This window comes from Tepidibacter sp. Z1-5, assembly GCF_037844525.1.
In the GTDB taxonomy this organism is placed as follows: Bacteria; Bacillota; Clostridia; order Peptostreptococcales; family Peptostreptococcaceae; genus Tepidibacter_A.
The window spans coordinates 1-57671 of the sequence record NZ_JBBMMD010000014.1 but is presented as its reverse complement, the minus strand read 5'-3'; the positions used below and the strand labels follow the sequence as shown (position 1 = coordinate 57671).

54 protein-coding genes (1 of these 54 running past the window's edge) are annotated in these 57671 nt (G+C 27.0%); 21 read left to right on the top strand and 33 right to left on the bottom strand.

Translation table 11 applies throughout. From position 1 onward, the window contains the following. From miaB to hfq, 5 genes are all read left to right on the top strand, one after another. Window positions 1-1070, top strand: the 3' portion of a protein-coding gene (miaB, locus tag WJW32_RS03605; RefSeq protein WP_340255116.1) for a tRNA (N6-isopentenyl adenosine(37)-C2)-methylthiotransferase MiaB. Its footprint begins 364 nt before the window's first position; 1070 of the gene's 1434 nt are visible here — the last part of the coding sequence; the start codon falls outside the window, past its left edge; the stop codon is at window positions 1068-1070. A gap of 65 nt (window positions 1071-1135) precedes the next feature. After that, on the top strand, window positions 1136-3763 hold the full coding sequence (gene mutS, locus WJW32_RS03600) for a DNA mismatch repair protein MutS (RefSeq protein ID WP_340255226.1): 2628 nt from the start codon (window positions 1136-1138) through the stop codon (window positions 3761-3763). Next, window positions 3760-5793: a DNA mismatch repair endonuclease MutL gene (gene mutL, locus WJW32_RS03595; protein WP_340255113.1), complete on the top strand. Its 2034-nt coding sequence runs from the start codon at window positions 3760-3762 to the stop codon at window positions 5791-5793. Before mutS ends, mutL begins: the two co-directional genes overlap by 4 nt. A 21-nt stretch (window positions 5794-5814) precedes the next feature. Then, the gene (miaA, locus tag WJW32_RS03590; protein WP_340255110.1) at window positions 5815-6759 is read left to right on the top strand and encodes a tRNA (adenosine(37)-N6)-dimethylallyltransferase MiaA; all 945 of its coding nucleotides are present in this window, start codon (window positions 5815-5817) and stop codon (window positions 6757-6759) included. 37 nt (window positions 6760-6796) lie between these two features. Continuing rightward, on the top strand, window positions 6797-7042 hold the full coding sequence (gene hfq, locus WJW32_RS03585; RefSeq protein WP_340255107.1) for an RNA chaperone Hfq: 246 nt from the start codon (window positions 6797-6799) through the stop codon (window positions 7040-7042). 40 nt (window positions 7043-7082) lie between these two features. On the opposite strand, the gene WJW32_RS03580 is transcribed toward hfq, so the two are convergent. Next, window positions 7083-8111, bottom strand: coding sequence for a tyrosine-type recombinase/integrase (locus WJW32_RS03580; RefSeq protein ID WP_340255104.1), 1029 nt, complete (start codon window positions 8109-8111; stop codon window positions 7083-7085). A 153-nt stretch (window positions 8112-8264) separates the two neighbouring features. Between WJW32_RS03580 and WJW32_RS03575 the strand changes: the two genes are divergently transcribed. The 3 genes from WJW32_RS03575 (at window position 8265) to WJW32_RS03565 (ending at window position 13402) form a co-directional block, all read left to right on the top strand. After that, window positions 8265-9566 carry a methionine gamma-lyase family protein gene (locus WJW32_RS03575; RefSeq protein WP_340255101.1) on the top strand — a complete coding sequence of 434 codons (1302 nt, stop codon included), beginning with the start codon at window positions 8265-8267 and terminating at the stop codon, window positions 9564-9566. A gap of 190 nt (window positions 9567-9756) precedes the next feature. After that, entirely contained in the window at window positions 9757-11118 is a 1362-nt protein-coding gene (locus tag WJW32_RS03570; RefSeq protein WP_340255098.1) for an alanine/glycine:cation symporter family protein, read from the top strand. Window positions 11119-11479: 361 nt separating this feature from the next. Further along, on the top strand, window positions 11480-13402 hold the full coding sequence (locus WJW32_RS03565; RefSeq protein ID WP_340255095.1) for a glutamine synthetase: 1923 nt from the start codon (window positions 11480-11482) through the stop codon (window positions 13400-13402). A gap of 156 nt (window positions 13403-13558) precedes the next feature. On the opposite strand, the gene lexA is transcribed toward WJW32_RS03565, so the two are convergent. Further along, complete coding sequence (gene lexA, locus WJW32_RS03560) at window positions 13559-14182, bottom strand: transcriptional repressor LexA (protein ID WP_340255092.1); 624 nt, start codon at window positions 14180-14182, stop codon at window positions 13559-13561. 155 nt (window positions 14183-14337) lie between these two features. On the opposite strand from lexA, the gene yneA reads away from it, so the two are divergent. Further along, a complete protein-coding gene (gene yneA, locus WJW32_RS03555) occupies window positions 14338-14610 on the top strand; it encodes a cell division suppressor protein YneA (RefSeq protein ID WP_340255090.1) in 273 nt (90 codons plus the stop codon). Window positions 14611-14626: 16 nt separating this feature from the next. Here yneA and WJW32_RS03550 read toward each other — a convergent pair whose 3' ends face one another. Beyond that, the gene (locus WJW32_RS03550; protein WP_340255087.1) at window positions 14627-15751 is read right to left on the bottom strand and encodes a tyrosine-type recombinase/integrase; all 1125 of its coding nucleotides are present in this window, start codon (window positions 15749-15751) and stop codon (window positions 14627-14629) included. A 365-nt stretch (window positions 15752-16116) separates the two neighbouring features. Here WJW32_RS03550 and WJW32_RS03545 point away from each other — a divergent pair, with 365 nt between their 5' ends. Together WJW32_RS03545 and WJW32_RS03540 are read left to right on the top strand one after the other, a co-directional pair. Next, entirely contained in the window at window positions 16117-16734 is a 618-nt protein-coding gene (locus tag WJW32_RS03545; RefSeq protein ID WP_340255084.1) for a ribonuclease HI family protein, read from the top strand. Window positions 16735-16789: 55 nt separating this feature from the next. Beyond that, entirely contained in the window at window positions 16790-17422 is a 633-nt protein-coding gene (locus WJW32_RS03540) for a cyclase family protein (RefSeq protein ID WP_340255081.1), read from the top strand. Between the two features lie 121 nt (window positions 17423-17543). On the opposite strand, the gene WJW32_RS03535 is transcribed toward WJW32_RS03540, so the two are convergent. Further along, window positions 17544-17864, bottom strand: a complete 321-nt coding sequence (locus WJW32_RS03535) for a hypothetical protein (protein WP_340255079.1) — start codon at window positions 17862-17864, stop codon at window positions 17544-17546. A gap of 201 nt (window positions 17865-18065) precedes the next feature. Here WJW32_RS03535 and WJW32_RS03530 point away from each other — a divergent pair, with 201 nt between their 5' ends. Continuing rightward, window positions 18066-18308 (top strand): hypothetical protein, encoded by a 243-nt coding sequence (locus WJW32_RS03530; protein WP_340255076.1) that lies wholly within the window; start codon window positions 18066-18068, stop codon window positions 18306-18308. A gap of 658 nt (window positions 18309-18966) precedes the next feature. On the opposite strand, the gene WJW32_RS03525 is transcribed toward WJW32_RS03530, so the two are convergent. Continuing rightward, window positions 18967-19131, bottom strand: a complete 165-nt coding sequence (locus tag WJW32_RS03525) for a hypothetical protein (RefSeq protein WP_340255073.1) — start codon at window positions 19129-19131, stop codon at window positions 18967-18969. 237 nt (window positions 19132-19368) lie between these two features. On the opposite strand from WJW32_RS03525, the gene WJW32_RS03520 reads away from it, so the two are divergent. The 5 genes from WJW32_RS03520 to WJW32_RS03500 all read left to right on the top strand — a co-directional run bounded on the left by WJW32_RS03520 (window position 19369) and on the right by WJW32_RS03500 (window position 24042). Beyond that, window positions 19369-19632, top strand: a complete 264-nt coding sequence (locus WJW32_RS03520; protein WP_340255070.1) for a hypothetical protein — start codon at window positions 19369-19371, stop codon at window positions 19630-19632. A gap of 514 nt (window positions 19633-20146) precedes the next feature. Then, complete coding sequence (gene brnQ / locus WJW32_RS03515) at window positions 20147-21436, top strand: branched-chain amino acid transport system II carrier protein (protein WP_340255067.1); 1290 nt, start codon at window positions 20147-20149, stop codon at window positions 21434-21436. A gap of 141 nt (window positions 21437-21577) precedes the next feature. Next, window positions 21578-22858, top strand: a complete 1281-nt coding sequence (gene brnQ, locus WJW32_RS03510; protein WP_340255064.1) for a branched-chain amino acid transport system II carrier protein — start codon at window positions 21578-21580, stop codon at window positions 22856-22858. Between the two features lie 198 nt (window positions 22859-23056). Beyond that, window positions 23057-23329, top strand: coding sequence for a hypothetical protein (locus WJW32_RS03505; protein WP_340255061.1), 273 nt, complete (start codon window positions 23057-23059; stop codon window positions 23327-23329). A gap of 65 nt (window positions 23330-23394) precedes the next feature. Next, window positions 23395-24042 (top strand): DUF4397 domain-containing protein, encoded by a 648-nt coding sequence (locus WJW32_RS03500; protein WP_340255058.1) that lies wholly within the window; start codon window positions 23395-23397, stop codon window positions 24040-24042. A 146-nt stretch (window positions 24043-24188) separates the two neighbouring features. On the opposite strand, the gene WJW32_RS03495 is transcribed toward WJW32_RS03500, so the two are convergent. The 11 genes from WJW32_RS03495 to WJW32_RS03445 all read right to left on the bottom strand — a co-directional run bounded on the left by WJW32_RS03495 (window position 24189) and on the right by WJW32_RS03445 (window position 33276). Further along, window positions 24189-24317, bottom strand: a complete 129-nt coding sequence (locus WJW32_RS03495; protein WP_340255056.1) for a hypothetical protein — start codon at window positions 24315-24317, stop codon at window positions 24189-24191. Between the two features lie 110 nt (window positions 24318-24427). Further along, entirely contained in the window at window positions 24428-25822 is a 1395-nt protein-coding gene (locus WJW32_RS03490) for an FAD-binding oxidoreductase (protein WP_340255054.1), read from the bottom strand. A gap of 11 nt (window positions 25823-25833) precedes the next feature. After that, window positions 25834-27054 (bottom strand): FAD-binding protein, encoded by a 1221-nt coding sequence (locus tag WJW32_RS03485; RefSeq protein WP_340255051.1) that lies wholly within the window; start codon window positions 27052-27054, stop codon window positions 25834-25836. 11 nt (window positions 27055-27065) lie between these two features. Continuing rightward, the gene (locus WJW32_RS03480) at window positions 27066-27854 is read right to left on the bottom strand and encodes an electron transfer flavoprotein subunit beta/FixA family protein (protein ID WP_340255048.1); all 789 of its coding nucleotides are present in this window, start codon (window positions 27852-27854) and stop codon (window positions 27066-27068) included. A 275-nt stretch (window positions 27855-28129) separates the two neighbouring features. Then, window positions 28130-29674, bottom strand: a complete 1545-nt coding sequence (locus WJW32_RS03475) for an L-lactate permease (RefSeq protein WP_340255046.1) — start codon at window positions 29672-29674, stop codon at window positions 28130-28132. 179 nt (window positions 29675-29853) lie between these two features. Next, entirely contained in the window at window positions 29854-30546 is a 693-nt protein-coding gene (locus WJW32_RS03470) for a FadR/GntR family transcriptional regulator (RefSeq protein WP_340255044.1), read from the bottom strand. Between the two features lie 14 nt (window positions 30547-30560). Next, complete coding sequence (gene truA, locus WJW32_RS03465) at window positions 30561-31304, bottom strand: tRNA pseudouridine(38-40) synthase TruA (protein WP_340255041.1); 744 nt, start codon at window positions 31302-31304, stop codon at window positions 30561-30563. 105 nt (window positions 31305-31409) lie between these two features. Further along, on the bottom strand, window positions 31410-31826 hold the full coding sequence (locus tag WJW32_RS03460) for a hypothetical protein (protein WP_340255038.1): 417 nt from the start codon (window positions 31824-31826) through the stop codon (window positions 31410-31412). 41 nt (window positions 31827-31867) lie between these two features. Then, window positions 31868-32074, bottom strand: a complete 207-nt coding sequence (locus WJW32_RS03455; protein WP_340255035.1) for a hypothetical protein — start codon at window positions 32072-32074, stop codon at window positions 31868-31870. A 177-nt stretch (window positions 32075-32251) separates the two neighbouring features. After that, the gene (locus tag WJW32_RS03450; protein WP_340255032.1) at window positions 32252-32896 is read right to left on the bottom strand and encodes an MBL fold metallo-hydrolase; all 645 of its coding nucleotides are present in this window, start codon (window positions 32894-32896) and stop codon (window positions 32252-32254) included. A gap of 80 nt (window positions 32897-32976) precedes the next feature. Then, window positions 32977-33276 (bottom strand): hypothetical protein, encoded by a 300-nt coding sequence (locus WJW32_RS03445; RefSeq protein ID WP_340255029.1) that lies wholly within the window; start codon window positions 33274-33276, stop codon window positions 32977-32979. A 311-nt stretch (window positions 33277-33587) separates the two neighbouring features. Here WJW32_RS03445 and WJW32_RS03440 point away from each other — a divergent pair, with 311 nt between their 5' ends. Beyond that, entirely contained in the window at window positions 33588-35012 is a 1425-nt protein-coding gene (locus tag WJW32_RS03440) for a spore germination protein (RefSeq protein WP_340255026.1), read from the top strand. Between the two features lie 45 nt (window positions 35013-35057). Here the strand turns inward: WJW32_RS03440 and purB are convergent, their stop codons facing one another. The 4 genes from purB to WJW32_RS03420 all read right to left on the bottom strand — a co-directional run bounded on the left by purB (window position 35058) and on the right by WJW32_RS03420 (window position 39911). Continuing rightward, complete coding sequence (gene purB / locus WJW32_RS03435) at window positions 35058-36494, bottom strand: adenylosuccinate lyase (protein ID WP_340255023.1); 1437 nt, start codon at window positions 36492-36494, stop codon at window positions 35058-35060. 296 nt (window positions 36495-36790) lie between these two features. Next, window positions 36791-37981 (bottom strand): pyridoxal phosphate-dependent aminotransferase, encoded by a 1191-nt coding sequence (locus WJW32_RS03430; protein WP_340255020.1) that lies wholly within the window; start codon window positions 37979-37981, stop codon window positions 36791-36793. 59 nt (window positions 37982-38040) lie between these two features. Then, window positions 38041-38973, bottom strand: a complete 933-nt coding sequence (locus WJW32_RS03425) for a dipeptidase (protein ID WP_340255017.1) — start codon at window positions 38971-38973, stop codon at window positions 38041-38043. Window positions 38974-39017: 44 nt separating this feature from the next. After that, a complete protein-coding gene (locus WJW32_RS03420; protein ID WP_340255014.1) occupies window positions 39018-39911 on the bottom strand; it encodes a tyrosine-type recombinase/integrase in 894 nt (297 codons plus the stop codon). A gap of 194 nt (window positions 39912-40105) precedes the next feature. On the opposite strand from WJW32_RS03420, the gene WJW32_RS03415 reads away from it, so the two are divergent. Further along, window positions 40106-40918 carry an undecaprenyl-diphosphate phosphatase gene (locus tag WJW32_RS03415; RefSeq protein WP_340255011.1) on the top strand — a complete coding sequence of 271 codons (813 nt, stop codon included), beginning with the start codon at window positions 40106-40108 and terminating at the stop codon, window positions 40916-40918. Between the two features lie 19 nt (window positions 40919-40937). Here WJW32_RS03415 and WJW32_RS03410 read toward each other — a convergent pair whose 3' ends face one another. The 7 genes from WJW32_RS03410 to WJW32_RS03385 form a co-directional block, all read right to left on the bottom strand. Further along, entirely contained in the window at window positions 40938-41093 is a 156-nt protein-coding gene (locus WJW32_RS03410) for a hypothetical protein (protein WP_340255009.1), read from the bottom strand. A 78-nt stretch (window positions 41094-41171) separates the two neighbouring features. Then, window positions 41172-42962 (bottom strand): DNA helicase, encoded by a 1791-nt coding sequence (locus WJW32_RS03405; RefSeq protein WP_340255006.1) that lies wholly within the window; start codon window positions 42960-42962, stop codon window positions 41172-41174. Window positions 42963-43056: 94 nt separating this feature from the next. Continuing rightward, complete coding sequence (locus WJW32_RS14870) at window positions 43057-44004, bottom strand: DUF2207 family protein (RefSeq protein WP_445330200.1); 948 nt, start codon at window positions 44002-44004, stop codon at window positions 43057-43059. Then, complete coding sequence (locus WJW32_RS03400) at window positions 43968-44744, bottom strand: DUF2207 domain-containing protein (protein ID WP_445330203.1); 777 nt, start codon at window positions 44742-44744, stop codon at window positions 43968-43970. Before WJW32_RS03400 ends, WJW32_RS14870 begins: the two co-directional genes overlap by 37 nt. A gap of 573 nt (window positions 44745-45317) precedes the next feature. Next, window positions 45318-45914: a DUF1836 domain-containing protein gene (locus tag WJW32_RS03395; RefSeq protein ID WP_340255000.1), complete on the bottom strand. Its 597-nt coding sequence runs from the start codon at window positions 45912-45914 to the stop codon at window positions 45318-45320. A 141-nt stretch (window positions 45915-46055) separates the two neighbouring features. Further along, window positions 46056-46475, bottom strand: a complete 420-nt coding sequence (locus WJW32_RS03390; protein WP_340254997.1) for a DUF3785 family protein — start codon at window positions 46473-46475, stop codon at window positions 46056-46058. A 107-nt stretch (window positions 46476-46582) separates the two neighbouring features. Further along, complete coding sequence (locus WJW32_RS03385; RefSeq protein WP_340254994.1) at window positions 46583-48103, bottom strand: SulP family inorganic anion transporter; 1521 nt, start codon at window positions 48101-48103, stop codon at window positions 46583-46585. 245 nt (window positions 48104-48348) lie between these two features. Between WJW32_RS03385 and WJW32_RS03380 the strand changes: the two genes are divergently transcribed. Next, window positions 48349-49905: an ABC-F family ATP-binding cassette domain-containing protein gene (locus WJW32_RS03380; protein WP_340254991.1), complete on the top strand. Its 1557-nt coding sequence runs from the start codon at window positions 48349-48351 to the stop codon at window positions 49903-49905. 121 nt (window positions 49906-50026) lie between these two features. Here WJW32_RS03380 and WJW32_RS03375 read toward each other — a convergent pair whose 3' ends face one another. From WJW32_RS03375 to potA, 4 genes are read right to left on the bottom strand one after another with little or no spacing between them, the layout of a single operon-like run. Next, window positions 50027-51082 (bottom strand): ABC transporter substrate-binding protein, encoded by a 1056-nt coding sequence (locus tag WJW32_RS03375; RefSeq protein WP_445330199.1) that lies wholly within the window; start codon window positions 51080-51082, stop codon window positions 50027-50029. 15 nt (window positions 51083-51097) lie between these two features. Next, window positions 51098-51868 (bottom strand): ABC transporter permease, encoded by a 771-nt coding sequence (locus WJW32_RS03370; RefSeq protein WP_340254985.1) that lies wholly within the window; start codon window positions 51866-51868, stop codon window positions 51098-51100. Beyond that, on the bottom strand, window positions 51862-52698 hold the full coding sequence (locus tag WJW32_RS03365) for an ABC transporter permease (protein ID WP_340254982.1): 837 nt from the start codon (window positions 52696-52698) through the stop codon (window positions 51862-51864). The genes WJW32_RS03370 and WJW32_RS03365 overlap by 7 nt, the downstream gene beginning before the upstream one ends. Further along, a complete protein-coding gene (gene potA, locus WJW32_RS03360; protein WP_340254979.1) occupies window positions 52695-53744 on the bottom strand; it encodes a spermidine/putrescine ABC transporter ATP-binding protein in 1050 nt (349 codons plus the stop codon). Before potA ends, WJW32_RS03365 begins: the two co-directional genes overlap by 4 nt. A 468-nt stretch (window positions 53745-54212) precedes the next feature. Here potA and WJW32_RS03355 point away from each other — a divergent pair, with 468 nt between their 5' ends. Further along, entirely contained in the window at window positions 54213-55409 is a 1197-nt protein-coding gene (locus WJW32_RS03355; RefSeq protein ID WP_340254976.1) for a dicarboxylate/amino acid:cation symporter, read from the top strand. Window positions 55410-55459: 50 nt separating this feature from the next. Here WJW32_RS03355 and WJW32_RS03350 read toward each other — a convergent pair whose 3' ends face one another. Together WJW32_RS03350 and larE are read right to left on the bottom strand one after the other, a co-directional pair. After that, window positions 55460-56602, bottom strand: a complete 1143-nt coding sequence (locus tag WJW32_RS03350; RefSeq protein ID WP_340254973.1) for a THUMP domain-containing class I SAM-dependent RNA methyltransferase — start codon at window positions 56600-56602, stop codon at window positions 55460-55462. Between the two features lie 82 nt (window positions 56603-56684). After that, window positions 56685-57488, bottom strand: coding sequence for an ATP-dependent sacrificial sulfur transferase LarE (gene larE / locus WJW32_RS03345; protein ID WP_340254970.1), 804 nt, complete (start codon window positions 57486-57488; stop codon window positions 56685-56687). Window positions 57489-57671: the final 183 nt, after the last annotated feature.

Here is a 57671-nt window from a genome sequence, read left to right as displayed (position 1 = left end):
AACCCCATGTTGTTGAAGAAATAAAGAAAAAGTTTAAACATGTAAACTTAGTTTTTGGAACACATAATTTATATAAATTCGCACAACTTTTTTCTGAATCATTAGAAAGTGATCAAATACTTGTAGATGTTTGGGATGTAGATGGAGAGGTTGTTGAAGGATTAAAAAGTAATAGAAAATATGAATTGAAAGCATTTGTAAATATAGCATATGGGTGCAATAATTTCTGTACTTACTGTATAGTACCATACACTAGAGGTAGAGAAAGAAGTAGAAATCCAGAAGATATAATAGAAGAGGTTAAGGATCTTGCACAAAATGGAACTAAAGAAATAACATTATTAGGTCAAAATGTAAATTCATATGGTAATACATTTGAAACACCATTTTCTTTTGCAAATCTTTTAAGAGAACTTAATAAGGTAGATGGTATAGAGAGGATAAGATTTATGACATCTCACCCTAAAGACTTATCTGATGATTTAATATGTGCTATGAAAGAGTGTGATAAAGTATGCGAATACTTACATTTGCCGATACAATCTGGAAGCACTAAAGTTTTAAAAGAAATGAATAGAAAATATACTAAGGAAGATTACCTAGCTTTGGTAAAGAAGATAAAAGAAGAAATACCGGGTGTGACTTTATCTACGGATATAATGATAGGTTTTCCGGGAGAGACAGAGGAAGATTTTCTAGATACATTGGATATAGTTAAAAAAGTAGAGTACGATTCTGCGTTTACATTTATATATTCAATTAGAAAAGGAACTCCAGCAGCTGATATGGAAAATCAAATTCCTGATGATGTAAAGCATGATCGCTTTGATAGATTGCTAGCAGAGGTTAATAAGATAGCTAAAGAAAAAAATATGAAGTATAAGGATGAGATTGTAGAAGTTTTAGTTGAGGGAGAAAGTAAAAATGATAGTTCAAAACTTTCTGGTAGAACTCGACATAATAAGCTTGTCAACTTTGAAGGTCCAAGTGAGCTTATAGGACAATTAGTTAATGTGAAAATAGCAGAAGTTAGAAGATTTTCTTTAAATGGAATAATTATCAAAGAATAGCACTCAAATTATGAGTGCTTTTCTTCTAATGATTGGAGGGAGAATATTTGGATAAATTAACACCTATGATGAAACAATATTTTCAAATAAAGGAAAATTATAAAGATAGCATACTTTTCTTTAGACTTGGAGATTTTTATGAAATGTTTTTTGAGGATGCAATAGTTGCATCTAGAGTATTAGAAATAGCTTTGACTGGTAAAAACTGTGGTCTTGAAGAAAGAGCTCCTATGTGTGGGGTTCCTTTTCATTCATCTAGTTCATATATATCAAAATTAATTGAAAATGGATATAAGGTAGCTATATGCGAGCAAGTAGAAGATCCTTCCGCTTCTAAAGGGTTAGTAAAAAGAGATGTGGTAAGGGTTGTAAGTCCAGGAACTGTAATGGAAGAAAATTTACTAGATAATAAAAAGAATAACTATTTACTGTCTATATATAAGGAAGATAAGAAAATAGGTATATCTTACGTAGATATAACCACTGGTGATTTTTATGCAACTAGTATAGATGAATCAAATTTGATTGAAGAAATTGCTAAAATTCAACCTAAAGAGGTTATATATTTCAATATTGAGACTGATCAGTTGAAAACAATATGTACCCTTAATAATTCTTATTTAAATGATGATTCATTTATATACTACAATGATGATGATAATATTTTAGAAAAATATTTTTCTAAAGACTATATAAATGAACTTAACTTAAATGAAAATATTCATATAAAATTTAGTTTAATTGGTCTTTTGAATTACATTTTTTCAACACAAAAACAAATAGCTTCTAATATAAGTACTATTTCTATTTATAATTCTAATGATTTTATGTCTATTGATATGTTTACACGACTTAATTTAGAACTTACACGAACACTAAGAAGCAAACAAAAAAAAGGGTCTTTACTTCATGTATTAGATAAAACTAATACTGCCATGGGAGGAAGACTTTTAAGAAAATGGATTGAACAACCTCTTATCAATAAGGAAAGAATACAAAAAAGACTTGATTTAATAGAAGAGATAAAAGATGATTTTTCTTTGAGAGAGGACCTTAATGAAGAATTAAAAAACATATACGATATAGAAAGATTGTGTGGAAAACTCGCTTTTGAAAAAATAAACCCTAAAGAACTTATAAACCTGAAAGAATCAATAAAAAAAATACCAGGTATAAAAGAATTATTACGAAAATCTGACACTAAGCATATGAAAAAGCTAGTAAATGATATGGATGATTTAGTGGATATCTATAAGTTAATAGAGGAATCTATAATAGAGGAACCATCGTTAACTTTAAAAGATGGTAATATAATAAAATCTAGTTATGATGAAGATATAAACAAGTTAAGAGATTTAACTAAAAATGGTGCTGCTGTTATAAGTGAAATAGAAGATAAAGAAAGAAGTAAAACGGGTATAAAATCTTTGAAAATAGGTTTTAACAAAGTATTTGGATATTATATAGAAATAACTAAATCCAATTTAAAGCAATTTGAAACACCAAATTACTATATAAGAAAGCAGACACTTAGTAATGCAGAAAGATTTATAACTGAGGAATTAAAAACAATTGAAGAACAAATTTTAAATGCAAAAGAAAAGATAAAAGATCTTGAATATAGTATATTTGTACAAGTTAGAAATAGATTATATGAAAATATAAATAGAATTCAACAAGTTGCTAAAACAATAGCTTTTATAGATGTTATAAATTCATTAGGTAAGGTTGCTTATCAAAATAATTACTGTAAGCCTAATATGACTGGTGAGGATACGCTTTGTATAATAAATGGAAGACATCCTGTTGTTGAAAGCATAATAGGAGAAGAAAATTTTGTTCCAAATGATACTGAACTGAATACTTCAGATAGTAAAATTGGGATAATTACAGGACCTAATATGGCTGGAAAATCCACATATATGAGACAAGTATCTTTAATAACATTGCTAGCACATATAGGATCTTTTGTGCCTGCACAAAAAGCTGATGTACCTATTGTAGATAGAATATTCACAAGAGTTGGAGCGAGTGATGATTTGTCGCAAGGACAAAGTACTTTTATGGTAGAGATGACTGAGGTTTCTCATATTTTAAAGAATGCCACGAAAAATAGCTTGGTAATACTTGATGAAATAGGTAGGGGAACTAGTACATTTGATGGACTTAGTTTAGCTTGGTCCATAGTAGAGTATATTAACGAAAAAATAGGATGTAAAACATTATTTGCTACTCACTACCATGAATTAACAGAACTTGAAGAAAAGTTATTTGGTATTAAAAATTACTGTGTAGCTGTAAAAGAACAAGGCGAGGACATAATTTTTTTAAGAAAAATAATAAAGGGTGGAGCAGATCAAAGTTACGGAATACATGTTGCGAAGCTTGCGGAATTACCAGATGCTGTTATAAGTAGAGCTAATGAAATACTGTTACAACTAGAAGGTAATGGAGAAAATGCAAAAGATTCTTCGCTTCAAGTTAAAGAAAATGCTGTAACTGATGAAGAATATAGTATTGATAATAAAAAAGACGATTTAAATGAACAAATTAGTTTTGGAATTTTAGAAAAAGAATCTATATTAAAAGAGATATTATCTTTAAATATAGTCGGTATGACACCTATTGATGCTATGAATGCTTTATATAATCTTCAAAATAAGGCTAAATTAATTGGAGATGATGCTAATTGATTAAAGAAATAAATCTTCTAGATGAATATACCATAAATAAGATAGCAGCGGGAGAAGTTGTTGAAAGACCTTCTTCTGTAGTTAAGGAATTAGTTGAAAATTCTATAGATGCAAAATCATCTAAGATAACAATAGAAATATTAAATGGTGGTAAGGAATTAATAAGAATTACGGACAATGGCCATGGCGTATCTAAGAGCCAGGTTGAAAAATCATTTTTAAGACATGCTACAAGTAAAATATCTAAGATAGATGATCTTTACTCTCTTGATTCGTTGGGGTTTAGAGGAGAAGCTTTGGCTAGTATTGCGTCAATTGCCAGGGTTGAACTTATAACTAGAACTTCAGAAGATACAATAGGGGTTAAAGTATGCATAGAAGGTGGAGTTATAAAAAGTAAAGAACCTATAGGAACTTCTATAGGAACTACTATTATAGTTAAAGAGTTATTCTTTAATACTCCAGCTAGAAAAAAATTCTTAAAGTCATCTACAAGCGAAAATATAAATATAACTGATATGATAAATAAGCTTTGTATAGGGAATCCTGATATTCAATTTAAATATATCAACAATAATAGAATTATGTTAACTAGTCCTGGTGATAGAAATCTTAAGAACACTATAAGATCTATATATGGCAAAAAAATTTCTGATAATTTAAAAAGTATAGAAATTGAGACTGATTTTTTGAAATTGGAAGGATATATAGGGAATAACAGTATATATAGAAACAATAAAACTCTACAACATATATATATAAATGGTCGTTATGTAAAAAGTAAATTGATATTAGCTGCTATCTATGAAGCTTATAAGGGAATACTTCCTATAAATAAGCATTCTATATGCTTTTTGAATCTATCCATAGATTCGCAAAAGATAGATGTAAATGTTCACCCTAATAAACTAGAAATTAAATTTGAAGATGATAAAAGAATATTTAACTTGATAAAAATTAAGATTAATGAACTTTTGCTCGGTACAAACTTGATACCTAAGTATGTTGCAAACAATCAAAAAGTTGAAAATCAAAATAATAAAGAAAATATTATAGCTATAGATGATTTGATAATAGATATTAATAAAGAAAAAATAGATTCGAAGAAAATTAAACAAAATGAAACTCAAATTAAAATAGATAGTGTTGAACAGAAAAACGTTGTTTATAGCATGAAAAATGAAAATAATAAAAACATAGATAGTGTATTAGATAAGTCATATATAAATAATATAGATAATAGTTTAGGTAAGGTAGATATAGATAATGATAGTATACTTACAGAGGATAAAATAGATTCGAAAACCAATTTAAACGAGGTTGATTATAGTAAATTATTAATTGAAAAAGAAAATGATGATTTTATAAAACATAATACAAAAGAAATTATAAACTTTGATGTAGAAGAAGTTAAAGAATCTAATGAAGGAATATCATATGAATATAAAGATGAAAAACTGAAGGATTTAAATATAGTAGGAACAATCTTTAATACTTATATTATATGCCAAGCTAAAGAATCTATATTTTTAATTGACCAGCATGCTGCTCATGAAAGAGTTGTATATGAGGAATATATAATGAAATTTAATACTGAAAATATATCTAGTCAAATGTTATTAAAACCAATGATTATGGAATTGTCTAATAAAGATATGTTTATTATAGAGGATAAATTAGATATATTTATGAAATTTGGTTTTGAAGTTGAATTATTTGGAGATAATTCTATTATAGTTAGATCTGTACCTAATGTATTTGGAGTTCCTGAATCTGAAAATTTTATAATGGATATAATAGATAATATAGATAAATTGTCTAATAATTATGATTTCAAAAAAGAACAAATAGCATCTATGGCTTGTAAAAGTGCTATTAAAGCGAATGATAGAATTGAAAATATAGAAATAAATAATCTTATAGAAAAATTAAAGAGGTGCAATAATTCATATACTTGCCCTCATGGAAGACCTGTTATAGTAGAGATGACAAAAAAAGAAATCGAGAAAATGTTTAAAAGAATTATTTAATATTAGAAAGGTGATTGAGATATGGGGAAAATACCGGTAGTATTTATAGCAGGACCTACTGCTGTTGGAAAAACGGATTTATCCATAAATTTAGCAAAAGAACTTAATGGAGAAATAATTTCTGCTGATTCTATGCAAATATATAAATATATGGATATAGGTACTGCTAAAATAACAGAAGACGAGATGTGTGGTGTAAAACATTATTTAATAGATGAAGTTGAACCTGACGTTGAATTTTCTGTAGTTGATTTTCAAAAAAGAGCTAAAACATATATTAATGAGATATATGAAAATGGAAAAATTCCTATAATAGCAGGGGGAACGGGTCTTTATATAAATTCTTTAATATATGATATGGATTTTACTAAATCTAAAGGAAATACAAAGCTTAGGGATGAACTCCAAAAAGAAGCAGATGAATATGGAGTTGAATACCTTCATAATAAATTAAAGGAACTTGATGAAAAAAGTGCAAAAAGAATACATCCTAATAATGTGAAAAGAGTTATTAGAGCTATTGAAGTTTGTTTAGACGGTAATGAAAAAATAGGTGACTTTAAAAATGATGTAAAGTTTAATGAAGATTATTATCCGATTCTTATAATATTAAATAGAGATAGGGAATATCTTTATGAAAGAATAAATAAAAGAGTCGATATTATGATAAATCAAGGTCTTTTAAAGGAAGTAAACAAGCTTCTAGAAATGGGATATGATGCAAAAATGACTTCTATGCAAGCTATAGGTTATAAAGAAATAATTAAAGCTATAAAAGAAGATTATTCTATAGAAGATGCTATTGAGTTGATAAAAAGGGATAGTAGAAGATATGCAAAAAGGCAAATAACATGGTTTAAAAGGTATGATTTTGCAAAATGGATAGATTTAGATGGTTTTTCGAGTCAAGATGAGGTAAAATCATTAATTTTATCTTATATAGAAGGGAATTTAAAAAATTTATAGAATATTAATAAAATATACATAATTAGGAGGGGTAGCTTTGAAAAACAACACATTGAATCTACAGGATTTATTTTTAAATCAAGCTAGAAAAGAAAAAGTAGCTATAACAATATTTTTAGTGAATGGAGTTCAGTTAAAGGGTAGAGTAAAGGGATTTGATAGTTATATAATAATTTTAGAAAATGAAGGTAAGCAGCAAATGATTTATAAACATGCTGTATCTACAATAATACCTAATACGAATATAAATTTAATTAATTCTAATAATAATATTAAGAAGTAATATAACAAAAAACACATCTAAGTTTAGATGTGTTTTTTTGTTATATTAAAGAATTTAAATCAAGTTTATATTCTTTTAAAGTATCTTTCAAGTCGTCTATTTGTATATGTGTATAAATTTGAGTAGTGGATATGGATGAATGCCCAAGTAGTTCTTGGACCTTCCTTATATCCGCTCCATTTTTTATCAAGTGAGTAGCGAATGTATGTCTTAGTTTATGAGGGGTTATTGTTTTGTTCAAATCAGTATTAGTTGAATATTTTTTCATGAGCATTTGAATGGCTCTTGCTGTAAGTCTAGTTTTTTTTGTTGATATAAAAAGTGCATCGGTATCAATGTCTAACTTTAATCTTTCTATGTAGTATTGATACAACGGATTTAAACTTCCGTTTAAAATCTCATCTTTTAAGATTGGGATTTTTCTTTCTTTACTTCCTTTCCCTACAATTGATAGAATTTCGTGATTAAGTGCATATTCTATGTCCTTTAAGTTTATACTTATAATTTCAGATACTCTAAGCCCGCTATAAAGCATTAGTGATATTATACTAAGGTTTCTTAGTTTATAAAATCTATTAGAGCGTGAGTTTTTTATAAAATCGAATATTTTTTTTATCTCATATGTTTCGAGAAAAACAGGCGGTGATTTTTTATTTGAAACCTTGCTTTTTATTACTTCTTCTTTCTTAATTGGATTTTGGCGCTCGAGTATTACTCCTTGTTCTATTAAATATTTAAAGAACACATTCAGTACCATTTTTTTTCTGACTATGGATTTATATGAATTTTTTCTTTCAGTTTGCAAATATGTATAAAAACGTGTGAGTGCTAGAGGGCGTATATCGGCAAGATATTCTATGTCCTCATAGTTTATCATTAAAAATTCGAAAAACGTCTTTAAATCGAAATAGTAGGCTTGTATGGTGTTTATAGATTTTTGGGCTGAAATTAGAGCATCTACAAACACTTCAAAAGCTTCTTTAAACTCTATTGGATAATTACCTATAGGAAATAGTTGTCTTCTGAGTTTTAAACTTCTAATCAAATCATCTGTCGTGTATTTCATCATAACCCCCCTTAATAGTACATATAACTTCGCATAAGATATGTTATGCGAAGTTATATGTACTATTATATATTATTTTGCGAAAAAATTGAATATGTTATTTCTTTGTGATAAAATTCTAATGTTAAAAATAACTTAAGAAACGGGTGGTATATAGTGCTTGAACAAACTAAAGATATGCTGTTTGATTTTTATGATATAGATAAATCCGTCGTAAAATTAAGCGAAAACATAGAACGTAAAATACAAGATAGATTTAAAGAGATAAATCAGATAAGTGAATACAATCAATATAAAGTATTAAAGGCTATGCAAAAATCTAAGCTTGGAGATAATCATTTTAATTGGACTACGGGATATGGATATAATGATATAGGAAGAGAAAAAGTAGAAGAAATTTACTCTTATGTATTTAATACAGAAGATGCTATAGTTAGACCTATAATAGTTAATGGAACTCACGCTTTATCACTTTGCATAAGTGGGATAGTAAGACCGGGTGATGAAATATTATCAGCAACAGGAAAACCGTATGATACATTAGAAGAAGTTATAGGAATTAGAGATTCAAGAGGATCTTTGAAAGAATTCGGTGTAACTTATAATCAAGTAGATTTTTTAGATAATGGAGAGCCTGACTATATTAATATAAAAGAAAAAATAAACGATAAAACAAAACTTGTTTTAATACAAAGATCAAAGGGCTATAGCTGGAGAAAGTCTCTTACTATAGATGATATAGAGAGAATAATAAAAACTGTTAAATCTGTAAGAGAAGATATAATTGTAATGGTGGACAATTGCTATGGTGAATTTTTAGAAATGAGAGAGCCTACTGATGTTGGTGCTGATATAATGGCTGGGTCTTTAATAAAAAATCCAGGTGGAGGATTAGCTTTAACAGGAGGATACATAGTTGGTAGAAAAGAAATAGTTGAGTTAATATCATATAGACTTACATCACCAGGGATAGGAAAGGAATGTGGATTAACTTTCGGAACTACTAGAAGTGTGTTACAAGGTTTATTTTTAGCTCCTCATACCGTAGGACAAGCTTTAATGGGGGCTATATTTTGCTCTAAATTATTTGAAGAATTAGGATTTAAAGTTTTGCCTAAATCTGATGATGTTAGAAGTGACATAATACAAATAATTAAATTTGATAATGCTGATCAGATAATATCTTTTTGTAAAGGGATCCAATATGCAGCTCCTGTTGATTCTTTTGCAAGTCCTGAGCCGTGGCCTATGCCTGGTTATGATAGTGATGTAATAATGGCAGCTGGAGCTTTTGTTCAAGGATCATCTATAGAACTTAGTGCGGACGCTCCTGTAAAGCCACCTTATAATGTGTATTTTCAAGGAGGACTGACTTACACTCATTCTAAATTTGGTTCTTTAAAAGCTTTAACTGAAATGATAAAAAATAAAGTAATAAAAATGCCAACTTCTATATAGAAGTTGGCATTTTTATTACTTTATTTTGAATTTATTCATAATATTTCTAATTTTCTCAATTGTGCAACTTTGCAAAATATAGAAAAAAATAGAAAAAAATAAGAGGAGAAAGTTATTTTATGTCAAATGATTATATAAATAATTATTTTCACATAAAGATTATTTATCAAAATTTTAAGGAGGAGTCAAGATGGATTTATTAGCATTAGTAAAAGGTATTAATGATATTTTATGGGGGAAATTACTAGTATTCGTATTATGCGGAGCTAGTATATTATTTACATTTTCATTTAGGTTTGTTCAAATAAGAATGTTTAAAAAAGCATTTAAGCATACCTTTGGAGGAATATCATTTAAAGGAAATAAGGCAGATGAAGATGGAATGTCATCTTTTCAAGCTTTAGCAACAGCAATAGCAGGACAAGTTGGAACTGGTAATTTAGCAGGAGCAGCAACTGCTATTGCATCAGGAGGTCCGGGAGCTATATTCTGGATGTGGCTAAGTGCATTCTTTGGATTTGGAACTAGCTTTAGTGAGGCAGTTATTTCTCAAAAATATAGAACTAAAGTAGATGGACAGATTTGCGGAGGCCCAGCATACTACATAGATAAAGGTCTTAATAGTAAGTTTTTAGCATCTTTTTTTGCAATAGCAATGATATTATCTGCTGGTTTAACTGGGGGTATGATTCAATCGAATTCAATAGCAGGAGCTTTTAAAATGGCATTCAATGTACCTGGTATAGTTGTTGGTATTGTAATTGCTTCAGTAACTTTTTTGGTTGTTTCTGGAGGAATAAGTCGTATAGCATCTGTTACAGAAAAACTAGTTCCTATAATGGCTTTATTATTTATAATAGGTAGTTTAATAATAATAGGAATTAATGCATCTAATATAATACCTGCATTTAAAATGATTTTTTTAGGAGCATTTAATCCAAAGGCAGCTACCGGAGGATTGATAGGTGTTGGTATGAAAGAAGCTATGAGGTACGGGGTTGCCAGAGGATTATTTTCAAATGAAGCTGGTATGGGATCATCTCCGCATGCACATGCTGTTGCAAAAGTTAATCATCCTGTAGAACAAGGCTTAGTATCTATAGTAGGCGTTTTTATAGATACATTTGTAATATTAACTTTAACAGCTTTAGTTATACTTACAACTGGAGCTTTGGATGGAACTACAACTGGAATTGAATTAACTCAACAGGCTTTTGTAAATGGCTTTGGAAGTTTTGGTGGTGTATTTATAGCAGTTTCTTTATTTTTCTTTGCATTTTCAACTATAATAGGATGGTATTTTTACGGAGAATTAAACGTTAAATATTTAGTTGGGATAAAAGGAGTTAAGTTTTATAAATTATTTATAGTTATAGTATTAGTGCTTGGAACTTTACTAGAGGTACCTATTGTTTGGCAATTAGCAGACACTGTTAATGGACTTATGGTTATTCCGAATATAATTGCTCTTGTTTATTTATTAAAAGTTACAAAAGCAAGCTTAATAGACTTTGAAAATAAGGAAAAAGAAAAAATGAAAACTAGTGCTTAACATAGTCTAGTATTAAATAGACATTATCAATTTTTAATTGATAATGTCTATTTTTTAGTTACTTATTTAAATATATAATCTTTGTTGTATTTGGTTAAATTATAAAATAGAAAAGAAAAAGTAAAAATATTTACAACATTAATACATTTTAAAAATTTATTAAATTATTTACTTTACAAAGAATGAGATGTGTAATATAATTTCAATATTAATGAAAATGGTTTGTTAACAATATATATACAAATATAATTTTAATACGTGAGAACACGTACTTTATTGCTAAATTATATTTTTATGTAGGTTAATCGAGTTTGTTTTGCTATTAATTGTAAGAAGATATTTATAAGGGAGGGTATTATTAATGTTGAAGGAATTAAAAAAGGATACTTTAAGCAAGCTTATATATTTTATACCGAAAGATAAGCACTCGGCAGAAGATGTCAATGAGATTTTACACAATCATCCAGAAATAGAATTTGTATCATTAGTCGGTATAGATTTAAGAGGTAATGATACTGACGAAAAAATACCGAGTAGTGTTTTTTTAGAAGATATAGATACGTTTATTCAAACTGGAATTCAAACAGATGGTTCAAGTGTTGTTCTTGATAATATAGCAACTTTAAATGATGCCAAAGTAGAAATAATTCCAGATAAGGATGTAGATTGGTTTGTTGATTATAACTTTCAAAACTTAAATGATAAAACACTTCTTCCGGTTGGGACTTTGAGAATACCTTCGTTTTTAGTACATAATGGAAACAAAGTATGCTCAAGATCTATACTAAAAAAATCTATAGATAATTTTAAAAAAGAGATTCTTGAATTAGTTTGCAAAAATAGTGCTGTGTTGAATTCTGTTGGAATTGAAAACTGTGAGGATATAAAGGAAATCGTACTAACATCAGCTACAGAACTTGAATTTTGGGTTAACACACCTGAGGATAAAGCTGACGAGGAAAAACTTTCTACATCTCAAAACTTAAAAGAGCAATATTGGAAGAGAACCCAAGGTACAGTTAGAACAGCATTAGAAAAAAGTATATATTTAATGGAAAAATACGGAGTAAACCCTGAAATGGGGCATAAAGAAGTAGGAGGAATAACTTCAGCTATCAACTCAAGAGGAAAATCTAATCATGTTATGGAACAACTTGAAATAGATTGGAAATATAGTGATGCTATTCAAGCAGCTGATAATGAACTTATAATTAGAAATTTAGTAAATGATGTATTTAAGAATTATGGATTAGAAGTTACTTTTGCTGCAAAACCAATAGAAGGTGTAGCGGGAAGTGGAGAACATACGCATTTAGGTGTAGCTGCAAAACTAAATAATGGAAAGCTGATAAATCTATTTTCGCCATCTAACATGAATGATGAATATGCAAGTCCTATTGGATTTGGTGCGTTAATGGGAATTTTAAAGAACTACGAACTACTTAATCCTTTTGTAACTTCTTCAAATGATGCTTTAAATAGATTAAAACCTGGATTTGAAGCTCCTATTTGTATCGTTTCATCACTTGGAAAAAGTGTAGATAATCCATCAAGAAATAGATCTATATTGGTAGGTTTGATAAGAGATTTAGAAAATCCATTAGCTACAAGATTTGAATTAAGAGCTCCGAACCCTATGTCAAATACGTATATAATAATAGCAGCATCTTATCAAGTTATGCTTGATGGAATAAAATACGCAATAGAAAATAAAAAGACATCTAAAGAACTTGAAAATGAATTTTCTAAAAAATCAGGTGAAATAACTGGATATTTAGAACAATATAGAGAATATAGAAGTGAAGAAGATGTTTTTGAATTTTATACAGAAGAAGAGAGAAATGATTTATTCGGAAGACCTCCTAAAACGGTTTGGGAAAATGCTAAGAATTTTAATCTACATGAAGATAAGAAAAAAGCATTAACATATAACGGTGTTTTTACAGAAAAAACAATAGACTCATTTAAAGAATCTATTATAAATCAATGGTTACGAGAATTACAAGACAGAATAATAGGTGAAAATATGGAGATAGTAAGATCTTGTAAAAAAGCACATTTTGAAGATGTTACAGATTTAGATATAGTTAATTGGCAAAAAATACACACATTAAGATGTTATTTAATGAAAGATAAGACTGATGAAAAATCTTTATTTACAAGAATAAGAGATGCAATAGATGAACAAAATTATGATTTAGTATCTAATCTTCAAGTAGAAATGAATGAAAAAATAAAATTACTTAAGGATTTATATATAACATATAAGAAAAATTTATTTTAGTTAAGAACTAAATTTAATAATAAGAATGTTTATTTAAGGCTAGATTTCATTGACGAATCTAGCCTTTTTATATTTTTCAATATTGAAAATAAGCAATACTTATAAAATCGTATAAAATAAATCAAAGGCCTATAGTTTTTACTATAAGCCTTTGATTTATTTTACAACTCTAAATACTCCTTTTAAAGTGCCTAATATTTTAACATCATTAAAATACATAGGTTCCATATAAGGGTTCTCTGGCTGAAGTCTAATCCTGTTTTCTTCTTTAAAAAATCTTTTTACTGTAGATTCGTTATCTTCCGTTAAAACAACTACTATTTCACCGTTTCTAGCAGTATTTTGTTTATTTACTATGATGTAATCTCCGTCTAATATTCCAGCGTTAATCATACTATCTCCATACACCCTTAGCATAAATGTATTATTAGCATCTATTAAGCTAGATGGTAGTGGAATTAATTCTTCTATATTTTGAACAGCTAAAATAGGAGAGCCGGCTGTAACACTTCCAACTAAAGGAATATCTATAGTCTTTTTTCTACTAAAAATATCATCATAATTTGAATCAAGAATTTCTATAGCTCTTGGTTTTGTTTTATCTTTTCGAATATATCCTTTTTCTTCTAACTTATTCAGATGAGAGTGGACTGTAGATGTTGATTTCAAATTTACTGCACTACATATTTCTCTAACAGATGGCGGATAACCCTTTTCATTGATCTGTAGTTTTAAAAAGTTTAAAATTTCTATTTGTTTATCAGTTAAATTTGAATACATTTTAAATATCCTCCCATTATAATCTTGTGAATTATATTATAACATTAAATTAAAAGAAAGACAAACGTTTGTTCTTTTTTTATTGACTTAGAACACTTGTTCTGCTATACTTTAATCAGAACAAGTGTTCTAGAATGAAGAGGGGGTAAATGTTTATGAAAAAGAATGTAGTTTACATAATAATATTATTTTCTGCAATAAGTTTACTGAGTGGATTTTCAGATTTTAAAAAATATAAGAATATCGTAGAGTACGAAACTGTTAATGTAATGCAAGGAGATACTCTTTGGAATATAGCAAAAGAAAATATATCTGAAAAAGAAGATATACGAGATTACATATATATGATAAGAAAAGTTAATAATTTAGAAAGTGCTAATATACATCCTGGAGATCAACTATTAATTCCTGTTTATAAAAAAGAGTAGAAGCTATTAATAGCTTCTACTCTTTTTTATCTTCTAACCATTCAAAGTTTTTAACGATTTCTCGTTTTACATTCTTCTTATGTGCTGCATAAAGTTGAGTTGTAGTTACGTTATCGTGATCTAATAAATTTTGTACATCATATATCGAAAATCCGTATTGTATTAAAGAAGTGGCAGATGTAGCTCTTAGTTTATGAGGGCTATATCCATTACCTCGAGGTATATCCATAGCTATCGATGTATACTTTATAACCAATTCCCTTATTGCTTTTAATGTCATTCTCTTATTTTGAAGAGATAAAAAAAGCGCATCTTTATATTGAACTTCAAGATAATCAGAATTCATTCTTTCGTTTTTCATGTAATCTAAAACAACTGATTCACAGGTTTTATTAAGTGGCATTAGAGCTTCTTTTCCTCTTTTTCTATAGATTTTAAATTCGCCTCTAGTAAAGTTAAATGAGGAAATATTAAGTTCTCTAAGCTCGCTAAGTCTCAAGCCATATGTAATAAACAATATCAAGATAGCTTTATCTCTTAACTTTGTTTTTTTCCAATAGATTTTTTCTTTTTCGGTTAACCCTTGTCCAGATTCGACTGCATCTATCATTTTTGCAACTTCATCAATTTCTAATCTTTTTATGGCATCTGGTTGTGGCTTTGGGAGTTTTATAGGATTGAAACCATCTGTAATATTTTGATTTATTTGTTCGTTTCTATATAAAAATTTAAATAAAGAAGATAATGAAGATTTTTTTCTGGCTAATGATCTGTTGTTGTTTTCAAATACTTGTATATTTGTATCTGTTTTTTTATAATATCTTGAGCAGTAATCTCCTAAAAATAAATTAATATCTCTTGCTTTAATATTGTTAAATTCATCAATGCTTATATCTTTACAGTTATTTGATACTGTCAAATCTGATTCATTTACTAAATATTTACAAAAAAACAAAATATCTTCTAAATAAGCCAATCTAGTTGATGAAACAACCGCACTTTTAAGATATACAAAAAAATCCTTCATATATTTAGGTAACTGATTTTCAACATTAATACAATTTTCGATTATTGAATTTTCTTTTAAAACTATGTTATCTGGCTTATCTGATTTATTGTGTATTTTTAAATTCTTATGCAATTAAAACACTCCTTATCTATAAAAGTTAGATTATTCATATGATATCAATTTAAGTTATAAAAAACAAGAGTAATAGAAAATACGAACAATTTATCTTGGGTTAAAATTCGAAACTCGGAATTTTTTTATAAAAATACGAACTATATTTAAATTTGCGAATACAACATTCGATAAAATGAGGAGATTTTGCTTATGTGATTTGAATACTTGTTATTTAAAGGTATATAATTTCCTATTTGTTATAAAAAAACATAATAATATTGAATTTAACTGTATTATGATTAATTAAAAATTTCAGTATATTTATACATATTTAATGCTATAATGAACATGAAAATAAGTTATATGAAAGGGAAGTGTTATTGTTGATTAAATGTAATTTTGATGGTGCTTGTAATGATAATGGAAATAAAGAAGCTGACACAGGGTTGGGATATGCCATTTATGATGCAAAATATAATACCTATTTAAAGAAAGTTTCTTTATATGGAGGAGAAGGTACTAATAATACTGCTGAATATAGAGCTTTAATAGAATGTATGAAAGATTTAATAAGATTAGGTTTAAAGAAAGAAAAGGTAAATGTATATGGAGATTCTGATCTTATAATAAAACAGGTTACAGGACAGTGGAAGTGTAAAAAAGAACATTTAATACCTCTTAGAGATGAAGCTGTTAGCATTATAAGTGGATTTGATGATTTAACTATAAAATGGGTGCCCAGAAATGAAAATGCCATGGCGGATAAATTATCAAAAGAGGGGCTAAATAAAAAATATGATAAAACAAATATAAAATCTGATAAAGAAATGATTAAAGATAATATAAACATAACTACCTTTAATCTAGGTGATGGAATATACAAAGTTGTAGATAATGGATGTTTTTACGCAGTTGATATTAATAGAAAGGTTTGCTCGTGTTTGGAAAATCAAAAAGATAGAGAAAAATGTAATCATATAATGTATATTGAAAACATATAGATTAAACTAGCTAGATATTTAAAGTACATTTATCAGATCAAAAAGGGGAGATTTTATGAAGGTTGTAGATTTAACGCATGTAATTCATCCGAACATGCCTGTTTTTCCGGGTACTGAGGCGCCTGTTTTTGAAGCTGCAAACACTATAGAAAAAGACAATTTTTGTGAAATGAAGATGATTATGTATTCTCATACAGGAACACACATGGATGCTCCTGCTCATATGTTAAAAGATGGAGATACATTAGATAGAATGGGTGTAGATCGTTTTGTGGGTAAGGCTATTATTTTAGAATTTAAGGACAAAAAACATATAGAATTAAAAGACATACTAAAATATGAAGATAAAATAGCTAAATCTGATTTTGTGATAATTAAAACTGGATGGAGTAAGTTTTGGGGTGAGAAGCAATATTTTGAAGAGTTTCCATCTATAAGTGTAGATGTAGCTAATTGGTTAGTTGAGTTTAACTTAAAAGGGGTAGGGGTGGATGCTATATCTATAGATGATATGAAATCAACTTCGTTTGAAGTTCATAAAACATTGATGAAAAATAATTTGATTGTAATTGAAAATCTTACCAATTTAGAGGACGTAGAAGTTGAATTCTTTACATTGGCAGTTTTACCTTTAAAAACACTTAATGCTGATGGAGCGCCTATAAGAGCTATAGCTGTTATAAAGTAGATAGATAAAGATTACAATATAAATGAACTAAGTTAAATGTATGGGTATAATACTTAGTTCATTTATATTGCAAATGGATAATTGTAATGTCTATATAAGCTTAATTTATATAGTTGATCTCTTAAATAGAATCTATATCATTCATATTATAAACTTCATTATATTCGCAGTATTGTACTGCTTTAAAAACATTATTTGCAATATCTTGAGATATATTTTTACTAAAAAACAATATACCTATACTTTTATATTTATCACATATAACATCTTTAGCAACTATTTTTCCTTCGTATCCAGCCAAAACATCATTTATTTCTTCTCCAAGTTTAGAAAAAATTTTGCCTTCTTTCCAAGAAATAAACCCTATAAATGATTTTGTTAGAGACTCATCAAAGCCTTTATTTATTAAAAATTCTTTCCAAGTCACATTTTTTATATTCATAAATGAAACCTCCTATAATAAATAATACTAATTTTAGATTATCCTTATTTAAGTAGTATTATTCTCGTATACTTTGTCTTTTGAAAAATAAAAGAGTGTATAAGAAAAACTAAAACAGATAAAAAATAATATGGTTTCATGTATAAAAATCACAAAAAAGTCTAAAATAAAATGTATAAGATTAAATACTGGAGGCATAGTATGGATAATTTAAGTATTGCAGGTATAAGAATAGATCAAAGAACAGATTCTGCTACTGAAGTACAAGAAATATTAACACAAAATGGAGATATAATTTTAAACAGGTTTGGCATGCATGATCCTATAGAAGTAAATACCGGCTTAATAACATTGAACTTAAGAGCAGAAAAAAGTAGGATAAATAATATGATAAATGAATTGAGCAAATTAAATGGGGTAAGAGTAAATCATATGGAAGTATAAAATAAAGCAGTTCAAGTTATTTGAACTGCTTTATTAATGAAAAATAAGGGGAGATTAATGATGCTTAATACACGTAAGCCATGGAATGACTATTAGGTAAAGTATCATCAAAATCAAACTGATATATATTATCAATAGACATAATATATATTTTAGATAAGAGATATTACGATAATAAATGATTTCACATCTTAATAATTTGAGATTCTATGTAAAATTCCAACAAGTTAAAATTGATTTGTCAAATATCTTATATAATTAATTTTGATATAAATACAATACAGATTTAATTATGATATTATATAGAATTATATATAAGCATTCAATTTAATATAAAAGGAATTAGAGGGTACCTCTAAAAACAGAAATCAACTAGTCTTTAAATGTATATTTAGGGAATAGTTAGATTTTAAAATACAACTATTAGTTATATACGTTTACTTTACTTATATTTCACTTGTTTTTTAATCTTTTTATAATCATGTGTTTTATAAATTTAAAATATACAATTATCAATTATTATTTTGTTATAAATCGTGTTTATGTACATGAATTTGACAAAATTTATGTACAATCTATGGAATTATTTAATGAGATTTTTTTATTTTTGATATTACCTTAATATCTTTCTATTCACTTTTAGAATCATCTATTAATTCTATATATTTTTCTGGCAAAGGCTTTGGTTATGTTTAATCTTATTTACAGAATTCTTATTTTCTTCTAAATCCACATTATCATCTTTTAGCTCTATATACTCATCTTCTAAAGGTTTTATTATTAAATTTGTGCATAAGCCGCATTTTTTGTATTCTTCTCTCATTAAATATCCTCCTTAATATTTAGTTATTAATCTGAGAAACAAATCATAACATTTAATAAGAGACATGTAAATATACATAGAAAATGAATCTATGGTAAAAAATAACAAAGATATAATCTTTATTGTTAGAAAGAATTGTTTTAAAAAAGTGAATTTTCTAAAAATTTAAACCATTCACATTGTTTATCTGTTATAATAATATATAATATACGCTAATATTTAAAAGGGGGTTAGAGTATGTCAAAGGTTATTGACTTTAATTTAGCTAAAAAAAAGATCAAACATAAACAACAAAATAAGAATAATTATTTTAGAAACATAAAATTTCAAAATAGTAAGATTCTATTAATGGTATTTATAGTTATACTCAGTATCGTTGGCTTGTTTTCTCTACTGACTCCTTTAAAACAACCTAATAAAATAATGGATATAGAGATGAATAATCCCTCTACTATAAATCATAATTCAAATTCAATCATAACACAGCATTATATTTCTTAAAAATATAAAATTATATTTTAAATGACATAAAAGTAATTTTATTGTAATTCATTATTCAATAAATAATCATTAAACAACCTTAAAAAAAAGAGTTTCTAAAAATCCTTTTTTTGTATTTTAGAAATATTGCAAAAATAGCAAAATGTTTTTTTTGTTTTTACATGATGTAATTTGAAGGCGTTGATGGATGGAAGTATTTTATATCCCCAAATAAAAAAGCATGCATTTTAAATGTATGCTTTTTTATTTGGGGATATAAAAAAAATTATTTCCTTTTTTTGAATATGGTGAATCTTGGAAAAATTCACGCAAGCTTTAATCTATTGATATTTCTAATGAATGTTGTTATAATTATTTTAAATTCGTAAAGCTTTGGTACAAATTGTCATAAAATTCACTCAAGACGGTATATTCCATAAGTATATTAAAGACTTTAATCCTTATTTTATAGTTTTTAATATAGATAACTATTTTTTAAGAAAATCACTTACAAGAAATTTAAGGAGGAAACAAAATGAACAAAACGTCTAAAGATGTAATCGTAGTAGGATTTGCACTATTTGCAATGTTTTTTGGTGCAGGAAACTTAATATTCCCACCTGCTCTTGGACTTATGACAGGTGATACTTGGGTACCTGGATTAATAGGATTCTTATTAACAGGCATAGGAATGCCTGTACTTGGAATTATAGCTGCTTCTAAAGCTGGTGGTAGTTTAAGTGATTTAGCTGACAAAGTTAACCCTACATTTAGTAAAATTATAGGAACTGTTATAATGTTAGCTATAGGACCTCTTTTAGCTATACCTAGAACTGGTGCTACTACTTTTGAAATGGGATTTGCACCTGTATTCCCTTCAGTAAGCCCTATATTAGTATCTGTTATATTCTTTGGGGTAACGTTATTCTTAGTTATAAACCCATCTGGAATAGTTGATAAAATAGGTAAAGTTCTTACACCTGTTTTATTAGTATCTTTACTTGTTATTATAATAAAAGGTATTATGAATCCTATAGGAACTCCTGTTGATACAGGAATGCTAAATCCATTTTCAAAAGGATTTACAGAAGGATATCAAACAATGGATGCTTTAGCTTCTATGGTTTTCGCTGGAATAGTAATTGGATCTTTAGTTCAAAAAGGATATACTGACACTAAAGATCAAATTAAATTAACTGTAATGTCAGGTCTTGTAGCAGCTACTGGTCTTGCTATTGTATATGGTGGATTAATGTACTTAGGAGCTACATCAAGTGGTATATTCCCGGCTGATATATCAAGAACTCAACTGACTATAAGTATTACAGAAAGAATATTAGGAAATGCTGGAAAAGCTTTGATAGGAATATCTGTATCATTAGCATGTTTAACTACTGCGGTTGGACTTACAGCAACTTGTGGAGAATACTTCTCTAATCTTTCAAATGGTAGAATTGGTTACAAACCTATAGTTATTGGTGTTACTGTATTTAGTGCTGTTATGTCTAACTTTGGAGTTGATACAATAGTTAAAATAGCAGTTCCTCTACTTGTAACAGTATACCCTGTAGGTATAATATTAATAGTTATGAATATATTTGATGATTACATACCTAATAAGACTGCATATACAGGTGCAGTATTTGGAGCTGTATGTATAAGTCTATTCGACGCTTTAGCTGCTATGGGTACTCCGATATTAGCTGTTAGTGAATTAATTTCTAAATTACCTTTAGCTAGTTCAGGTTTCGCATGGATATTACCAGCTATAGTAGGATCTATAATTGCTATGGCTACTATGAAGAAGAAACAAAAAAATGCATAATAAATAATAAAAATCCTTATCGCCTATACAGGTGGTAAGGGTTTTTTAAAACTATATTTTTTTAACTTTAATTCTCTGAATTTTTCAACTAAACTTAAAATTTGAATTTAATCCAAAATTTTTTAAAAGAGGTGTAAAGATATGAATAAACAATCTAAAGATATTATTGTAGTGGGATTTGCACTATTTGCAATGTTCTTTGGTGCAGGAAATTTAATATTCCCTCCTGCTCTTGGTATGCAAACCGGCACTTCTTGGGTTACGGGGTTCCTCGGATTTTTATTAACTGGGATAGGAATGCCTGTCCTTGGTATTATAGCTGCATCTAAATCTGGCGGTAGTTTAAGTGATTTAGCTGACAAAATTAGCCCAACATTTAGTAAAATATTAGGTACCATTATAGTTTTAGCTATAGGACCTCTTTTAGCTATACCTAGAACTGGTGCTACTACTTTTGAAATGGGAATTAGACCTTTATTTCCTCAAGCAAGTCCTGTATTAATATCTATAATATTCTTTGGTATAACACTATATTTAGTCATGAATCCATCAAGTATAGTTGATAATATTGGAAAAATTCTTACACCTGTTCTTCTAATATCTCTACTTATAATAATTGTTAAAGGCATTATCAATCCAATAGGAGTACCTGTTGATATAGGAACTCCAAATGCATTTTCCAAAGGATTCACAGAAGGATATCAAACTATGGATGCTTTAGGATCTGTTATATTAGCTGGTATAGTGATCAATTCTTTAATTCAAAAAGGATATACAGATATTAAAGATCAAGTCAAGTTATCAACTTATGCTGGTCTTGTAGCAGCTAGTGGTCTTGCTATTATCTATGGAGGATTAATGTATTTAGGAGCTACATCTAATACTGTATTCTCATCTGATATTACAAAGACTCAACTTACTATAAGTATTACAGAAAGAATATTAGGTAATACAGGTAAAATTATAATAGGGTTAGCTGTATCTCTAGCCTGTCTTACTACATCAATAGGACTTACAGCAACTTGCGGGCAGTATTTTTCTAAACTATCACAAGGTAAATTAAGTTATAAGTCAATAGTAATTGGAGTTGCTACTTTTAGTTCGGTGGTTTCTAATTTTGGAGTTGAAACTATAGTTAAGGTTGCAGTTCCTTTACTTGTAACTGTCTATCCTATTGTAATAATATTAATAGTTATGAACATATTCGATGATTACATACCTAATAAAGCTGCTTATACAGGAGCGGTATACGGAGCTTTATGTGTAAGCTTATTTGATGCTTTAAGCGCTATGGGTATGCAAATATTAAATATTAATTCTATAATATCTAAATTACCGTTAGCAAGTTCAGGATTTGCATGGTTAACACCTGCTATACTAGGATCTATAATTGCCATGGCTACTATGAAAAAAACAGCATAAAATTTAATTATTGTGTTTAAATTGATTCTATATGTAGAATTATGGAAAAATTTACAACTTAATAAAAAATAAAAAACATTAACATCAGTTTGAAAGTTGATGTTTTTTTATTTTATTTTGATAAATTTTGTTATATAATAAAATAAAGAATTTTTAGAAAAGTTTAATTTTTCAAACAAAAAGGAAGGGAGTTTTAGTATGAATGTTTCTGATTATGATTTCCCCTCACCTAAATTTATTATATTTCACTATTTTATCAAATGGTTTATAGATAACTTTGGAATAATATCGTATTTTATATTTATAGTAGGGTCTGTATTACTGTTTTGTATGTATGCTCTTAGAAATAGTTTAAAGAAAAATGAATTTGATAAAATAGTTATGATATCAATATTTACGTTAATAATAATTGGTGGATTAATAGGGCTTGGATATGACATTAATAATGGATATCCTATAACCTTTAAATAGCTAAATTAACATCTTTTGAATAAAATCATATATTATATGGAAGATATTTGAAAGGTGCTGAGATTATGATTAGTAATTTTTTATATCCATATATGCAGTATATTAGACAAGTGAGAGCTTCTCACATTAGAGTATTACATGCTTCGCCAGATGCTCCACCTGTAGATGTATATGCAAATAATAACTTAATAGCTAAAAATATACCTTATAAAGGTTTTACTTCTTATATTAGCGTAGCTCCTGGAAACTATTTAATATCTGTTTTTGTATCTGGAACTACGAAAAACCCAGTTTTAGTAAAAAATATTCAGATTCCCAATGATACTATAGCAACTGTTACTGCTACTGGTTATATATCTGATTTAGATTTATTACCTATAGTAGAGTCTGTAGAGCCTATACCTACTAATAAAACTATGATTAGGTTTGTTCATCTATCTCCAAATACTCCAAATGTAGATATAACTTTACCAAATGGAACTGTATTATTTGAAGATGTTGAATATGAAGAAGTAACAGAATATATACCTGTTCCACCAGAAAATTATACAATTGAAGTAAAAGTTGCAGAAACTGAACAAACAGCTTTAATAGTGCCTAATATTAACCTTAGACCTAATAGATTTTATAGTATATATGCAGTTGGTTTTTTAGATGATAAACCTCCTCTACAAGTTTTAATACCTTTAGATGGAAATAGCTATATAAAATAAGGATTTCATAGTAAAATGTACAAATGTACAAATGAAGAAACTGTTGTAATGAAATTTATAACCGGGTTATTACAACTTATGTATAACTTATTTAAATAAATATATGTTTTGTAAATTTCAATGGGGAAATGATAAAAAGTGTTTTATTACTCTTTATCATTTCCCCATTTTGATAATTCATTGGGTATTAATCCGGATCTTTGAAGCTGCATAAAAACCTTCAATGTATTTTTAAGGTCTCTTGATTTCGTTGTTATTCTTAATACACAGTTCATAAAAAAGCCTCCTCTAATTATCTTATTCTATAAATAATATTCTTAAATATTAATAATTATTCTTAGAATTATAATTTGAAGAGGCTTTTTAAATTGTACTTGTATTTATATTAAAAAACTTTTCCAGGGTTTAAAATATTTTTAGGATCAAATGATAATTTGATATTTTTAAATAGATCCATTATTAATTGACCTTCAGATGACTTAAGATAAGGTCTCTTTGCATAGCCTATTCCATGTTCACCAGATACCTTACCTTCTAGCTCTACAGCTTTCGAATACATTAGCTTAAATACTTCATCGAGTTTTTTCTTCCAAACATTATCATCAAGCTCATCTTTTAATATATATATATGAAGGTTTCCATCTCCAGCGTGTCCAAATCCCTTAATTCTTATATTACATTTATGTTGAAGGTCATCTGCAAATTTCACGAATTCAGCTATTTTGTTTCTAGGTACAACAACATCGCACTCATCCATTTCTGTAGTGGATGCTTTAATAGCTTCTAAGAATGCCCCTCTAGCCTTCCATATAGAATCTTGTCTTTCTTGTGTATTAGATATAAGTACATCAAAGGCTCCAGAATCTAGACAGATATGAGCAACTTTTTCATATGCTTTTTCTATTTCATCAGTAGAGTTACCGTCAAATGTAAGTAATAGGTATGCATCTGCAGAACTATCAGGGAATTTCATACCCAAAAATTCCTCAGAAGCTAAAATAACATCTTTAACCATATATTCTATAGCAGTAGGTATAATCTTAGATTTAATAATCTTAGGAACAGTTTCTATAGCAGTTTCTAGATTAGGAAATGGAATTAGTAGGCTTATAGATTTTTTAGGTAAAGGAAGTAATTTTAATGTAGCCTTAGTAACTATACCTAACGTTCCCTCTGATCCTACTATTAAATCCTTTAAGCTATAGCCAGAACTATTTTTTACAACCTTGCCACCTACATTTATAATTTCACCATTTGGAAGAACCACTTCGAGTGCTCTTACATAATCTCTTGTAACCCCATACTTAACAGCTCTCATTCCTCCTGCATTTGTATTTATATTACCTGCTATAGTGGCACTTTTTTCACCAGGATCTGGCGGATAAAAAAGATCATGTTCTTCTACATACTTTGAAAGTTCCATTAATAAAACACCAGGTTCTACATCTAAAGTTAAATTGTCTTCATCTAATTCTAATATTTTATTCATATTACTCAAATTAATCATTATTCCACCGTATAGAGGAACTGCTCCTCCCACAAGACCAGTACCTTGTCCTCTAGGTGTTACAGGTATATTATTTTCGTAGGCATATTTCATTATTTTAGATACTTCTTCTGTTGATAAAACTTCTACTAAAACTTCTGGATACTTTTTTATTCCTGCTAATTCATCATGACTAAAATCTTCATTAATTTCATCTCCAACAAACACTCTATCTTTTGTACAAATTGAAATTAAAAAGTCGATATCATATTTATCTATTTGTTTATAAGTCATATTAAGCCCCCCTAACCTTTACTAACTGCAACTAAATTATCTAATGATACTTCATCATTACTTAGCTTTTCTATTAATCCAGGAATAACTTCATAAATATCTCCAATTATTCCGTAGTGTGCACAATTGAATATAGGTGCATTTTCATCTTTATTAATTGCTATTATACAGTCTGACTTATTCATACCAGCTACAAATTGAATAGCTCCAGATACTCCGCATGTTATAATTAATTTAGGTTTTACAGTTCTTCCACTTAGCCCTATTTGTGTTTTTGCATCCGCCCATCCAGATTCTATTAAAGGACGAGTAACAGCTACTTTAGCATTTAGTATATCTGATAATTTATAAATCATATCCATATCTTCTAATTTACGTATTGCTCTTCCTGCTACAATAATAACCTCAGCTTCTTCAATTCCAGATACTTTTTCTTTGTTTTTTATTTCTAAAACAGTTATAGAAGACTTTAATTTATTTTCTTTCATATCACAGAAAACGATTTCTCCATCTGCATCAATACTTTTCTCAGGAGCAGAGAATATCTTATATCTAACAGTTGCAAATTGAGGTCTGTGATTAGGAGTATAGATATGAGCCATTATGTTTCCGCCAAAAGCCGGTCTTATTTGGTCTAAATCTGTATTTCCCTGAACATCTAGGATTGTACAGTCTGCTGTTAATCCTGTTTTGAATCTGGCAGCTACTCTAGGCGCTAAAGATCTTCCTATTGTAGTTCCTCCTACTAAAGCTATACTAGGTTTGTTTTTATTTATAAAATCTTCGAAAGCTGCCGTATATGGCTCTATTCTAAAGTGCTTAAGCTCTTTATTATCATACACAAAGACCTTATCTACTCCATAATGTAAAAGTTCTTTTGCGCTATTTTTTATATTATGGCCTATGAATAAGCAATATACAGGATGATTTATTTTATCAGCCATTTCTTTTGCTTTTCCTATAAGTTCTAATGTAACCGGATGAATATCTCCGTCAACATGATCTACGTACACTACTATTCCTTTCCATTCATCCTTATTAATCTCTATTTTATTGCTTTCTATATATTCAAATACACCTTCAGGTCCCTTTTTTACGCATATTTTGCACATTTTACAACCGGCATTAATGTCTAATTTACCATCTTTATATTCTATGGCATTGAATGGACAAAGAGATGTTAATTCTTCTGGATTTTTTATCTTATAATTATTAATAATTATTTTTGCCATGATATAACCCCCTATACGAATTTTAATTCTTTTAATTTATTAAATAATTTATCTACAATTTCACAACTTTCTTCTTTCCAAATTTCATGATCTACATTTGACTCAGGTGGGAATATTCTTTTTACTTGAGTAGGAGAACCGTTTAGACCATAATTATTTTCATCCTTATCATCAAAAGAATCCATACTAAAAAACGGTATTTCTCTATCTGTGCTAGATAATTTTAATTTAAATGAAGGCAGTCTGGGTTGAAAAATATCTTTTTCAACAGTTATCAGACAAGGATAATTTACTTCAACAACCTCTACAGTATTTGGCATATCCATTTCAAGAATTAAAGAATTCTCCTTTACTTCTACAATGCTCAAGACATTTGCAACGTGAGGAATATTTAAAAATTCAGCCATTTCAGGACCTACTTGTGCAGTGTCTCCATCGGTTGTCATTTTTCCGCAGATTATAATATCTGGATTTCCTATTTTTTTAACTCCTTGAGCTATAGTATAAGCTGTCGCCAAGACATCAGCCCCCGCAAATTTTCTATCTGTTAAAAGCGCCCCTTCATCAACGCCCATCATAAATGCTTCTTTTATTACATCTGTTGCTTGAGGTGGACCCATACTTATTGCGGTTATTTTTCCTCCTTTTTCTTCTTTAATCTTCACAGCTGTTTCTATTGCGTATAAGTCATATGGATTCATTTTAGAATCTATACCATCTCTTTTTAAAACACCTGTTTTTTCGTCTACTTGTACTTCTGTAGTACCTGGTACTTGTTTAATACATACAAATATATTCATAACAATCCTCCTATTTTATATAAATGGGTATTATGGTAATACCAATAAATGTGTTATTTTATGACAACAACTCCAGAACCTTTTCCTTTTAACTCAAATGCTCTCTTTAAAACTTTTGAACTAAGGTACTTTTATTAAAGTCATTAATATTTCCCTTTTATATTGAATGTAAAACTGTTTTTGAAAATTGGTATATTGGTAATACCACTTTGATAAGCATTTTATCATAATATTTTAAAAATTTCTACTAAAGTTTATTTTTTAACATGACTATTTTATATAAATAAACTTACAATATACACTAATATGCCTAAAACAACTACATAAGCAGCACAAAATTTTAATGTTTTATTAAATATTTTACCCTCATTTCCTATCATTCCTGTAGCAGAAGTTGCTATAGCAATACTTTGAGGTGATATCATTTTTCCTGCTGTAGCACCTGACGTATTTGCAGCTGTAAGCCAATAAGCATTTACATCTATTGATTTAGCTACTTCATTCTGAAGTGATCCAAACAATACGTTAGAAGATGTATCACTTCCTGTGATAAATGTTCCTAAAGCTCCTATTACAGGAGATATTAAAGGGAACAATTTGCCCGTAGTTTTAACCAATACTATAGCTAATGATGTAATCATACCGCTATATCCCATAACTTTTGCTAAAGCAACTATAGATATAACTGTAATTGTTGATTTATAGAGTTGTTTTAATGTAGATAAAAATACTTTAATTATTTCTTTAATTTTAGCTCCTTGAATTAACCCTCCTATAAATCCAGCTAATATAATTAAAGTTCCTGGGGTGGAAACCCATTTAAATATAGTTTTACCTTCATAGATAACTATACTAGTTTTGAAATGACTTAAATATTCATTAATATTTGGGAATAAAGGGCTTGTGAAAATAATAAATATAAATACAAGTATATACGGAATCCAAGCTAAAATCCCTTCTTTAATTGTGATTCTATTTATAGTAATGCTTGATTGGGTTGTACTTACACTATATTCATTTTCAAAGTTTTCTTCTTTTTTTAAGAAAACTTTTGCCCAAAGGATGATTGTTCCTAAAGAACAAATACTACCTAATAGAGCTGGAAGTTCTGCTCCTAGATATTTTGCACATAATAGTTGAGGAATTGCAAAACTAATACCCGATGCTAAAGAAATTCCAAATACACCTTTTAAACCTTTTATAGTTTTAGTTGTTATTAAAACTAGAACTATTGGTATAATTATAATAAAAATAGTTAGCTGTAGACCTATATAGTAACTTAGTAAGTTAACATTAAGTCCTGTTACATTAGCTAAAGTAGAAACAGGAATACCAACAGCTCCGAAAGCTGTAGGAACAGTATTTGCAATTAAACATATTACTGCTGCAAATATAGGGTCAAACCCTAGAGAAATTAATATGCTTGCTGGAATAGCTACAGCAGTACCATATCCTGCAACAGCTTCCAAAAATCCTCCAAATCCCCATGCCAATATAAGAACTTGAATTCTTTTATCTGTTGTTATACTAGAAAGCATTAATTTCATAATATCCATGCTCTTGGTATAGAGTGCTAAATTATAAGTGAATATAGCTGCTATTATTACAATCATTATTGGCCATATTCCTAATATAGCTCCTTCTATAGCTGCTAAGATAGCTGATACAAAATCCATATTCCATACTACGATTGATAGAAATAGTGTTATTAAAAGACCTAAAGGACATGCTTTATGGGCTGGAATTTTCAATACCCCTAAAGATATCATTAGCCATGCTACAGGAATTAAAGCAACTAAAAACAATAAATAAATATTCAATACTTTCCCTCCTTTTTCTTTGTGGTAATATGGTAAGACCACGCCTACTTTTAATTTACCTCAATTTTCAGAAAATTTCAAGAATAGTTTATTTTTTAACATATATACTTTTTAAACGTGTATGTTTTCGGAAATATATATAAAAACAACCTGCTTTAATAAAGTAGGTTGTTGATAAGTTAATTAATGCAGTTTTTATATATAAATTCCATATGTTTAGTCATACATTTAGAAGCTTCTGCAGTATTTTTTTGAGATAATGCATTGTATATATCTTCATGATGTTTTATAAGTATTTGTTTATTATTATTATTTGAAAGTATAATTTTTCTAGCATCCTTAATAAAAAAGTCCATTAAGCTAGAAATAACGCTTAATATATTTACAATCAAAGAGTTTTTGGATATATCAGCTATTTTATAATGGAATTCTTTATCCAGCTTTACTTTTGTATCTTCATCTTCACATTCTTTTAACTGATTCATAATAAATCTAAGTTCTTCAACTTCTTTATCTGTTATTTTATGCGCTGCAAGAGCTACAGTCTCTATCTCAAGCATTTTTCTTAGCTCTAATATTTCTTCTGGTTTACTTTCTTGAAGTTTAAATATAACGGACAATGGTTGAAATAAAGTATCATCAAAGTTAGATCTTATAAAATTACCTTCTCCTTGTTTGCTTTCTATAAGACCCATTACTTGCAATGCTCTTAATGCTTCGCGTATAGATGTTCTACTTACACCAAGTAATTCAGCTAATTCTCTTTCAGGAGGAAGCTTATCTCCTTTTTTGAGCCTATCATCCATAACCATTTCTTGTATTTGACTTATAACATGCTCATAAACTTTTGTACTTTTAACTGGAGTAAACACGATATAATCTCCTTTTATTTTTTATATTCTACACTATGTAAGTATAGTCCTTGAGAATAAGCTGTAGGGCCTGCTAAAGATCTATCCTTACTTTCTAATATTTGATTTATATACTCAGGTTGCATTTTGTTAGATCCTATTTCTATTAATGTTCCAACTATAATTCTAACCATGTTATGTAAAAAACCATTTCCATTTATCTTAATATTGATAAAATCTTTATTTTCTGATATGTTTATATGATTTATAGTTTTGATGTTGGATTTATTTTTTGATTTAGAAGATTTAAAACCAGAAAAATCATGTTCTCCTATAAGATATTCACAGGCTTTTTTCATATTATCGACATTAAGTTTGTTAGGTATATGAGTTGCATATTTTCTCGAGAAAGGATCATGCATTTTATTGTTATTTATTTTATACATATAAGTTTTTGAAATAGCATTATATCTTGAATGGAATCTAGGCTCAACTTCTTCTATATTTGTTACCACTATATCTTGAGGTAGGTATGCATATAGATATTCATGTATTTGAGAAATACTTTTTTTAGAATTAATTTTAAAATTTGCTACTTGAGCAATTGCATGAACACCAGCGTCTGTTCTTCCAGAACCTACTATTTCTATCTCTTCATTCTCCATTTTAGAAATAACACTTTCAACCTTAGATTGTATAGTCATGTCTGTATCTTTTAATCTTTGCCAACCTCTATATTTACTTCCGTCATATTTAAGTGTAATTTTTATATTTCTCATTATTTAGACTTCCTCTCTATTGTATAATAATATTTATACTTTAATTATAACATTCTTTCACTATTATGATACTAAAATAAAAAAGCCACCTATTTTATAGGTAGTTTAATTAGTTATTAGATTTATAATTTCCATCATACTGCTACCTTTTTTTATGTTTTTTTCCCCAACTCTAAGTTTTGAACTTAAATCTAAACATCTAAGTAATGTTAAAAAATCCTCTTTATTAACAATTAATTTATTTTCATATAGAATATCAGCCACCTTATTGGAAGTAAATCCATTTTGTATAATTATATTTACGTACCCTTCTTTATTATTTTCTTTTAAAGTTTGTTTGTTTGAAATTTGATTATTGTCATCTTGATTTTGTGATTTATTATTTATTGGTTGAGAAAATTCGTTTTCTTTTCTGTCTCTAGATTGGCTGTAATTCTTATTTGCTAATATATTTATAGAAGACCCCAACAATAGTCCTATTGATATTCCTATTACTAATATTAGTGTAAATACTTTATTCAATAGACTTCCCCCTGTTTTGAATTATATATTATGTTAATATATTACAATAAATCATACCCTTTATCAAGTAATTCAAAATAAAATTGAGCTGTTTTATCAAGTTCTGCACCAAATAAAGCTATAATCTTCCTTTGTTTACCTTGAGAAGAAAGAATTATTTTACCTATATGTCTGTTTTTTCTTTTTAATTTTTCAATTTTGTATCCTTTGTTCAAATAATATTTTATATGCTCTAACTTATTATCCATAACTCACCTCTAATATAATTAATATGATTTATATATAATTATTATCAAAATATTAATTATTATTAAGAATTATGAACAAAACTAAAAAAATCTTTAAAATAAAGATTTTTTTAGTTAATAGAAAATCACAATCATTTTTAGACTTTTAAAAAATATAGAAATTTAAGAAAAGATATATTAATATAGATTAATTATGTATCTATAGTCTTCATTTCTAAGTCGTATATTTTTCATAGTATCTCCATTTCCATGGCCTGGATAAATATGAATATTATTATCCCATTTTGAGATTATATTTTTAATAGTGTTCACCATATCTTCTTCACTGCCTCCTGGTAAATCTAATCTACCTATTCCATCATTAAATAAAGTGTCTCCTGTGAATATTATATCTTGATGTTTAGCTTTTAGGCAAATACCACCTTTTGTATGCCCAGGAGTATGAATTACTTCTAAAGATATATTACCTATTTTTATAACTGAGCCATTTGAAAGTATTTTATTTGCATCAATTGATATTGAATTTCTATTTGATTGTTTAGATAAGTTTATACTTGGATTTTTAAGACCTTTTAAGTCTTTTTTATGAATTAACACATCGCTATTATATTGTTTTTTTAAGTCTTTTACAGCTCCTATGTGATCATAATGGTGATGAGTAAGTATTATATGATTTAAATTCAAATTATTTTTATTTATATAGTCTATTAATAATTTAGAATTATCACCAGGGTCTATAACCGCAGCATCAAGAGTATGTTTATCGTGAATTATATATGCATTAGTACTGATTTTGCCTACAACAAATCTTTTTAATATCATATTGAGTCTCCTTTATTATATTAGATTAAATATATTATATAATAAAGGAGACTTAATCCCAAGAATTTGTATATTTATTTTTAATTATTTAAAACTTTTTTCATTTCATCATATGTCTTTTGTAAGAAATCTTCTATCATATCTTGTGTGATTAAATTTTTAATAGATGAAGGTATTGTTTCATAAAATTTTTGAGCTACCCACTGAAATTTTTCATCATCAGTTTCAAAGTTTTTCTCAGCATAAAGCATAAGCCTATATGCTATTTCCTTTGCTTGCTTTAAAGCTATTTTTTCACCAAATGTTTTATAAATATAATATATATATCCAGCACTGATTGAAAGAATAAATATTATCCATACATATATAGAACTAAGCATATTAATTTCTCCTTTACTTTTTTATATATTATATTTATAAATATGATTATAAGTGATTAATATTGGTTAAATTTGAAGAAAAGAGTAATATTAATCTAAGTATATATAAACTACTCTAAAATATATTTACTTCCATATCATATAAGGAGAATATTAAAACTATATTAGAAGATAATAACTATATAAAGCGAAACTTAATTCATATGGAATTTTTGATCTAACAATCCAGAAGCTGTTAAATTATCAGTTCTAGCCTTAAGAGAATTTTTAGCTTTCGGATAAATTAAATAGCAAGTATATGGAGGTTTAAAATGAAAGTATCTTCTAGTTTAAATGATAATATTAAAATATTAAAAAAAACTATTCCTATCGATAAGAGCTTTGATATTGTCAACAGAGAGTGGACAATAGGAAATACAAGAGCTAATTTTGTATTCATTGATGGATTTACTAAGGATCAAATAATGCTATTTATTATGACTAAGCTTCAATCTATAGATATAAATCAAATTAATATAGATGTAATAAAAACTCTTTTAAAAAACTATATTCCTTACATAGAAGTTTCTACTTTTTCTGATTTTGAGGATATGAAACCGGCAGTACTTTCGGGAAATACAGCTTTATTTATAGATGGACAATCAGAAGGTATACTTTTAGATGTGAGGGAATATCCTGTTAGAGGACCTCAAGAGCCTGATTTAGAGAAGGTTACAAGAGGTTCTAGAGATGGATTAGTTGAAACTATAATATTTAATACAGCTTTAATTAGAAGAAGACTTAGAGATCCAGGTTTAATATTCGAACTTACAACTATAGGTTCTCAATCTAAAACTGATGTTGCTATATCTTATATAGATAGCGTTGTTGACCACGATTTTTTAGAACAATTAAAAAAGGAATTAGATGGAATTAAAACTAATTCTTTGATTATGGGTGAAAAAACGCTTGAGGAGCTACTTATTAAGAAAAAATGGTTTAATCCACTACCTCAGGTACGTTTTACAGAAAGACCCGATGTTGTTGCTGCTCATTTGTTAGAAGGACATATAGCTATAATAGTTGACAATTCTCCAAGTGTTATGTTGCTACCTGTAACAATTTTTCATTTTACTCAACATGCAGAAGACTATTATCAAAACCCAATGGTAGGTACGTATTTAAGATGGGTTAGATTTATATCTATGATTTCTTCTATGATAATAAGTCCCTTGTGGTTATACTTAGTTTACAATCCAGAGTTATTGCCAGATACATTGAAATTTATAGGTCCATCTAAAGTTGGTCATATTCCTTTATTTTTACAATTTATTTTGTTAGAAATAGGGCTTGATACGCTAAGGCTTGCATCAATACACACACCTAATTCATTATCTACATCTATGGGGATCATAGGAGGATTAATTCTAAGTGAGTTTGCAGTAAAGGTCGGTTGGTTTACTCCGGAGAGTATACTTTATATGGCTATCGCTGCTATTGGAACATTCGCTACACCTAGTATAGAGTTTGCTATGGCAATAAGAATATTTAGGCTATTTATACTTATTATGACTGGCATATTTAAAAATATAGGATTTTTTATGTCTTTAGCTATAGTATGTACTATAATTTGTACAACTAAGAGTTTTGCAAATCAGTCATATCTATGGCCTTTAATTCCATTTAAAAAAGATGCTCTTTTAAATATATTATTTAGAAAGCCTATAGTAGAAATAAAAAGCAGTAAAAAAGATTAATCTTTTTTACTGCTTTTTATAATAACAATATATATGAAGTTTACTTTATACTTCTAAGTCTATACTTAATCCAAGTTTATCTTTAAATATATCAATTATAGGGTCAACTTCAATTTCTATAAACTCAACTACTTGTTCAGAAGCTCTGCCTATAAAGTTTATAGGATCCATTATAGATAGAATTTCATCTTTAGTCATTTTAAATTCAGGATCATCTATTATTTTCTCTATCAAGTCATTTTGTTTTCCTAATTCTTTTACATTTTTAGCAGCTTCCATTGAATAAATTCTTATCTTTTCATGAAGATGTTGTCTATCGCCGCCTCTTTTAACTGCTTCCATTAATATAGTTTCTGTAGCCATAAAAGGAAGTTCTTCATTTATATGTTTTTTAATCATATTTTCATATACAACTAATCCATCCGTAACATTAATACCAATTTCTAGTATTGAATCTATAGCAAGGAATGATTGTGCAATACTTAATCGTCTGTTTGCAGAGTCATCTAAGGTTCTTTCTAGCCATTGAGTAGAATGAACCAATGCAGGATTTAATGCTTCTGATATTACATATTTACATAATGAAGATATTCTTTCACTTCTCATAGGATTTCTTTTATATGCCATGGCAGAAGATCCTATTTGATTTTTAGCAAAAGGTTCCTCGATTTCTTTTAAACTTTGAAGTAGTCTTATATCATTAGTCATTTTATGCATACTCTGAGCTATAGATGATAGAGTTGATAAAATCTGATGATCTAACTTTCTAGTGTAGGTTTGTCCAGTTACTGCATATGATTTTTTAAATCCCATACTAGAGGTAACTAGTTCATCTAATTTTTTTACTTTGTCATGGTCTCCTTCAAATAAACTTAAAAAACTTGCCTGAGTTCCTGTAGTACCTTTTACTCCTCTTAGTTTCAAGTTTTCAAATCTGTTATTTAAATCTTCAAAATCTATTAATAAATCTTGTATCCAAAGACAAGCTCTTTTTCCAACAGTAGTTAGTTGAGCAGCTTGAAAGTGTGTAAATCCAAGAGTAGGTATATTTTTATATGTAGAAGCGAACTTTTTTAAATTATTAATTAAATTTACAAGCTTAATTAATAATATTTCCATTGCATCTTTCATGATGATAATATCTGTATTATCTCCTACATATGCACTTGTAGCGCCTAAATGTATAATACCTTTAGCATTTGGACATAAAAGACCATAAGCTTTAACATGAGACATAACGTCATGTCTTGTTTCTTTTTCAAATTTTTTTGCATCCTCAAAATTTATATTATCTATATTTGCTTTAAGTTCTTCTATTTGCTTATTAGTTATATTGATACCTAATTGCATCTCACATTCAGCAAGGGCAACCCATAATTCTCTCCAAGTTTTAAACTTTTTTTCTGGAGAAAATATATAACTCATTTCTTTGCTTGCATATCTTTGAATTAAAGGATTTTGATAACAATCGTGTTTAGGCATGATATCCTCCTTGAAATATTTATTTTTTTCATATCATAATAGTATTATACAATAAAATGCGAACTTTAACAAATGTTTCATTTAAAATGTAAGGCAAAACAAACTAAGCTCAACACTATTTAAATAGTATTAAGCTTAGTTTACTTCTAATTGCTAAAAAATATTATTAATTTTTTATAACGAGTAGGAAATTATAATTTTTTTAATTATGAATAAGTATAATTTACGTTATGAAATTCCCAAAAAGTCTACTTTGAAATTCTTTAGAATAAAAAAATTTTTATAATGCAATTTTTTTATATATTAGATAAAGCTTTTTTTATTCTATTTAATCCTTCTCTTATATTTTCTTGAGAGGTTGCATATGATAATCTAATATAATTGTCATTTCCAAAAGCAATTCCAGGAACAACGGCTACGTGCGAATTTTCTAATAGATAATTTGCAAAATCCATAGAATTTTGTATATTATAATTTCCTAGTTTTTTACCTATAACCTTTGATATATTAACCATTACATAAAATGCACCTTTAGGCATATTACATGAAATATTTGGTATATCATTTATAAGTTCAACCATTTTTTTTCTTCTTTCATCAAATTCATTTCTCATATAATCAACTGTAGATTGATCTCCTTCTAAAGCTTCAATTGCAGCATATTGAGCTATAGTATTAGGGTTTGATGTAGCATGACTTTGAATATTAGACATTATAGTAGCTATTTTTTCATTAGAAGCTGTATACCCTATTCTCCATCCTGTCATAGCACAACATTTTGATAATCCATTTACAACTATAGTTAATTCTTTTATATTTTCATTTAAGGAAGCTATACTTATATGTTTTTGATTATCATATATAAGTTTTTCATAAATTTCATCAGAAATTACTATTATATTATTTTCTACAGCCAACTTTGCGATTTCTTTTAATTCATCTAGTGTATATACAGATCCTGTAGGGTTAGATGGACTATTTAATATTATAGCTTTAGTTTTATTAGTTATATTTTTCTTTAAATCATTAATATTGTATTTAAAATCGTTGTCTTCTTCACATTCAATTAATATAGGTTTTGCTCCCGCCATTTTAACTAATTCAGGATAACTTACCCAGTACGGACTAGATATAATAACCTCATCTTCAGGATTACAAATAGCTTGGAATATATTATATAAAGAATGTTTTGCACCATTAGATACAATTATCTCTTTAGGATTGTAGCTAAGTTCATTATCTACTTTTAACTTCTTGCATATAGCATCTTTAAGAGTTGGCATACCAGAAGCTGCTGTGTATCCTATATTATTATTTTTAATTACATCAATAGCTTTATTTCTTATGTTTTCAGGAGTGTTAAAGTCAGGTTCTCCTACACTAAAACTTATCACCTTAATACCATCTTCTTGCATTTTTTTAGCTTTAGCACTTATAGCCAAAGTTAATGATGATGAAATATTACTATGTTTAATTGAAAGTTCCATACATATCTCTCCTATCTAATATATAACTGTATTTAAATTTAGTTTTATTATATCAAAAGTTAGTAAAATTTAGATAATAAATTTAAATAATTCTTATAACATATTTTTTCTATGAAATAATTATTATAATTCCTTTTTAATAGTTCATCTATTATCAAGTATAAAGATGTACAATCATTCAAAGAATTTATCACTTTGCATCCATCAAAATCTGATCCAAATCCTATACATTCACTTCCACCTATATCTACGATTCTATCTATATGATCTACTAATGAGTTTATATCTTTATCTTTTCCAACAAATTCTTCATAAAAATTAATGCCTATTATTCCCTTAAGCTTAGAAATCTCTTTTATTTGTGCATCTGTTAAATTTCTTTTATGTTTATTTATATAATTACTTAAAGAATGAGAAGCTATTATAGGTTGATTAGTTAATTGTATAACGTCATAGAATGTTTTGTAAGAAGAGTGAGAAACATCTATTATCATATTCAGTTTATTCATATTAGTTATAACATTTTTACCGAAATTAGTTAATCCGGAATCTATGTTTTCCATAGCACCACAAGCCACTTTATTTTTATAATTCCATGTTAATGTTAGTGATTTTATTCCTAGGATGTTTAATGATTTAATTATTTCTATATTGTCGTCTATTATATGAGCTCCTTCTATTGAAATGATAATTCCTACTATATTGTCATTATTCATAACATAATCTAAATCGTTTTTGCTTTTTATTATTCTTATATAATTACTACTTTTTTCATATTCATGTAATTTATTTATATATTTTAAAGCTTTGAAATAACATTTAGGAAAAGGAATAGTATAATCTATATATACAGCCATAAATTGAATTTTAACATTAGATTTTAACAATTTACTCAAATTTATATGAGTAATATTATTATCATGAAAAGATAAGTTATTGTCTTCTATTCTTGTTATACTGTCACAATGACTATCTATTATTTTATATTTCATTTAGTTCACCTCTTTCTATCAATTATTAAAAACTATAAGGTTTATCATTTGTTTGACTTATAGATATTTGATTGATCATCATCTATAATATAATCAATATCATCACTATCTACAAAATTAATCACATATTTATATCTCGTCGCATAGTTTTTATCACTCCATCCTAGTTTTTGTTTTAAAGTTTCATCTTTTATTCCAGATTTCAGAGAAAACGTGGCAAAAGAGTGTCTAAAATCTTTTGCTGAATAATTATTAAGGTCAGCCAGTGATAAAGCATTTTTGACTATAAGTCTTATATTTCTATCAGTAATAGTATTACTATTTCTACTTGTAAAAACTAAATCATCAATATTATTAATGTGTTTAGATTCTTTATAGGCCATAATCAAATCCCATGAATATGAAGGCAGTTCTACTATACGTTCTTTTTTTTGAGATCCTATTTTACATGAATAATTATTTTTATTGTCAATTATTAAGTCTTTCCATTTTAAACTTATTAACTCATTTAATAAACACCCTGTGCTAATTAAAAAAGAAATTATAGCTCTATCTCTTTTATTTAAATTAGGAAATATAGATATTAATTTATTTAATTCATCGAGACTTAATACATCGTTTTTATTTTTAATTCTAGATACATAAGGTTTATTTATATTAGCAAAAGGATTATTTTGTATATAATTTTCTTTTACTAAAAAATTATAGAAACTATGTAAATAACTATATATTTTTTCGCAAGTTGATTTAGCATATATTTTATTTACATATTCTATGAATTGCTTACTCTCATTAATGTTTATATTTAATAAATCCTTATCATTTAAAGTTGATTTAAATAGAATTAACTTATTTAAATAATCAGATCTACTTAGAGGTTTAAGTTTTCTAGAAAATTCCTTGAATAGTGTATACTCGTATTCTGATAAACCCTCCATAAATACTACCTCCCTTTAAAATTATATTAGAATATATTAATTATACTTCAAATATTCAAATATAGAAAATATTAAATTAGAATAATTCTAATTTAATATTTAAAATGCTTTGAAAAAATCCAATTTTACTGATATACTTTATATGTTAATTTTATAGAATGTATTAAATTACATAATTTGAAGGAGGTTTTATTATGAGTGATATTTTAAAATCTATAATTCTTTCAATTGTCGAAGGAATTACAGAATTCTTGCCTATTAGCAGCACAGGTCATTTAATTCTTGTTAATCAATGGATAAATTTCGAAGGGAATTTTGGGTTTTACTTTAATGTTATTATTCAGTTTGGTGCTATTTTATCTGTTGTAATCTTGTATTTTAAAAAACTCAACCCTTTTGATAAATCCAAAACACAAATACAAAAACAACAAACTATTAATTTATGGTCAAAAGTAATAGTTGGATTTATTCCGGCTGCTATATTAGGATTTTTATTTGCAGATATAATAGAAAATTATTTAAATAATTCTATAGTAGTGGCTATAATGCTTTTTATTGGAGGTATTTTAATACTAGTTTTAGAAAAGAACCCTAAAAAAGTTAAAATAAATAATTTTGATAAACTAACTTATAAAACGGCTTTTTCAATAGGAATGATTCAATGCTTGGCAATGATTCCGGGAACTTCAAGATCAGCTGCTACAATTATAGGAGCTATGATTTTAGGAACTTCAAGACAAATTGCTGCAGAATTTTCTTTTTTCTTAGCAATACCTACAATGGCAGGTGCAACAGCTTATTCTGTACTTAAGATGATTAAAGGTGGCGTTACCATAACATCTCAACAGTGGGTGATATTATTAGTAGGTGTTATAGGATCATTTATAGTAGCTACATGTGTTATATCTTTTCTTATGAATTATATAAAAAGAAAGGATTTTAAAATATTTGGATACTATAGAATGGTTCTTGCTATACTAATATTTTTTTATTACTATGTTAAATAAAATAAGAATGTAGGAATTCCTACATTCTTATTTTATTTAACATATATTTATAAGTAGATTGATATCCAATTAAAAGCTTTTCTAATATTTTTTTTTGCATTTCATTTTCAGTTGAAGATATAGATTTTTCAATAAAATCTAATTTTTCTTTATATGATTGCATATAAATTTTCATAATATATCCCCTTTCAAAATAGGTAGTTTGTCCTATATATAGGTATTATATACTATTTTGATACTTTTAGTCTATTAATTATAAAGAATCTGCAATCATTTTTATTATATCACTATTCTCTTTTTTAAATGTTGTCACTATTATAACCTTATTTAGAGCACATGTTAATGCAGTACATATCATATTTAAGTTTTTTATAAAATTGTTAATTTCATTATTCGAACTAGAATCATTCAAATAATGACCATATAACATTTCGATTTGACATAATATAAGTGATTTATATTCTAGGTTGTTTATAGAATATATATTAGATATTGTTACTCCATTTTTGTTGCTTAAATTTGTTAATTCATCATTTGAATATACATAAGGTATATTACTTTCTTCCAAAGCTTTTCTTAAAATATATTGAAAATATATCATATTTCCATTTTTTAATTTTCTTTTATTGTACGGATATACAATCACTATATCTGAATAATCAAATCCTTTTTGTTTTATTAAGTATTCTATTTCCCATATTATAGATTTGATTTTTTCTTCTATATCTTCAACAAATATAATTTCTACATCTTCTCCTTCGTATCTTAAAGATTTTGTATTTAAATAATAATCATTAGGCAGACTATTGTCGAAATTTTTTATATATTTATTTATATTATTTCTAAAATTATTTACAAATGAAGATATTTTTTGTGTTTGTTTATAATTATATTTAAAAGTTATAACATCATCGAAAGTGATATTCTCCCAAAAGCCTTTAAATGATTTAATATTATTTTGTATATCTCCAGATTTATCAACTGATATATTGAAAATATTTTTAGACTTAAATAATATACCTTGAATAAATTTTATTTCTTCCTCATTGAAATTTTCAGAACCATCTATGAAAATTCCTTTGTATATTTTCTTTTCTTTTAATGTATTTTGAACTTGCAAAAACACATTTCTGAAATATTTAGTAAAATCTAGTTTGAGTTTATTATAATCTATTACTAAATTTAAATCTTTAGCAAGTTTAAATATAAATCCATGATAATTATATATATCTAAGTTCTCAGGTGATTTATATAGTAAATTAATTTGATTTTTAATGTCATTCATCAATTGTTTATTATATGTTATAAATAAAAATCTTTCTTTTGGGTATAATTTAGCAAGTTTTATAGCTCTAGATATTAATATAGTTGTTTTAGAACTTCCGTTAGGGCCTATAAATAAAGTATTGCCGTATTTTATAGAATTAATTTTTTCGATTTGAGAAGGACTTAAAAATAATGAACTGTATTTATATTCGTCTTTAGAAAATGATATTTTTTTGAAAAAATCATTTTTTGAATTTTCTCTATCATATTTCTTTATGACATGGTATTCAGGTGATATATAGAATCTAAATAAGTTTAAAATAACATCATCGTTTTCACCCATTAAATATTTATCTAATAGGCTTGTATCATTAATTAATTCATTATATTTACTATTGTCAATGATATGGTTGTTTATAAAATTATTTTCTTTATTATCTATTTCAATATAAGGCATAATATATATTAAATTATATGTAATATCTAAATTATAACGTTTTAGGTCTTTTCTCAATGCACTGTATTCCTCTTCCATTACTTCTAACAACTCATCTTCTAGTATAGAATATATTTCTTCAGTAGTATCCATGAACTTAATAAATAGAATATTATTATTTTTAATATACATAAAATCGATATTAATGCCGTTTACAGGAACTACTTTTGTTATTCCTATACCAGTTAAAGAGTCTATACAATTTTCATAAAAATGCATCTCACTGTCTTTTATTCTAAGAGAATCTAAATTAGAATGAATATTCTTTGAATATATTTTCAATTGTATCCCCCTTTTCTTTTAATATTATTATATCATTTAATTATTAATTTTCTAGTAATAATTAAATGATATAATATTCTTAGATTAAGATATGTTATCTATTACTTTTATTTTTTTTAAATATAAAAAATGAGTCTAATTCATTAGCTCTAAACACTGTATTTATTGACTGTATAAATTTTTTATCCATATACTTATTAAAACATACATTATTTTTTATGTCTTTATTATTTCTGAGTTTGTATAATATCTCTTTTTGTATACCCATCGATATACTATAAATTATATATGTTTCCCAAACTTTAATGTTATCTGAATTTAAGACTTTTGGGTTTTTGAAATTAATTATGAATTTTTTGAAATTAATCCATTTTTTGCGCTCCTTATATCCTAATCTTGTTAATTTGGATCTAATAAGATATATATTATTTATAAAACCAGATATAATAAGGGCTATAGATACCATATATAAATATGATAAATATTTATATATTAATAAAATACCTAATGAAATTTTTAAGTATGAATATAAATATAATAAAAATTTCATCTTTTTATTTGTTTTTAAATATCCATATTTTTCACACTCTTTATATACTTTTCTTTTCCAAGTATTATAAAACCTTTTAAATTCTAAAAACTTTTTTTCATCTTGATTATATTTTTTTATGTCTTCTAAACAAATGACTGTATTATTTCCAATAAAAGAAAAAAGCCAATTTAATAAATATTTTTCGTGTTCTTTTAAATTTTCGAGTTCTTTATTTGTTGATACTAATTTCCATTTATAACTATAATTATCATTTATTTCTGAAATGTATCCTTTTTTAATTAGATCTAATATAGTAATAAAAAAATCTCTAATTGTAATTTTTTTATATTTCAATATAGTAATCATAATTGCAGGAGTATAATCATTTGGTAATTTTGAATTATAGTTTCTAGGTAAATTTCCTTTTTGAAAAATCAATTTATTTAAAAAGGAGATTATTAGATAAAAACATTCTAANTATTTAAAAAGGAGATTATTAGATAAAAACATTCTAAAATCAATAAAGATATAGATATCATATTAATTTTTTTTATTTTATTTATTTTATTTTTATACTTTTTTTCAATATCAATTTCTTTATTTACTAATTTTTCATAGATTGAATAGTTGTTATTAGTATTACTGTCATATTTAGCTATATTCTGTGATAATAGTAATTCTAATTCTAATTCTACATCTTGTGGAAAATTTTCTATATTATAACTTATTTTATTTTTTTCTACTTTTATATTTTTATATAAATATCCATGTTGGAAAGCTTTAATTTTTTCATATATTTTGTTTTTTGAAAAATATATAGATATATTTAATTTTTTTATAGATTTACTATTATCAAGATCAAAAATTTTAAATTTAAACTCATCAACACCATTATGCTTGATTATACAATCTTCTAAATCATATTCTATTTTATATATTTTAGTTTCGATGTTTGATTTATCATAAATTCTAAAATCTAAATTAGAATCATAATCAAATAAATCTAATTCTAGTTGTTTTTTATTAGGATATATTTCATATGCTTTCAAATTATCTAATTTAGAATTATTATCTAGATATAAACTTTTTGTTATTCCATAAGATTGAGAATAAAATTTGTATGTTATATTTTCTATGATATGAGCATCGCCTTTATCATCTATATTTATGTACATTTTAAAATTTTCAATAGAATAATCTTCTTGTGAAAATACAGGCCTTATTAAAAAAATAAATACTATCAATGTCATTAAATCTATTCTTTTTCTTATTTTAATCACCTCTAATATACATTATAAACTATAATTAATAAAATTAAAAAGACTTAAAATCTTTTTAGATTTTAAGTCTTTTTTACGTATATACCAATAATTATTTATCTATGTTTTTGCATCGATTCTTTAATTTCATTTTTAATTAAATCAAATTTTTTTATTAAACAACAATCAAGTTCTTCATATTCCTGTATATATGAATCTAATAAAATTTTTATTTGATTAAATTTCTCTTCATCATAAAAATGTATATAATCCAATTTACTCGATATATTATTGAACAACAAAAATCTTTTTTTATATACTTATTTTTCATTATACATATACACTCCTTAAATAAATTCGTTGAAATATATATTTAGAGTGTTTGCTAAAAAAGGAAATTTAAAACATACAAAATAAAATTTTATTTATCAATATCAAATACTACTGTTAACATTTTTATTAAGTATCTAATTTTTATTCAATATAAAAAGTGTGCATCTTCTTTTTGAGTAATAATTTTATCTCTTGTATCCTTACTGTTTTTGCAAGTATACACACTTTATTTTATATATCCTTGTTTTTAAAATAAACATCTATTATTTTTTCAGCAAGTCTTTTTTGAGCATTCGCTTGAGCAATTAACATTATTACAATTAAAAACAACTGGGCTAAATCTTGATTTTCTTTTTCTATTTCATTAGTTTTTTCTTTAATAGATCTTATATTTGAAGATATAAAATTCTCGAAATCTTCGGTTTCATTATCTTTTAATTCTAAGAAAATCGAATATATATCATCTAAAGACAGTACATCATCTTCTATATTTGACATATCTTTAAGTATAGGTTCAAACAATAGTTTAATATCATCTAGAGACAATATTTGTTTTAAATAATATACTAAAATCATTAATATTATATGTTGTTGACTATATTTTTTATTATTAGATGGCATTAATAATCCTTGTTTTGTGTAATTATTAATCATTGTTTTAGTTAATATCTTATCATTACCATTTCTTTTTAAATTAGAAAGTCTTTCATCTATAAAATTTGTTACTTGATCCATATATAAATTCAAGTCTGGTATATCTTGTAGTTCAACCTTATCACTCAAGCACAATTCTTTTATAAGTTTAATTAATTCATTTTCATCTATCATTACAATCACCTCTCTTATATAATATAGTATTCAAAACTATATATCAACATATGTATATGAATTTCAAAAAAATTTATTAAAAAAAATCTAATCTTAGATTAATAATTTTAAATTATTAATCTTGATTAGATTTTTTTATTACTACGATTCGCATTCTTCTACTTCAATACTATATTTCCCGCATTTAATACATACTATAATGCTAATTATATAACTACTATCTACAATACCTTTTTTTAACATCTTTTTAAATGATGTATTGTTATATTCTTCAGATATATTACTCATTACATATTTACCATTTTTAGTAAATGCATAAAAATAATATTCAAGAAATTTGAAGTATTTAGCTTTTTCTTCTACTCCATTTAAACAATTTTGGCAAGCTTGATCGTAATAGCTTAAATCAAAATCTATATTCTTTTGCTGTTTCAATAAACTGATTATTTCTTCATGTTTGAATCCATCTAGTAAATTAATTTTATTGTTTTCATCATTCATACAATTACCTATATCTATATTGTATGAATTTTCATCAAATACAAATGTATATTTTTCCATGATTTAACTCCTTTGAATTAATAATATATGTTAAGTATCTCATATAAATAATTAATTCTCAATATATAATAATACATTATTTATCAATAATAATATATATTATAACTTTACGCTAAGTTATCTATAGCAATATGATACTTGGGATCTTCTATTATATTAACCTCTAGTATTTTTTCTGCATCTTTAATAAATTGATAACATTCTACACTTAAATGTTTCAAATGTAGTGTTTTTCCTTCTGATTTGTATTTTTCTGTCAATGAATTAATACTCTCTATTCCCGAGTGATCGAATACTCTTGCATTTGCAAAATCTATAATAACATCTTCTGGATCATTTTTTATATCAAATGAATCTGAAAAATTTCTAGCTGAAGCAAAAAATACAGCTCCTCTTATTTTATATATTTTAGATCCACATGTATCTACATATGAATCTACATCTATTCTTTTTCCTTTTTCCCATGCAAAAACAAGAGATGATACTATGACTCCTATTGCAACAGCAATAGCTAAGTCTGTAAATACAGTCACTACAGATACTAGTGCTATAACAAAAGCATCTGATTTTGGAATATTTCTCATTATTTCAAAGCTAGACCATTCAAATGTAGCTATAACCACCATAAACATTACTCCTGTTAATGCAGCCATTGGAATCCTTTCAATTAGACTAGATCCAAATAGTATAAATCCTAATAAGAATAAAGACGCTGATATTCCAGATAATCTATTTCTACCACCTGACTTTATATTTATCATACTTTGTCCAATCATGGCACAGCCACCCATTCCTCCAAAAAATCCAGTTACTATGTTTGCTATACCTTGTCCGATGCATTCTTTATTACCTCTACCTCTGGTTTGAGTAATTTCATCAATAAGAGTTAATGTCATAAGTGACTCTATTAGTCCTACAGATGCTAGTATGAGTGCATATGGCAATATTATTTGTATAGTGTTCATATTAAAAGGTACATTAGGAATATGGAACTGAGGTAAACTTCCGCCTACATGAGCTATGTCTCCAACTGTTTTAACATTTATTTCAAATATATTTACTATTAATGAAATTAATCCTATTCCGGCCAATGGAGCTGGGATTGTTTTTGTAATTTTAGGAATAATATAGATTATTGCCATAGTTAAAATAACTAATCCTATCATCAATAACAATTCTTTGCCTTGCATCCAATGCATATTTCCACTTTCATCGATAAATTTAAATTGATTAAACTGAGCTATACCTATAACCATAGCTAATCCGTTTACAAAACCTATCATTACTGTGTAAGGTATAAATCTCACGAATTTACCCAATTTAAATAATCCTACTAGTATTTGTATTATTCCCATTAAAACTACTGTTATAAATAAATATTCTACTCCATGCTCACTAACTAGATCAACCATAACTACAGCTAATGCACCTGTAGCTCCCGAAATCATTCCTGGTCTTCCTCCAAAAATAGAAGTTATAAAACCTACTATAAATGCTGCGTATAATCCAGTTAATGGCTGGACTCCAGCAACAAATGCAAATGCTACCGCTTCTGGTACAAGTGCTAATGCCACTGTAAGTCCTGATAGTACTTCGTCTTTTACATTGATTGTTTTATTATTTTCCATTTCACACCTTCCTTCTATTTTTTTGTCACAAGAAGTAATAATAACATGAAATTAAAATAAAATCTATAACAAATCTTTAAAACTGTTTTTTCAAAATATTCAGTTTTGTTTTTTCTTCTTAAACATGTAATTTATACTCCCCTGCAAAATTTATAAATATATGAATTTTGTATTCCCAAAAAACAAACTCTATTATATAATTTTAATTATGTTATTTTTAAAACTTTACTAAAGGAGATTTTATAATGAGTATATTAACAGTAAGAAATTTAAGCCATGGTTTTGGAGATAGAGCTATATTCAACAATGTATCATTTAGACTTTTACCCGGAGAACATATAGCACTTATAGGTGCAAATGGAGAAGGAAAATCTAGTTTCATGAATATAATAACAAGCAAAATAGAGCCAGATGAAGGAAAAATAGAATGGGCAAAACGCGTAAGAGTTGGTTACTTAGATCAACATACTTATCTAGAAAAAGGAAGAACTATAAGAGAGATTTTAAAGGATGCGTTTAAGTATCTTTTTGACCTAGAATCAGAAATTAATGCAACATATGAAAAAATGGCTGAGGCAACACCAGAAGAACTAGAATATATGCTTGAAAACGTAGGTACTATTCAAGATATATTAACTAATAACGATTTTTATGTTATAGATGCAAAAATCGAAGAAGTTGCAAAAGGTTTAGGACTTACAGAAATAGGACTTGATAAAGACGTAAATGATTTAAGCGGAGGTCAAAGAGCAAAAATATTACTTGCAAAGCTATTATTAGAAAAACCAGATATTTTATTATTAGATGAGCCTACTAATCATCTAGATGAACAACATATAGAATGGTTGAAAAGATATTTACAAAACTATGAAAATGCTTTCATACTTATATCTCATGATATACCTTTCTTAAATAGTGTTATAAATCTTATATATCATATGGAAAATCAAGAACTCAATCGTTATGTAGGAGATTACGATAACTTTATGCAAATATATGAAGTTAAAAAACGTCAGCTTGAAGCCGAATATAAAAGACAACAACAAGAAATAGCTGAACTTGAAGATTTTGTAGCTAGAAATAAAGCTAGAATTTCAACGAGAAATATGGCTATGTCTAGACAAAAGAAATTAGATAAAATGGATAGAATTGAATTACCACAAGAACGTGTAAAACCAGAATTTAATTTTAAACAAGCCAAAACCTCTGGCAGATTGATATTTGAGACTACAGATTTGGTAATAGGTTATGATGAGCCATTGACAAGACCTCTAAATATAAAAATGGAGAGAGGCGAAAAAATAGCTTTGGTAGGTGCTAATGGAATAGGTAAAACAACTTTATTAAAAAGCATATTAGGACTTATAAAACCTCTATCTGGTAAAGTAGAACTTGGATATGAGCAAATCATAGGTTATTTTGAACAAGAAATTAAGGATGGTAATAACAATACCTGTATAGAAGAGGTTTGGCAAGAGTTTCCTGCATTTACTCAATATGAAGTTCGTGCAGCACTTGCCAAATGCGGACTTACTACAAAACATATAGAAAGTAAAGTTAAAGTTTTAAGTGGTGGAGAACAAGCGAAAGTAAGACTTTGTAAACTTATAAATAATAATACTAATATATTATTATTAGATGAGCCTACAAACCATCTTGATGTTGAAGCTAAAGAAGAACTTAAGAGAGCTTTAAAAGAATATAAAGGAAGTATTCTTCTTATATGTCACGAACCTGATTTTTATAAAGATGTTGTAACTGATGTATGGAATTGTGAAGATTGGACTACTAAAATAGTATAATATATAATAAAACCTCCTATATTTTATATAGTTATCATCTAATTATGAACGTAAACATAGTGTTATAAATTTCAAAAGAAATAAAATCTTATTAAAAAAGAAGAGCATATGCTCTTCTTTTTTAATAAGATTTTATTTCTGTCCAAACTCTATCGTATTCTGTTGTAAATTCTCCTAAATCAGTAAATACTTCTCCATTTTTAAGTATGTCACCTTTAGGATATGCTAATTCATTTTCTCTAACTTCTTCAGGCAAAAGCTTTATAGCTTCTTTATTAGGTGTTGAATATCCAATATATTCTGCACACTTAGCAGAAACATCTGGTCTCATCATATAATTTATAAATAACTCAGCTTCTTTTTTATGTTTACTAGTAACTGGTATAGCCATACCATCAAACCATAGATTAGTTCCTTCTTTTGGAATAGCGTATGCTAAGTCTGGATTTTCTTCTATTAACATCATTGCATCTCCAGACCAAGTAAGAGCCATAGCACCTTCTCCTGCAATCATCATATCTTTATATGTATCAACTTCATAGGCTTTGACTAAACTCTTTTGATCTATTAAAGCTTTTTTAGCATCTTCTAGTTCGTCTAAGTTTCTAGTGTTCAATGAATATCCTAATTTTTTAAGAGTAATACCGATAGTATCTCTTGAACTGTTGAGCATTAATATATCTCCTTTATATTTAGGATCCCATAATGCATTCCAGCTATCTATTTTAGTATCAACTTTTTTAGTATTATAAACTACACCCATAGTTCCCCAAAAATACGGAACAGAATATTTATTTTCTTTATCATATTCTAAATTTTTGAATTCTTCACCTATATTTTTGAAGTTATTTAAGTTGTTCATATCTAATTCTTGTAATAGGTTTTGATTTATCATAGCTTCTATCATATATTCAGATGGAAATATAACATCATATCCTGTACCACCTGCTTGTATTTTAGCAAGCATCTCTTCGTTATTTCCATATTCTTCATAATTGACTTTGATTCCATATTCTTTTTCAAAATCTTTTAATACTTGAGGATCTATATAGTCTCCCCAGTTGTATACATTTAATTTTTTGTAATAGCCATCTTTTGTTAATTCATTTTTTTCTGAACATCCAGCAAGCGAAAAAATGAAAGTAAGGCATAGCAAAAAGCTAAATATTTTTTTCAATAAAACCACTCCTTTTTATTTAGATTTTTTTGTTCTTTTTTCTATTATTAATAATAATATTAATACACCTAAAAACATCAATGTAAATAATGCATTAATTTTTGGGCTAACACCTCTTTTGGTCATAGAATATATTTTTATAGACAATGTACTGATTCCTGAACCTGTTGTAAAAAAGCTGACTATAAAATCATCTAGTGATAATGTAAATGCAAATAAAGCACCAGTTACAATTCCAGGCATTATTTCAGGAAGTACAACTTTAAAAAAAGCATATAATGGCGAAGCTCCCAAATCAAGAGCCGCTTCCTCAAGATGAGGATTTAATTGTTTTAACTTAGGTAATACAGATAAAACTACATAAGGTATTGTAAATGTTATATGAGCTATTAAAATAGTAGTTAATCCTAAAGTCATTTTTAACCATGTAAATAAAGCAAGTAAAGAAACTCCTATAACTATATCAGGATTAACAACAGGTATATAAGTTATATTTAAAAAAGCACTTTTTGACTTAGGTTTCATTTTATTTATTGCAAGCGCAGTAATCGTTCCTATTATAGTAGCTATAATAGAAGCTACTGCAGCAATTATAAATGTATAGTATAGAGATGTCATTATCGATGTGTCATTAAACAACTCTTTATACCATCTTAAAGTAAAACCATTCCAATTTCCTCTATATTTTGAATCATTAAATGAATACAGAATAAGAAGTAATATAGGTAGGTACAAAAATAAGTATATCAAAAATGAATAAGACTTTTTCATAATATTCTTTACCATAATTTACCTCCTTCTTCCCTATCTTTATTTCCTAAAAGTTTCATGCTTATAATTATTATAAACATCATAATCATAGAAATAGCAGAACCAAATTGCCAATTTCTTGCTACTAAAAATTGGTTTTGAATAAGGTTTCCAAGAAGTATAGATTGCCCGCCTCCTAATAAGTCCGATATTACAAAGGTACTCACACAAGGCATAAACACCATAGTTATTCCTGATACAACACCAGGTAAGCTAAGTGGGAAAATTACTTTTCTAAATGTATAAAAAGATGTTGCACCTAAATCCGAGGATGCTTCTATAAGACTATAGTCTATTTTAGACAAAACTGAATATATAGGAAGCACCATAAATGGTAAAAAATTATATACCATACCTAATAAAACCGCTTTATCAGTATAAAGTAATTTTAAAGGCGTATCTATTATTTTTAGAAATATTAAAACTTGATTTATAATACCTTGTTCTCTTAATATTCCCATCCAAGCATAAGTCCTCAATAAAGTATTTGTCCAAAGTGGTAATACAAATAATAACATCATAAAGTTTCTTTTTTTTATATCTGACCTAGATAATATATAAGCCATAGGATATCCTAATATAAAGCATATAAAAGTACTTTTTAGTGCAAGTATTAAAGAGTTTATAAGTACATTTATATATATAGGTTCCAAAAATTTTATATAGTTTGCTAATGTAAATGTATAAACTATTTGACCATAACCAGATCTTGAACAAAAACTATATACTGCAATTAACAATAATGGAACAATTGTAAATATTATTGCCCAAATTCCATAAGGGATAGAAAGCCATTTTTTTTTCATATCTCCCCTCTCCTTTTCATTACATGGATAGAATCTGGTGCTATAACAAGTCCCACATCATCTCCAAGTTTTGACATATGTATAGTGTGAACCATCCAATCTATATTTTTTTCATCTTCTACTATTATCTCATAATGTACACCTTTAAATACAACAGTTTTTACTTTTCCTTTGATCATTCCACTATCTATATTTGTTATTTGTATATCTTCCGGCCTTACTACTACATCTACCTCTTCGTTTTTATCAAAACCTTTATCTAAACATTTAAATACATTATCCTCTATTCGAACCTTATAATCGTCAATCATAATAGCTTCTATAATATTACTTTCTCCAATAAAATCTGCTACAAATCTATTTTTAGGTTCATTGTATATATCTTCAGGTAATCCTATTTGTTGAATTTCACCCTCACTCATTACAACAATTCTATCAGACATAGTAAGAGCCTCTTCTTGATCATGTGTTACATATATAAAAGTTATTCCTAATTGTTTTTGCATATTTTTAAGTTCTAATTGCATTTCTTTTCTTAGTTTTAAATCCAATGCCCCAAGAGGTTCATCTAAAAGAAGTACTTTCGGTTCACATACTAAAGCTCTAGCTATTGCTATTCTTTGTTGTTGACCTCCGCTTAGTGAATCAATACTTCTATTTTGAAATCCCTCTAAATTTACAAGCTTGAGCATACGTTTCACTTTTTTATCAATTTCGTCTTTACTCATTTTTTTTATTTTCAATCCAAAAGCTATATTCTCATAAATATTCATATGTGGAAATAAAGCATATTTTTGAAAAACTGTATTTATTTGTCTTTTGTAAGGAGGAATATTGTTTATTTTTTCTCCTTCAAAATAAACTTCTCCACGGGTTTCGCTTTCAAAACCTCCTATTATTCTCAATGTTGTCGTTTTACCGCAACCGCTAGGTCCTAATAAAGTTACAAATTCTTTAGGTTTTATGCTTAAATTTATATCATGAAGAACCTCTTTATCTTCATATCTTTTATTTATATTTTTAAGTTCTACTATATTTTCTTTCAACTATAAACCCCTCCTTGCTTTTAAAGTAAATATAATTTGATTTATATACAGTTTTATATTTATTTATAGTAAACTTTTTGTTTCCTAAAACTAAACTCAAGTTATAATTTTAAAACTTTTGTTAAGTTTTGTCAACCTAAATTAGCAATACTTTTTAAATATTATACATATATGTATGATTACAGTTGACTTCTTAATTATAAATAGTAATTAAATGTTTTACATTCAAGAATATAGAAAATTAAATGTTTTCAAAAAAATATCACAATAATGAAATTTTAACTTCTGATCATTTTCTGTAAACTCTGAAAATTCAACATAGTTATATTGTTTTTGTTTATTTTTTTTAAAAAAAAATCATAATTTTATTTTTTTGTTGTATAGGAAAGTGTTTTCATGTTATAATTGTGTCGAAATAGGAATGATTCTATTTATAAACTTTATTTTAAAAAAGAGGAGGAAATTTTTATGAAAAAATTAGGTTTATTACCTAAACTTATTATCGCTATCATATTAGGTATCGGTGTAGGATCTATCCATAATGAGCTTTTAGTTAAACTCTTAGCTACATTTAATGGTATTTTTGGTAATTTTTTAGGATTTGCGATTCCACTTATAATAATAGGTTTCGTAGCTCCAGGTATTGGTGATTTAGGTAAAGGAGCAGGAAAAATACTTGGTATTACAGCAGGAATTGCTTATTTATCAACAGTAGCAGCTGGTTCTTTAGCATTTTTTACTAACAGTGTTGTTTTTAAATACATACTAACTCCTGGTAGCATGAATTTAATTGATGCTCAAAATCCAGAACATTCTTTATTAGAAGGATTTTTTAAAGTAGATATGCCACCTATTATGGGCGTTATGACAGCACTTTTAATTGCATTTACTTTAGGTTTAGGTATTGCTGCAAGTGAAGGCGATACTATAAAGAAGTTTATGAAGGAATTCCAAGGAATTGTTGAAAGCTTAATATCTAATATAATTATTCCTTTATTACCTTTTCATATAGCGGGTATATTCGCTAACATGACATATGCAGGTCAAGTTGCTACTATAATGTCTGTATTCGCAAAAGTATTTGCTGTTATATTAATTTTACATTTTTTAGTTATAGCAATACAATATTTTATAGCTGGTACATTAGCTGGAGCAAATCCATTAGTTTTAATTAAAAATATGATTCCGGCATACTTTGCAGCTATAGGAACTCAATCTTCAGCTGCTGCTATACCTGTTACACTTGAGCAAACTAAGAAAAACGGAGTTAATGACGGTGTTGCTGAATTCGTTGTTCCTCTTTGTGCTACTATACACTTATCAGGAAGTACAATAACTCTTGTAAGTTGTGCTATGGCAGTTATGATGTTAAATGGAATGGCAGTTACTTTTAATTCTATATTTGGATTTATATTAATGTTAGGTGTTACTATGGTTGCAGCACCTGGAGTTCCTGGAGGAGCTGTTATGGCTGCACTTGGACTATTAGAAACAATGCTTGGATTTGATCAAACTTTATTATCTTTAATGATTGCATTATATCTTGCACAAGATAGTTTCGGAACAGCTTGTAACGTAACTGGTGATGGAGCCATAGCTATTATGGTTAACAAAATATCAGGATATAAGCTTGGTAAAGATAAAAAGGCAACAAAAGCAGCTTAAATAGACATAAAAAAAGTAGTTATTTAATTAAATAACTACTTTTTTTATGTCTATTTTTTTAAAGGTTTAGGTCCATAGTATTGATATAAATCACTTCTTAGCATACCATTATATAATTTTCTTTTCCTATCAGCTTTTCTTCCAAATGCATCTTCAAATTCATCATAAGCTGTTATTATATAAAATGACCAAGTATCTAACTTCTTAAAAGGAAGAGATATTTCTTTGTATAATTGTTTTACACTATCTTTATCTTCTAACCTTTCACCATATGGAGGGTTAGAAATAACAAATCCATATTCATAATCACTTTTTAAATCTCTAGCATCTTGTTTTTCAAATTCAATATAATTGTCTACATCTGCAAGCTTAGCATTTTCTTTAGCTATTGCAAGGACCTCATCATCTATATCATATCCATATATTTTAAAATCCACATCAGTTTTCATCATATCAAAGGCTTCTTTCCTAGCTTTCCACCATAGTTTCTTACCTAATATGCTCCAATTTTCTGATAAAAATTCTCTGTTAAGTCCTGGAGCCATATTAAGTCCCATCATTGCTGCTTCGATTAAGATAGTTCCTGAACCACAAAATGGATCTACTAATATTCTATCTTGTTTCCAAGGCGTTAACGAAACAATAGCAGCAGCTAGAGTTTCTCTAATAGGTGCTTTACTAGCGTTCTCTCTATATCCTCTTTTATGAAGAGCTTGGCCACATGTATCTATAGATATAGTAACTTTATCCTTATGTATAAATACGTATATAGGATACTTTTCATCGCTATTTTCATCGAACCAGTTAACTTTATATTCTTGTTTTAAATTTTCAACTATAGCTTTTTTCACTATAGATTGTATATCCGGAATACTATACAATTTAGATTTTATAGAAGAAGCTTTTGATACTGGAAAAACAGCATCTTTTTTTATGTATTTATGCCAAGGTAATTTTTTAGTATTTTGGAATAATTCTTCAAAGCTTCTTGCTTCAAATTCTCCGACCTTTAACAATACTCTTTCTGCCGTTCTAAGCCATAAATTTGATTTACAGATACCATAATGATCTGTTTTAAAAGTTACTCTTCCATCTTCTACCTTTTGTATTTCATAACCTAAATTTTCAATTTCTCTTTTAAGTATTTTTTCAACTCCAAAAAAGCATGGTGCTATCAAAGTTACATCTTTCATTATATTCCTCCTGCTGTATATATTATTATATATAATTACCAACTAATTGTATCATATACTATATATGAATATCTATTTAATTTTATAAGACTTCATTCATGCTTCCTGTTCTATACCCTAAAAGATCTATAGTTACATAATTAAATCCTAAAGATTTTAGATACTTACAAGCTTTATTAGATGAATCTGATTCTATAAATTTTAAAATATCACTTTGTGGTAATTCTATTCTTGCTATTTCTCCATGATGTCTAACTCTAAACTGTTTGAATCCTAACTGAGAGATAAATTCTTCACTTTTTTCTACCATCTGAAGTTTTTGTTGAGTTATTTTATGATTATAAGGAATCCTAGATGCAAGACAAGCAAAAGATGGTTTATTCCAAGTTGGTATATCCAACATCTTAGATAAATCTCTAATTTCTTGTTTTGTAAGACCAGCTTCTTTCAAAGGACTCATTATTCCTAGTTCTTTTAAAGCTTTCATTCCAGGTCTAAAATCGCTTAAATCATCAATATTACTGCCATCAGCTATATTGATGATTTTATTTTTATTAGATATTTTTATTATTTGTGTAAATATTTCTTTTTTGCAGAAATAGCATCTTTGTGGAACGTTATCTATAAATTCTTGAATATTTATATCTTTTATATTTAACACAGTATGTTTAACATCTATTTTGTTGGCATATTCTATCGATTCTTTAATTTCTTTGTTAGTATGAACAAATGCATTAACTGTAACAGCTAATACATTTTCATTTAAAACATCTTTTGCTACTGTTAAAAGAAATGTACTATCAACTCCTCCTGAAAAAGCTACGGTTAAATTTTTTAATTTGCTTAAATTATTTTTTAAAATTTCTAATTTTTCAATCGCTGTCAAAATTGTTCCCCCTTGTTTAAGTATAGTATTTTCTATAATTTAAATTTTATCATATTAATTTGTTTACTAAAATATAAATTAATCTATTGTGCTAGTTGAAATCAATTTACTTAATATGGTAAATTGATTTCAACAAAAAATCATCCTCTCAAATTTAAAATTATGGATATTTTATCCAAATGT

Excerpts from the sequence above, each read along its gene's own strand:
- mutS (WP_340255226.1), top strand. The coding sequence starts at position 1,136 with ATGATGAAACAATATTTTCAAATAAAGGAAAATTATAAAGATAGCATA.
- miaA (WP_340255110.1), top strand. The coding sequence starts at position 5,815 with ATGGGGAAAATACCGGTAGTATTTATAGCAGGACCTACTGCTGTTGGA.
- WJW32_RS03580 (WP_340255104.1), bottom strand. The coding sequence starts at position 8,111 with ATGATGAAATACACGACAGATGATTTGATTAGAAGTTTAAAACTCAGA.
- WJW32_RS03570 (WP_340255098.1), top strand. The coding sequence starts at position 9,757 with ATGGATTTATTAGCATTAGTAAAAGGTATTAATGATATTTTATGGGGG.
- WJW32_RS03565 (WP_340255095.1), top strand. The coding sequence starts at position 11,480 with ATGTTGAAGGAATTAAAAAAGGATACTTTAAGCAAGCTTATATATTTT.
- lexA (WP_340255092.1), bottom strand. The coding sequence starts at position 14,182 with ATGTATTCAAATTTAACTGATAAACAAATAGAAATTTTAAACTTTTTA.
- yneA (WP_340255090.1), top strand. The coding sequence starts at position 14,338 with ATGAAAAAGAATGTAGTTTACATAATAATATTATTTTCTGCAATAAGT.
- WJW32_RS03540 (WP_340255081.1), top strand. The coding sequence starts at position 16,790 with ATGAAGGTTGTAGATTTAACGCATGTAATTCATCCGAACATGCCTGTT.
- WJW32_RS03535 (WP_340255079.1), bottom strand. The coding sequence starts at position 17,864 with ATGAATATAAAAAATGTGACTTGGAAAGAATTTTTAATAAATAAAGGC.
- WJW32_RS03530 (WP_340255076.1), top strand. The coding sequence starts at position 18,066 with ATGGATAATTTAAGTATTGCAGGTATAAGAATAGATCAAAGAACAGAT.
- WJW32_RS03525 (WP_340255073.1), bottom strand. The coding sequence starts at position 19,131 with ATGAGAGAAGAATACAAAAAATGCGGCTTATGCACAAATTTAATAATA.
- WJW32_RS03520 (WP_340255070.1), top strand. The coding sequence starts at position 19,369 with ATGTCAAAGGTTATTGACTTTAATTTAGCTAAAAAAAAGATCAAACAT.
- brnQ (WP_340255067.1), top strand. The coding sequence starts at position 20,147 with ATGAACAAAACGTCTAAAGATGTAATCGTAGTAGGATTTGCACTATTT.
- brnQ (WP_340255064.1), top strand. The coding sequence starts at position 21,578 with ATGAATAAACAATCTAAAGATATTATTGTAGTGGGATTTGCACTATTT.
- WJW32_RS03505 (WP_340255061.1), top strand. The coding sequence starts at position 23,057 with ATGAATGTTTCTGATTATGATTTCCCCTCACCTAAATTTATTATATTT.
- WJW32_RS03500 (WP_340255058.1), top strand. The coding sequence starts at position 23,395 with ATGATTAGTAATTTTTTATATCCATATATGCAGTATATTAGACAAGTG.
- WJW32_RS03495 (WP_340255056.1), bottom strand. The coding sequence starts at position 24,317 with ATGAACTGTGTATTAAGAATAACAACGAAATCAAGAGACCTTAAAAAT.
- WJW32_RS03490 (WP_340255054.1), bottom strand. The coding sequence starts at position 25,822 with ATGACTTATAAACAAATAGATAAATATGATATCGACTTTTTAATTTCA.
- WJW32_RS03485 (WP_340255051.1), bottom strand. The coding sequence starts at position 27,054 with ATGGCAAAAATAATTATTAATAATTATAAGATAAAAAATCCAGAAGAA.
- WJW32_RS03480 (WP_340255048.1), bottom strand. The coding sequence starts at position 27,854 with ATGAATATATTTGTATGTATTAAACAAGTACCAGGTACTACAGAAGTA.
- truA (WP_340255041.1), bottom strand. The coding sequence starts at position 31,304 with ATGAGAAATATAAAAATTACACTTAAATATGACGGAAGTAAATATAGA.
- WJW32_RS03455 (WP_340255035.1), bottom strand. The coding sequence starts at position 32,074 with ATGGATAATAAGTTAGAGCATATAAAATATTATTTGAACAAAGGATAC.
- WJW32_RS03450 (WP_340255032.1), bottom strand. The coding sequence starts at position 32,896 with ATGATATTAAAAAGATTTGTTGTAGGCAAAATCAGTACTAATGCATAT.
- WJW32_RS03445 (WP_340255029.1), bottom strand. The coding sequence starts at position 33,276 with ATGCTTAGTTCTATATATGTATGGATAATATTTATTCTTTCAATCAGT.
- WJW32_RS03440 (WP_340255026.1), top strand. The coding sequence starts at position 33,588 with ATGAAAGTATCTTCTAGTTTAAATGATAATATTAAAATATTAAAAAAA.
- purB (WP_340255023.1), bottom strand. The coding sequence starts at position 36,494 with ATGCCTAAACACGATTGTTATCAAAATCCTTTAATTCAAAGATATGCA.
- WJW32_RS03430 (WP_340255020.1), bottom strand. The coding sequence starts at position 37,981 with ATGGAACTTTCAATTAAACATAGTAATATTTCATCATCATTAACTTTG.
- WJW32_RS03425 (WP_340255017.1), bottom strand. The coding sequence starts at position 38,973 with ATGAAATATAAAATAATAGATAGTCATTGTGACAGTATAACAAGAATA.
- WJW32_RS03420 (WP_340255014.1), bottom strand. The coding sequence starts at position 39,911 with ATGGAGGGTTTATCAGAATACGAGTATACACTATTCAAGGAATTTTCT.
- WJW32_RS03415 (WP_340255011.1), top strand. The coding sequence starts at position 40,106 with ATGAGTGATATTTTAAAATCTATAATTCTTTCAATTGTCGAAGGAATT.
- WJW32_RS03410 (WP_340255009.1), bottom strand. The coding sequence starts at position 41,093 with ATGAAAATTTATATGCAATCATATAAAGAAAAATTAGATTTTATTGAA.
- WJW32_RS03395 (WP_340255000.1), bottom strand. The coding sequence starts at position 45,914 with ATGATAGATGAAAATGAATTAATTAAACTTATAAAAGAATTGTGCTTG.
- WJW32_RS03390 (WP_340254997.1), bottom strand. The coding sequence starts at position 46,475 with ATGGAAAAATATACATTTGTATTTGATGAAAATTCATACAATATAGAT.
- WJW32_RS03385 (WP_340254994.1), bottom strand. The coding sequence starts at position 48,103 with ATGGAAAATAATAAAACAATCAATGTAAAAGACGAAGTACTATCAGGA.
- WJW32_RS03380 (WP_340254991.1), top strand. The coding sequence starts at position 48,349 with ATGAGTATATTAACAGTAAGAAATTTAAGCCATGGTTTTGGAGATAGA.
- WJW32_RS03370 (WP_340254985.1), bottom strand. The coding sequence starts at position 51,868 with ATGGTAAAGAATATTATGAAAAAGTCTTATTCATTTTTGATATACTTA.
- WJW32_RS03365 (WP_340254982.1), bottom strand. The coding sequence starts at position 52,698 with ATGAAAAAAAAATGGCTTTCTATCCCTTATGGAATTTGGGCAATAATA.
- WJW32_RS03355 (WP_340254976.1), top strand. The coding sequence starts at position 54,213 with ATGAAAAAATTAGGTTTATTACCTAAACTTATTATCGCTATCATATTA.
- WJW32_RS03350 (WP_340254973.1), bottom strand. The coding sequence starts at position 56,602 with ATGAAAGATGTAACTTTGATAGCACCATGCTTTTTTGGAGTTGAAAAA.